The organism is Candidatus Amarolinea dominans (genome assembly GCA_016719785.1).
GTDB classification, from domain to species: domain Bacteria; phylum Chloroflexota; class Anaerolineae; order SSC4; family Amarolineaceae; genus Amarolinea; species Amarolinea dominans.
In genome coordinates this window covers 1-56,932 of the sequence record JADJYJ010000024.1, presented here as the reverse complement: position 1 = coordinate 56,932, position 56,932 = coordinate 1, and the positions used below count along the sequence as shown (strand labels likewise).

Here is a 56,932-nt window from a genome sequence, read left to right as displayed (position 1 = left end):
CTACTGGCCGCACGCACATGGCAGCCTGCTGGGAGACAAGGCGCGCAGCGTGGTGTTCGACAACAGCAAGATCAAGCGCTTCGTGCCTGACTTTGTGGCCACGGTGCCCTGGCAAGAGGGTGTGCGCCGCGCCCTGGCCTGGTTCGAGGCTGACGCCGCCCGCCAGACGATTGACGAGGAGGCGAACCAGGTCTGGGATACGATCATCCAGGCCTACCTGCGGGCCTTTCCCAGCTCATAAACCTGGTGTGGTGCCCCGGCACCTTGCTCTGCAACGGCCTCTCAACCGATTCTCAGCCCCCCGCTGCCTGCTTGGCGATGTACTGCACGCCTTCGATGTGCGCGAAATGTTCGTCCTGCGTCCAGGTCGTGGCGCCGTAGGCTCGAGCCGTGGCAAGAATCATACTGTCAGCCATCGGTATCCGCAGGAGCGTTGAAATCTTGGCTGCCGACAAGGCAAGATGGACGTCGAGATCCACCGCGCGACCCCGCATCATCACGGCGACGGCCTGCAACGCTTCACTTTCGCTGCGCTGTTGCAGAATGCGCTTGAACACTTCGTATACGCTGATCGTGGGCACGACTAAATCAGAAATGGCTTCGATTGCCGGCGCGAAGAAATCAGCGTTTGGCCCATCAGCGAAATACTCCAGCCAGCCGGACGAATCAACAACGTTCATGCGCGATCCGGCTCCCGTTCGATGGTTGTATCAATGCCTCTGAGAAATCCGCGCATTTCATGGATTGGTCGGAGAGGAATCAACTCGATCCGATCTTCGTACTGCAGGACTTGCACCTTCTGACCGGGCCGAATTCGTAGCGCCTCCCGCACTGCGCGTGGAATCACAACTTGAAACTTGGGAGAAACCAAGACCGTTTCCATACCGTCTCCTTATCGATCAGCTGTTCGTAATACGTATCGTGATTTTAGCACACCTTGATCAAAAACGCACGCTAAGGGTTCGTAAAAATATAACTTCCCGTGTTTCTCAGCGTTTTCTCGGCAAAATACAGGAACTAATTCTTTTACGAACCCTAAGGAGCGAGAATTTTTTAATTGTCTGGTTCAACGGCCCACGGGGTGGCTATGTTCGGACACTTATTTAATTCTCGTTCCTAAGCCCAAGTTCCTACGTGCTCTTATCCTTCCCTTCATGCGCATAAGCATGGGTGAGCAAACGAAAACCGTTCTGCAACAGAATGGGGCGGCTCATGGGGCCGGCGCCCGTGGTGACAAACGCATAACCCCGGCTAATGGCCTCCTGGACGCGTACGGCAAGCAGGGCTGAATACAAGCCGCGCTTGCGGTACTCAGTTCTTGTCGCGGCGCCAAAGAGGCCGGCAAACTGACTGTTTGGGTGAAAGTACACCCAGCCGATAGAGGCAGGTTGGCCCTCGACATAGGCCACAAATAAAGCGTGCCAGGTTTCTGGCACGCTTTACGTTGCATATCGGGGGGTGATGTAACTATAGATTGACGCCGGTTCAAGCCTGAGCCGGGCGCCGGCTGATTGCCAGACTAGCGCTTGGTGTACTGCTTCGCGCGGCGGGCCTTGGTCAGACCAGGCTTCTTGCGCTCCACCGCACGGGCGTCACGTGTCAGGAAGCCGAACTTGCGCAGGGTGGTCTTGAAAGCCTCGTCGGCCTCCACCAGGGCACGCGCAACGCCCATGATGACCGCGCCGGTTTGACCGGACGTGCCGCCGCCGGCCACGTGGACCGAGACGTTGTACTGATCCTGCGACTCAGTCACGTTCAGCGGACGCAGCAGTTTGATGCGATCGGTCTCGCGCGGGAAGTAATCCTCCAGGGAGCGCTCGTTGACCACGATGCTGCCCGTGCCCGGATACAGACGTACCCGTGCCGTGGAAGTCTTGCGGCGCCCAATGCCCTCGTAATAGCGAACTGTAGCCATTCGTTCTTCTCCTCAACTATGCGCTGCCCTTACTCTTGCGGCATGTCCAGCACCTTGGGCTGTTGGGCCTGGTGCGGGTGTTCGTTGCCAGCGTAGACCTTCATTTTCTTCAGCATTTGCCGCCCCAGCTTGGTGCTGGGCAGCATCCCGCGCACCGCCAACTCGATCACACGGTCCGGGTGATGCGATATCTGGTTGCGCAGGGAAATCTGCTTCAAGCCGCCATGATACATGGAGTGGCGATAGTAGAACTTCTGGTCGAGCTTGCGGCCCGTCACCTGAATCTTTTCGGCATTGAGGACAATCACGTAGTCACCCATGTCCATGTGGGGCGTATACGTGGGCTTGTGTTTGCCATGCAGAATGATGGCGATTTTGCTTGCCAGTCGCCCCAGGTTTTTCCCGGCAGCGTCAACCACGTACCAATCTCGTTGAATCTCTGATGCTTTTGGCGAATAAGTTTTCACTTCCACGTCTCCTCGAGTCCATCTAGCCCTATGCACGGCCTCACGCGCCATCGCAACCATGGCTAGCGTCGCAAATCGCCGGACATTCTCTCATCGTTCAATAACGAACATGCACCAGGCACAAACCGCAAGCCGGGGCCGGCGGCGGGGCCAGACGGCGTTCAGCCGCCAGCAGCAGATCCCGCACGTCGGCGGATGTCCGCTCACCCCGCCCCACGGCCAACAACGTCGCCACGATGGTGCGCACCATGGTGCGCAGAAAGGCGTTCGCCTCGATGTCGAAGCGATACCACACGCCTTCGTCATCCACCGTCAGCCGCCACTGGGCTTGCATCACCTCACGCCGCGTGTTGCCACGCCCGGCTTTTCCTTCCGGATCCACGCCGAAGGTGGCAAAATCATGCCAGCCAACCAGGTGCGCCGCCGCTTCATTCATGGCGGCCAGGTCAAGCGGCTGCTTGACCTGGTGGGCGAAGCGTGCTCGCAGCGGCGAGCGCACCGATCCCACCCAAACCGTGTAGCCGTAATGACGGCTGCGCGCACTGAAGCGCGGGTGAAAGCCGGGCGCCGCCACCGCCAGCTCACGCACCGCCACCGCAGCCGGCAGAACGGCATTGAGCGCCCGTTCCAGGTCAGCCACCGGATGCCGCCAGGCACTCCGAAAACCGATCACCTGGCCGCTGGCATGCACTCCGGCGTCCGTGCGACCGGCGCCGCTGATCCGGATCGTCTCACAACAAACTCGTGCGAGTGCTGTTTCTAAGGTGCCTTGCACGGTTGGCCTTCCCGTTTGGATTTGCCAACCGGCGTAGTCGGTTCCGTCATACTCCACCGTCGCTCTGTAGGCAGGCCGTTGGTCGTCAGACGGTTGTATCATGATCCCAGCAAGTACTTCTCCCCCGTGGTCACCGGCCCCTGATGGGCGTCCCGGTGGCGGCGGGTTATTCCTGCACCAGCTCGATGATCGCCATCTCGGCGCCATCGCCCTGCCGCATTCCCAGCTTGTACATGCGCGTGTAACCGCCAGGGCGTGATTCATAGCGCGGGGCGATCTCATCGAACAGCTTCTGCGCCACGTCAACGCCATTGACACGCGCAGCGACTAGCCGGCGCGCATGAACCTTGTTGCCGTCGGCGCGCAGCCCGTTTTTGGCAATCGTGATCAATTTTTCCGCATCTGATCGAATCGCCCGCGCTTTGGCCTCGGTCGTCTGAATACGGCCATGCTGAAATAGCTGGCTGATCAGGTTACGCAGAAGTGCCCGGCGTTGGGCCTCGTTTCGTCCTAGTGTATAACCGCTAACTTGGTGTCGCATTTCATCCTCACGCGTATCGTCGCCGGTTTAGCCAGGGGCGCCCCGTGGCAGCCCTGGCCAAGCATCCCTTACTCGGTTGCGAGCGCCGGCTCTTCAAGATTGGTATCATCATCCGTTTCGGCCACAGCGCCATCAGGCGTCCGCCGCTCGAAACGAATGGCAGACAAGAAGCCCTTCACTTCCAGGCGTTCCAGCAACTCATCGAGCGATTTGCGACCAAAGTTGCGAATCGCGAGCACTTCCTCTTCGCCCTGTTGTAGCCGCTCCAGCACCTCGCCGATCTTGGTAATCCCGGCGCGTTTCAAGCAGTTGTAAGCCCGCACCGACAAATCCAGATCCTCGATGGCCGTCTCGTAGATGCGATCAGGAATGCCCTCTTCATCCTTCTTGGGCAGGTCCGCGATCGTGGCATCCACGCCGACAATCAACGAGAAATGCTGCACCAGAATGCGCGCGCTCTCGCCGAGCGCGGCCTTCGGCGTGATGGTGCCATCTGTCCAGATTTCAATCATCAGTTTATCGTAGTCAGTTTGCTGGCCTACGCGTGTACGCTCGACGGTGTAGTTCGACTTGCGCACAGGGCCAAAGATCGCATCCACCGGAATCTCACCGAGCGGCAGCTTGGTGCGATCCTCAGACGGCGAATAGCCCTTTCCGCGCTGAACCACCATTTCAATATCTAATTCTGCTAGTTCGGAGTCAGACGCCAACAGGTACAACTCCGGGTTGATCACTTCGACGCCCACCGGGCACACCAAGTCGCCCGCGGTGATGATGCCCTCGCCAGTGACCTCAACGTGCAGGCGCTGCGGCTCATCCGTGTCGCACTTCAGGCGAATCTGCTTGATATTCAAAAGCAGCGCGGTCATGTCCTCGCGCACATGAGGGATGTCCTGGAACTCATGATGCACGTTACTGATACGAATCGAAGTGACAGCGGCCCCCGTCAACGAAGAGAGCAGAACACGGCGCAACGCATTGCCCAGGGTAATGCCATGTCCACTTTCCAGCGGGCTGATGACAAAGCGTCCGTAGTTCTGCGCACTCGCTTCACATTCGATTTTCGGCAGCATTACGCTTGACAAGTTACTACCTCCTTGCGTCATGCGATTGACGTGAAACGGAAAGCAAGTCGGGCCACCCCTGATCGCTGCAGGCAGCAGTCCTTACCCATCTCACGTGGCAATCGTCTACCGGCTGTAGAACTCAACGATCAACTGTTCGTTCAGTTGCACATCGATGTCCAAACGGCCTGGAAGCTCCACCACACGCCCGGACATGCCCGCCGTGTCGCGGCTGAGCCATGCCGGTGTGGAACGGTCATGCAGGTAATCGCTCAGACCCTTGAAATAGACGTTGCCGCGACTATTGTCGCGCACGGCCACCACATCGCCTGGCTTGACCAGGAAAGACGGGATATCGGTCTTTTGACTATTGACCGCAAAATGGCCGTGACGCACCAACTGGCGGGCCTGGGCGCGTGAATCGGCAAACCCCAGGCGGTAAACCACGTTGTCCAGCCGTGACTCCAGAATCGTCAGCAGGGTGGCGCCGGTCAGGCCTTTGGCCCGGCTGGCAGTTGAGAAGTAGCGGCGGAACTGCCGCTCCATGATACCATAAATCCGGCGCGTCTTTTGCTTTTCGCGCAGTTGACGGTTGTAGTCAGACACCTTGCGCTTGAAGGTGCCCTTGCGGCCATGCATACCTGGCACAAACGGCCGCCGTTCCACAGCGCACTTGGGCGTCAAACAACGCTCGCCCTTCAGAAACAATTTTTGACCTTCAGCTCGACACAATCTGCAAACTGGGTCCGTATATCTCGCCATCGTTTTTCCTCCAAATCAATCACGCGCCGCAGTCCAGGCGGTCACGTGGGCACGGGACAAGTTTACAGGCATACGGTAGCCCGTCCTCCTTGTCAACCGCACGATCTTGTTTTCCTAAACTCGGCGCTTCTTAGGTGGCCGACACCCGTTGTGCGGCAGGGGTGTGACATCGGTGATGGTTCGCACCCGCAAGCCCGCGCCCTGGATCGAACGGACAGCCGCCTCGCGTCCGGGGCCGGGGCCTTTGACAAACACGTCCACTTCACGCATCCCTATGTCCATGGCACTCTTGCCGGCCTGCGTCGCAGCCAGGCCCGCCGCAAAGGGGGTACTCTTGCGGGAGCCTTTGAAACCGGCCAGGCCCGCGCTGCTCCAGGTCACAGTATTACCCTGGGGATCGGTAATCGTGATGATCGTGTTATTGAACGTAGACTGAATGTGCACGGCGCCCACGGGCACCATCTTCTTTTCGCGTCGTGCGGCGCCGCGGCGCGGTTCACGTCGTGCAACTCGTGGTGGCATATTAACTCCTTCTTAGGACTTTGGCGCCAGCCCGTAGGCTGGCTCCCCACACCGTTGAAAACTCCACCTGTAACGCAATCCGGCGGATTGCGCCCAGAGGCTCCGCTCTGATGGCTGAACCACAGCGCAGAGCGTTCATCCTTACTTCTTGGCCTTTGAACGACGCTTGCCAGCCACAGTCTTACGGGCGCCGCGCTTGGTGCGGGCATTGGTCCGTGTACGCTGACCGCGCGCCGGCAGGCTGCGACGATGGCGCAGGCCCCGGTAGGAACCGATCTCCTGCAATCGCTTGATGTTCAGGCTGATCTCACGCCGCAAGTCGCCTTCCACGCGGTAGTTGCGGTCAATGACCTCGCGCAGACGGGCCACTTCGGCTTCCGACAGATCCTTGACCCGCGTATCCGGGTTCACGCTGGTGACACCCAGGATTTCTTGGCTGGTGGAAGAGCCAATGCCAAAGATGTAGGTCAATGCCACTTCCACCCGCTTATCGCGCGGCAGGTCAACGCCAGCAATACGAGCCATGCTTGCCTCCTAAACTCTTAACCCTGTCGCTGCTTATGCTTGGGGTCCTGACAAATCACACGCACCACACCGTGGCGCTTGATGATCTTGCACTTTGCACAAATTCGCTTTACAGAGGGTCGAACTTTCATGAGAACACCTCTCCTTACCCCTACTTTTCGCTTCTACCCTGATCCCCTTAGCGCGACCTGGTCAGGATTTCCACACCATGATCGGTCACAGCCAGGGTGTGCTCGAAATGCGCCGATAGCCGGCGATCCTCCGGCACAACCGTCCAGTCATCGTCAAGCACCTTCGTCTTCCAGGTGCCCGCGTTGACCATCGGTTCGATGGCAATGGTCATCCCCGGCCGCAAAATCCAGTGCCTCACCTTATCATCGGGATGAAGATAATGCAGAATCTGCGGCTCTTCGTGCATTTGCCGACCAATGCCATGACCGGTGTACTCGCGCACGACGCTGAACCCCTGTGCCTCCACGTAACTCTGAATGGCCGCTGCAACATCCCCGAACGTTCTCCCGGGCACAACCTGCTCAATCGCCAGGTAGAGCGATTGTTCCGTTACAGCCAGCAAACGCTTGGCCTCGTCGCCAATCTCGCCTACCGGATACGTCCACGCAGAATCACCGTGAAAGCCTTTGTAAATGACACCGACATCCACACTGATGATGTCGCCCGCCTTCAGCATGCGCCTGGCGCTGGGAATTCCATGCACCAACTCATCATTGATCGAGGCGCAGATAGAGGCCGGGAACCCGTTGTACCCCAGAAAAGAGGGCACCCCGTTGCGTTTGCGAATCAACGCATCAGCCAGGCGATTCAGTTCACCGGTGGTTACGCCCGGCTTCACCGCCTGCTTGATGGCCTGATGCACCTCAGCCACAATTTGACCGGCACTACGCATCAGGCTCAGTTCATACGGCCCTTTCAGCGTGATGCGCGCGAGCGCCGGTTTCTCTTGCGGCCGCGTCGCTGTTCGGCGCGACAGCAACTGCCTCAAGCCTGAATTCGACTCAACACGTCCCACAGATCACTCGTTACCCTGTCAATCTCTTGCGCGCCGTTGATCTCAGCCAGCAAGCCGTGGGCGAAGTAATAGCCGATCAGGGGCGAGGTCTGTTTGTAGTAGACAAACAGACGATTGCGCACCGTCTCTGGCTGATCATCGCCTCGCTGGTAAATGTCACACTGGCTCTTATCGCCTTGCGGACATTCCCCATCCGGGGGCGGCCGGTTGAACAGCAGATGAAACACCGACTGGCAACGCCGACAGACTCGGCGGCCGGTCAGGCGAGCCATCACCTCATCATCCGTCACACTGATCAGCGGTACCAGGGCCACTTTCTGCCCTTTCCCGCTCAACATCTGGTCGAGCGCTGCGGCTTGGGCCAACGTGCGCGGGAAACCATCCAGGATGGCGCCCCTGGCGCAGTCTGGCCGACTCAAACGCTCTTCTACCATCTGAATCGTTACATCATCGGGCACCAGTTCGCCCTTGTCCATGTAGCTCTTGGCCAATTGACCAAGCGGCGTCTGGTTGCGCAGGTTTTCGCGAAAGATGTCGCCGGTTGAAACCTGCCTCAGCCCCAGTCTCTCTTCAAGCCGCTGCGCCTGGGTGCCCTTACCCGCACCCGGCACGCCCAACATCACGATAAAGATCGGACTCGTTGACTCCATTGTCACACAACTCCTTGCCGTATCTGATTACTTGATGAACCCTTCATAGTGGCGCATCATCAACTGCGCTTCCAGTTGCTTCATCGTGTCGAGCACGACACCCACGACGATGAGCATACCGGTACTCGTAATCAGCATGGTGGTGGTCTCGGTCAAGTCACGTGTCAGCCAGGGCAAAACAGCCACCAGCCCCAGGAAGATGGCGCCCACCAGCGTGATCCGATTGAGAACGCCGTTGAGATAGGTCTCCGTAGGTTTACCCGGACGAATGCCCGGCACAAAACCACCTTGCTTTTGCAGTGATTCCGGCAGGTTTTGCTGCTGGAACACCACGCTGGTATAAAAGTACGTAAAGCCAAGTACCAGGAAGAAGTACATAATCCAGTACAGATTGCTCTGTGGGCTGAACATTGACGCAATCCAGGTGGCTACACTGCCAATCGTCGCGTTGGCTGAGTATACGAAGTAACTGGCAATCGTGCCAGGGAAGATCATGATACTCTGCGCGAAGATCAGCGGAATCATACCTGCAGAATTGACGCGTAGTGGAATGTGCGTACTCTGCCCACCCACCATCATCAACCGATTGCCACGCATGACACGCACCCGCTTGCCATACTGCACCGGAATGCGCCGCTGTCCTTCCTGCACCACAACGATGACGGCCACCGTCACGACGGTGACCAGGAGGAAAACCACGAACGACAGCACATTGTTGGCCAGCAAATTACCCACCGATTGGGGAATGCGTGCCACGATGCCGCCGAAGATGATGATCGAGACGCCGTTGCCAATGCCCTGCTCGGTGATCAACTCACCCAGCCAGATGGCGAACATGGTCCCAGCCGTCAAGGCAATAATCGTTGTTAAGGTCTCCAGGGGATACTGCGTGAACCCAAACGTGGACAATACTGGCGTGCCGGAGGTCTGCGAGCGGGTCAGGATGGTCGCCTGACCATAGGCCTGCAACGCAGCCAGCGGAATCGTCAACCAGTTCTGATATTGGTTGATCCGATTGCGGCCGGCCTCACCTTCCTTTTGTATGGCCTCCAGGCGCGGCACAATCGGAATCAACAACTGCATGATGATGGACGCGGTGATGTACGGATAGACGCCCATCGCCATGATCGAGAAATTCGACATCGCGCCGCCAGAGAACATGTCAAGCAGGCCCAACAATTGGTTCGTTTGGAAAAGCTGACGAAATCCTTCCGCGTTGACACCGGTCACCGGTACGTGAGCCGCCAAGCGGTACACCACCAGGATCAGGAAGGTGGTCAACAGCTTGCGACGTAAGTCTGGCAACTTAAAGGCATTACGCACGGCTTGCAGCATTTGCATGGAACTGACCTCCTCATAGCGCATCGCCGTCAAGCAGGTCGCCTAGCAACCTGTCTTCACGGCCAACGCCTTAGCGCCGATCGTGCTTGGTCTGCACCGACAGCGCTTCCACAGTACCACCAGCCGCTTCGATCTTCTGGCGGGCACTGGCCGAAATGCGATGGGCTTTCACGGTCAGCGGGCGATCAAGCTCACCGTTCCCCAGAATGGCCACACGTTTGTCAGCCGGCTTGATAATGCCAGCTTCGGCCAGCGTCTCCGGTGACACAATGCTGCCAGCCTCGAACACCGTCAGGCGATCCAGGTTGACCGGCTTGAACTCGATGCGCCACAGGTTATTGAAGCCGGGCAGGTGAGGCAAGCGACGTACCAGCGGCAACTGACCGCCTTCGAAGTACGGCGCTACGCTGCGACCGCTGCGCGCATTCTGACCCTTGGTGCCCTTACCGGCCGTCTTACCCCGACCAGCGCCGCTACCGCGGCCCACGCGCACACGCGGCTGCTTGGCGCCGACTACTGGCTTGAGATCATGTAATTGCATAACTTCTCCCTACTCAAGCACTGACTTCTTCGACGCGAACCAGGTGCGGAACCTTGCCGATCATGCCCCGAATGGCGGGCGTATCAGCATGGAAGACAGTCTGGCCCAGGCGGCGGAGTCCCAATGCCAGGACTGTGCGCTTCTGACTTTCTTCGTAGCCAATGGAGCTTTTCACGTAGGTCACGCGCAAGCGTCCGCTGCTATTATCCTTGTTTGGCATCTGCCTTTTGCCTCCAGAACGGCAGCAGGCTATCGGCAGGCTTACCGCGGCGTGCCGCTTCTGCCTCGACATCCTTGAGCGAGTTGAGCGCCGCATGGGTCGCTTTCACCACGTTCAGCATGTTACTGCTGCCCAGGGATTTGGTCAGGATATCCTTGATGCCAGCGGCTTCCACCACGGCACGTACCCCACCACCGGCCACAACGCCAGTTCCCGGCGACGCCGGCTTGAGCATCACCTCGGCTGCGCCGAAGCGCACGCGTACTTCGTGCGGAATCGTCCGTCCCGCCAGGAACACAGGGCGCATGTCTTTGTGCGCACGTTCCGTCCCCTTACGAATGGCGTCCGGCACTTCGCGTGCCTTGCCGATGCCGATGCCGATCTTGCCGTTATTGTCGCCCACCACCACCACAGCGCGGAAGGTGAACCGGCGACCGCCCTTGACTACCTTGGCCGTGCGGGCGATATGTACGACGCGCTCGTCTAATTGCTCGCGATCTTCTTCGCGAGGACGTCGCTGTTCGCGTTCTCTCTTCTTCTCAGGCATGTATCCTCCTGCTCGGCGCCGGCCGCCCGGCCGGTCGCCATTGTCCGCATCGCGTCGGCTGACGCGGCCATTCCAGCGTTAGAAATCCAAACCCTTGGCGCGCGAGCCTTCGGCCAACGCCTTGACACGGCCATGATAAATGTAGCCGCCCCGGTCGAACACCACCTGTTTGATGCCGGCAGCCAGTGCGCGCTCGGCAATGATCTCGCCAACCAGCGTCGCCTGTGCCACCTTGTTCAGTCCAGTCGCCCGGGTGCGCATCGCCGGGTCAACCGTCGAAGCAGAGACCAGGGTGCGCCCTTGCTCATCATCAATGATCTGGGCATAGATGTGATCCAGGCTGCGGAATACATTCAGCCGGGGCCGTTGCGCAGTCCCCACTACATGTCGGCGAATGCGTGCATGCCGCCGCGTGCGTGCTGTTGCACTGTCATTTCTTGCCATGAGTCGTTACTCCCTTACTTGCCGCCCTTGCCAACTTTGCCTGCCTTGCCTGCCTTGATGCGGACGACCTCATTCACATAGCGGATACCCTTGCCCTTATAAGGCTCCGGCGGCCGAATGCGACGAATGCGTGCGGCGGTCTCGCCAACCACTTCTTTGTCAGCGCCCTCCACCGTCACCCGTGAATTCTTATCAGGCGTCGGGACAACGGCGAACGACACACCGGCCGGCGGCAGAAACTCCACGGGATGAGAGTAACCCACAAAGAGCATCAGGTTTTTGCCTTGCAATTCGGCCCGATAGCCAACCCCAATAATGTCCAGGTCCTTCTTGAAACCGCTCGAAACACCGACCACCATGTTGTTCAGCAGCGCGCGCACCAAGCCGTGGGTTGAACGCTGAAAGCGGTTCTCGGCATAACGCTGCACCGTCAGAGTGCCATCGGTCAGGTCAATGGCCATAGTGGTTGAAAATTGCCTGCTCAGCGTACCACGCGGCCCTGTTACTGTCACTTCATTGCCCGGGGCAATGTCAACCGACACGCCATTAGGCAACTTAATGGGAAGTTTACCAACTCTTGACATAGTTCCCTCGCAAGTTTCTGCCGGCTACCAAACGTAGCACAACACTTCGCCGCCCAAATGGGCACGTCGTGCCTGGCGGTCAGTCATCATGCCGCGCGGGGTTGTCAAGATGGCAACACCCATCCCACTCAGCACCCACGGGATTTCGCGGTACGGTGTATAGACACGGCAGCCCGGCTTGCTCACCCGCTTCAGGCCCGAGAGTACCGGTTTGCGGTTCTTGTCATATTTCAGAATGATGCGCAGCATCGGCTGCGGGCGGTCGCGCGTCACATCATAGTGCTGAATGAAGCCCTCTTCCTTGAGAAGGCGGGCAACCGCAACTTTCATCTTCGAGCTGGGGATCAGCACTTGGCGATGCCGAGCCATCAGCGCATTGCGAATGCGTGTCAACATATCCGCAATCGGATCATTAACCATCGTCTTTCACTCCCGAGGGCACACTGGTAAGTGACTCAACACTCCTGGTGGCCCCACTCACTAATATGGCTTCCCTGAACCCACACAGAGGCGCCGGCGCGGCGCCTGGTATTGCTCCGACCAGCCCAACGGCGGCGGCGGTTTTTACCAGCTTGACTTCACCACGCCCGGCAACCGTCCCACCAAAGCCTCTTGGCGAAAACAGATACGGCACAGACCAAAACGGCGCATGTAGGCACGCGGGCGCCCGCACATCTTACACCGATTGCGCACGCGCACAGCATACTTACGATGTGCTTCCTTAATGACAATTGACTTTTTGGCCACAGTTTCTCCTCGTCCTCACCGGTCTTCCCGACCGCCGACCCCGTCCAACCCGCCTTCGCGCGGTCTGCCAGGGATACTACTGCGAGCGAAATGGCATACCGAACAACTGCAACAGTCGGCGCCCCTCATCGTCCGTCTTGGCCGTCGTCACGACGGTGATTTCCATCCCACGTACACGGTCAACCTTGTCGTAATCAATTTCCGGCCAGATCAGCTGCTCACGCAGTCCCAGGCTATAGTTGCCACGGCCATCGAAAGCGTCGGGTGACACACCGCGAAAGTCACGCTGACGCGCCAGCGCGATATTGCACAGTCTGTCCATGAATTCGTACATGCGAGTGCCACGCAGCGTCACCTTCACGCCAATCGCGTTGCCCTCACGCAGTTTGAACGTCGCAATCGAGCGCCGGGCCTTGGTGATCACCGGTTTCTGTCCAGTGATCGTCGCCAGGTCGCCCGCGGCCGCTTCCAGGGCCTTGGCATTTTGTAGTGCCTCGCCCATCCCGATATTCACGACGATCTTTTCGATCCGCGGCACTTCATTGACATTCTTGTAGCCAAAATCCTCGCGCATGGCCTTGATAATGTCATTGTGATAGCGCACCTTAAGTTTTGGTTGTGCGTTCATCGTTTACTCCGTCTCTTTCGCCATCATCAATCAATGGCTTCGTCGGTGCCCGCTTCGCGACGCACCTTACGGCCATCGGCGCCCACCATCGAGCCGACGCGTACCGGCTCATTCGACTTGGGCGAAACGAGCATCACATTGGAAACGTGAATTGGCGCCTCGCGCTCAATGCGGCCGACCTGGGTGCGTACATTGCCGGTGCGCCGTTGGTGTTTGATGATCAGGTTGACGCCTGCCACTACCACGCGGACATCATTTGGATCTCTGTGCCCCAACTTATCCCTGCCCAGCAGCACCGTATTGACCTTGCCACGCGCCCCGCGATGTTCGCCTCGAATGACTTCAACCGTGTCGCCTTTTCTAATCTTCATAACCCGGCTCTCCTCGTTACTCGCTCACTTCCACTGGCTTTGGCTGTTGACACCACGTCTTAAAGCGTTTCCGGAGCCAGGGACACGATCTTCATGAAGCCTCGCTCGCGCAGCTCACGGGCCACCGGGCCAAAGATGCGCGTCCCCTTGGGGTTCTTCGCTTCATCAATGATGACCGCCGCATTATCATCGAATTTGATATGTGAACCGTCAGAGCGGCCGTACCCGCGTGCGGTGCGCACGACCACGGCGCGTACCACATCGCCTTTCTTGACCGAGCCATTGGGCGCAGCCTGTTTGACCGAGGCGACAATAATGTCACCCACCGAAGCATAGCGGCGCGTGGAGCCACCCTTGACACGAATGCACAGGATTTCTTTGGCGCCTGTATTGTCTGCAACAACCAACCGGCTTTCCTGTTGAATCATTGTTGTCTCCTTCTGTGTGAATCACCGAACCGTCGCGTATCACAGCCCCGCCTGGTCATGCGACCAGGCCGCACGTGCGGCACGGTTGCGGAAAACGAATCAAACCACTTCCTGGTTCGAGCGATTCAGAATCTCGGTAACCACCCAACGCTTGTGGCGGCTCAGCGGTTGAGATTCCAGGATATGCACCATGTCACCTATCTGGCAGGTGTTATTCTCATCGTGCGCCATGAAGCGCCGGGTGATCTTGATGACCTTGCCGTACAGCGCGTGACGGCGCACACGTTCCACCGTCACGACCACGGTTTTGTCCATCTTGTTGCTGGCCACGCGGCCAACCAATATCTTACGCTGTTCACGCATAATTCTTTCCTCCGACGTCGGCTTTCAGGCCACGCTCCCTGCAGCATACCAGGCTTCCAATTCACGCTCACGCAGAATAGTCTTCAACCGGGCAATGTCACGCTTCACCACCGTCAGGCGGCTGGTGTTCTTCATCTGGCCGGTTGACATCTGAAAGCGCAGATTGAACAACTCCTGATAGGAGGCATCCAGCTTGACGCCAACTTCATCGGTTGTCAGCGTACGAATTTCTCTTGACACCATCTTGGGCTCCTCTTTACTACGCCGCGGCGCCCGTCGCTACGGCGCCCATCGCCTCGCCCGCCACTTCCGGCGCGGCTGACTCTGCGGCACGCGACACGATCTGCGTCCTGATAGACAGCTTGAAGGATGCCAACTGGAAAGCCTCTTTTGCCGCCTCTTCCGTCACACCGGCCAACTCGAACAGCATCAGTCCCGGACGCACAACCGCCACCCAGTGATCTACCGGACCCTTACCGCTACCCATGCGGGTCTCGGCAGGCTTCTTGGTCACCGGTTTGTCCGGGAAGACACGAATCCACAACTTACCACCGCGACGAATGAAGCGCACGATCGTGCGACGAGCCGCTTCGATCTGGCGGCTGGTCATCCAGCACGGTTCAAGGGCCTGCATGCCGTACTCACCAAAGGCAACCTGGTTGCCCCGGCCAGCCGTCCCGCGCATATGGCCACGGTGCATTTTTCGATACTTTACACGCTTCGGCATTAACATCGTTTATTTGCTCCTAAATTCCACGGCCTGCGGGCGCCGCCACGCGCTGGCTTACTCCATCGTCTGCACAGGCTTGGTTTCACTCGGGCGCGCCATGCCAGGCAGAACTTCGCCCTTGTAAATCCAAACCTTGATTCCAATGCGGCCGAAAGTCGTCAACGCTTCGGAAAAGGAGTAGTCAATGTTCGCACGCAGGGTGTGCCGTGGAATCTGGCCGTCACGCACCGAGTCGCGACGGGCCATTTCTGATCCGGCCAGACGACCGCTGCATGTGATCATGATACCCTTGGCGCCCAGCCGCATGGCACGCGTCACCGCCTGCTTCATGGCACGCTTGTACGAAATGCGCTTCTCCAGTTGCTCGGCAACGCTCTGGCTCACCAGGTAGGCGTCCAACTCCGGCCGCTCGATTTCCTCGATGTCAATCTTGACCTTCTTTCCGGTCATAGTCTGCAGCTTGGTGCGCAGATCGTTGACATTGGCGCCCTTGCGTCCGATAATGATGCCTGGCTTGGCCGTATGCACGCGCAAGGACACCTGGTTCGGGAAGCGCTCGATTTCGAGCAACGAGATGCCGGCGCCCGTAATTAATTTCATCACCATCTGGCGGATGGCGCGATCCTCTTGTAGTTGCTGCACATAGCGCTGACCCGATGCAAACCAGCGGGTCTGATGATCACGAATGATCCCTAATCTAAAACCTATTGGATGAACCTTGCGACCCAATGCGTCCTCCGTATCCTGGGTTTTTCCGGCCCTCGGCTGCCACAGTCGGCGGCCCGCGCCCCAGCTATCATGAAATCCCTGCCGTCCAGCCGACAGTTCGTGTGCAATGTTTCCGCCGACTTACGCGTTCTCTGCTTCCGCCAACACCACGCAGATATGAGAACTGCGGCGCAGAAGCGGCTTGAAGCGGCCACGTGCGCCGAAACGTCGCCATTTGCGCGTCGAACCCACGTCGGCCCAAATGGCGCTCACGACCATGTTTTCCTGGTCCAAGCCCAGGTTCTCCTCGGCGTTGGCCATGGCAGACTTGATCGTGGCTGCCACCGGCTTGGCTGCCGCTTGCGGCATCACCGCCAAGAAGGCCAAGGCCTCAGTCGCCCGACGGCCACGCACCTGGTCAACTACCAGGCGTACTTTTTGCGCCGACAGACCCACATGTTTGGTGGTCGCTCTCACGGTTACGACGTCACTCATGCTTGCTTCCCTCCTGGCGCCTTCGTTGCCACCTTCGTCGGTTTTTCCCTGGCCGCATGACCACGGAAGAAGCGCGTCGGCGCAAACTCGCCCAGCTTGTGGCCCACCATATTCTCGGTGACGTAAATCGGCACATGGCGCCTGCCGTCATGCACGGCCATGGTATGGCCCACGAACTGCGGGAAGATCGTTGAGTCGCGTGACCAGGTCTTCAGCACGCGCTTCTCACCCCGGCGATTCATCATCTCGATCTTCTTCAGCAGCTTCGGGTCTACAAACGGTCCCTTTTTCAATGAACGTGACACAGGTAAATCCTCCTCACCCTCGCTTACTTCAGACGACCCGCGCTACGCCGGCGCACGATCATGCTGGCCGTGCGTTTGTTCCTGCGCGTCTTGTAGCCGAGGGCCGGCTTGCCCCATGGCGTCTTTGGCCCGGGCATACCAATCGGCGAACGGCCTTCACCACCACCGTGCGGGTGAGAACTGGGATCCATAGCGATACCACGCACCTGCGGCATATGACCACGCCAGCGCAGGCGCCCAGCCTTGCCCCAATTGATGTTGGCATGGTCGGTGTTGCCAACCTGGCCAAGCGTCGCCATGCACTGCACGCTGATCAGACGCACCTCGCCGGAGGGCAAACGCACCTGGGCATAGTCGCCGTCTCTGGCCAGCAACTGCGCCGATACGCCCGCAGAGCGCACCAATTGGCCGCCGCGGCCCGGCTGCAGCTCGATGTTGTGGATCACAGAACCGAGCGGAAGATTGGCGATCGGCAGGGCATTACCACTGCGCACCTCGGCATCTGGCCCGGACATCAGCTTGTCATTAACCTGCACCCCCAGGGGCGCCAGGATATAGCGCTTCTCGCCATCGGCATACACCAGTTTGGCAATACGCGCCGTCCGGTTAGGGTCATACTCGATGCTCTCGACACGAGCGGGCACGCCAACCTTGTCGCGCCGAAAGTCAATCAAGCGGTAGCGCTGCTTGTGCCCACCGCCCTGGTGGCGTACCGTTATCCGGCCCTGCTGGTTTCGCCCACCGCGCTTTCGCATACCGGTGAGCAGTGAGCGCTCAGGCTGCGTCTTCGGCGTAAGTTCCGTGAAGGTCGCAACGCTCATGCCGCGCCGGCCCGCTGAGGTGGGCCGATAGATCTTGATTCCCATCGCTTAAGCTCCTCTTACACGCCTTCGAACACCTGGATCGTCCCCCCAGGTGCCAGCGTGACATAGGCCTTTTTCCAGGCGATATGGCGCACTACTTGGCGACGGGCGGCACGCTTGTGCTTGGCCGGCATGTTGGTGATGCGCACATCCAAGACTTTCACGTTCGGAAAAACCGCTTCCACTGCATCTTTCACCTGGTGGCGATTGGCGCGGCGGTCCACTTCGAACGCATAATGGTTGGACAGTTCACGCATAGCCATCGTTTTTTCCGAAATCAACGGCCGCTTGAGAACTTCATAGATATGCATCGCTAATTTCCTCCGACTCAGTCCGCCAGGAAAGATTCGATCTGCTCAAGCGCCGCCAACGGCAACACCAGAGTTTCGTACCCCAGCAGGTCGCGCACATTGAGATAGCCGGCGCGCAGGGTCTTCACATTGGGAAGATTACGCGCGGACAACTCCATGGTCTCATTGCGTTCAGACAACAAAATGAGCGCGCTCCGTTTGATATCAACCTTGTTGAGGAACTGCACAATTGTTTTTGTCCTGGGCGCGTCCAGGGCAAACTCCTCGACCACCACGATCTGCTGTGCCGCGGCCTTGACTGTCAGCGCCGAGCGCATCGCCAGGCGCCGCATCTTGCGCGGCATGTCCTGCGTGTAGGTGCGCGGCTTAGGCCCAAAAGCAACGCCGCCATGCCGCCAGTGCGGCGCACGGGTGCTGCCCTGACGCGCACGGCCCGTGCCCTTCTGCCGCCACGGCTTCTTGCCGCCACCCTTGACCTCGGCACGCGTCTTGGTGTCATGGGTGCCCAGGTGAGCATTGGCAAGCTGGCGGATGAACGCCTGGTGCATCGCGGAACGATTCACCGGCGCTGCAAAGATATCGTCGCGCAGTTCAATCTGCCCGACCACTTCGCCACTGATGTTATGAACTGGTACTTGCATGATTCTTCCCTCCGGTGCCCATCAACCCGCTTTGCGCGCTGCCCGGATATACAGCAGGCCATTTTTGGCGCCTGGCACTGCCCCACGCACCAACAACAGGTTACGCTCGGCGTCCACCTTGACAACACGCAAGTTGCTGACCGTCACCCGTGCCGCGCCCATGTGCCCCGCCATGCGGGTGCCCTTCTCGACACGACCAGGCGACGTGCCGGCGCCGATGGAGCCGGGCGATCGCTGGCGATCCGACTGGCCGTGCGTCTTGGGGCCGCCATGGAAACCGTGGCGCCGCATTCCGCCCTGAAACCCACGACCCTTGGACACACCGGTCACGTCCACCACATCACCCGCCGCAAACACGTCGGCGGTGATCTTCTGACCAACCTGCCACTCGATCTTGTCGTTGCGATAGGCGCGAAACTCGCGCAGGGTGCGCAACGGCAGCAATTTTTTCGTGCTCAGATGACCGAGCTCGCCCTTCGTCAGACGCCTGGGTTTCACCTCGTCGAAGCCGAGCTGCACCGAAACATAACCATCTTTTTCCAGCGTGCGCATCTGGATCACGTAGCACGGCCCAGCTTCGATGACGGTCACCGGGACCACCTGGCCCTTTTCGGTGAAAACCTGCATCATACCGATCTTTCTTCCAATAATGCCCTTCATACGGTCCTGGAAGTAAGGACTGCCAACGGCCTGACTCCGCCGCATCATCCCCAGCTTCCCATCCTCCTTTGATTGGTCATCCCGGCTCCTGGCCCCGGTTATCCCGGGCTACGATGGCCTTCCATAAACAACTGGAGGGTACCTGTCAGCGGCCAGGTACCCTCCAGTTGCGCCACGCGGCGAATGGCTTTCCATTCGCTTTTGATGGCGTTCACATGGTGGGACCGTTCATGGCAGCTTGGGCTGACAGACTAGTCGTCCCCCGTACCGTCGCTCGTCAGGCAGTGGACGGTACAGACACAGCGACGAGATAGCTTGGTTCGTCGCGTCGTTTATGTTCTTTTTTGGTTTACAGCTTTATTTCGATATCAACACCTGCCGGAAGATTCAAGTGCATCAACTTGTCAATCGTCTTCTGGCCCGGATCAATCACATCAATCAAACGCTTGTGCGTGCGAATTTCAAACTGTTCGCGCGAATCTTTGTCAATGAACGGCGAACGATTGACGGTAAACTTCTCGATGCGCGTCGGCAGCGGTACAGGACCAACAACATTCGCGCCGGTCTGCTCTGCCACATCCACAATCTGTGCCGCCGAGCTATCTAGAACCCGATGGTCATACGCCTTGAGTTTGATGCGGATTCGTTGCTTCGCCATGCTTCCCCCTGGGTCAAGAATTGGACAAGAGAGAAGGCCCCTGGCGCTTCTCTCTTGTTTGCATCCTTGTTGCGGATGTTAGTTCATCATCTTGGTGATGACGCCGGCGCCAACGGTGCGGCCACCCTCACGGATGGCAAACCGCGACCCCACTTCCAACCCGACCGGTACGATCAGCTTGATCTTCAGGTTCACGTTGTCGCCCGGCATGACCATCTCCAGCCCTTCCGGCAAATCGCACGTCCCGGTTACGTCCATCGTCCGAATGTAGAACTGCGGCCGGTACCCGTTGAAGAACGGCGTGTGCCGTCCGCCCTCTTCCTTCCGCAACACGTACACCTCGCCCATGAACTCCATGTGCGGCTTGATCGAACCCGGCTTACCAATACCTGCCCGCGCCCACATCGGTGCGCGTGATCCCCCGCAGCAGACAACCCACGTTGTCGCCCGCCTCGCCGCGTTCCAAAATCTTCTTGAACATCTCTACGCCGGTCACGATCGTCTTGCGCGTATCTCGCAATCCCACAATCTCGATCTCTTCGCCCACCTTGACTGTGCCACGCTCGATACGTCCCGTCACCACCGTGCCCCGACCCTTGATCGCAAACACATCTTCCACCGGCATCAGGAACGGCTTCTCCGTCTCACGCACCGGCGTCGGTATGTACTCGTCCACCACTCGCATCAAGTCCCAAATGCACTTGTACTCCGGCGCATTCGGATCCTTCGAACTCGATTCCAACACCTGCAACGCACTGCCACGCACGATCGGAATGTCGTCCCCAGGAAAATGCTGGCTCGTCAGCAACTCCCGTAACTCCAACTCCACCAACTCCAGCAGTTCCTCGTCGTCCATCATGTCGCACTTGTTCAGGAACACCACCATCGCCGGTACTTCCACCTGCCGCGCCAGCAAGATGTGCTCCTGCGTCTGTGGCATCGGCCCATCAGGCGCCGCCACCACCAGGATCGCACCGTCCATCTGTGCCGCACCCGTGATCATGTTCTTGATGTAGTCCGCATGTCCCGGACAATCTACGTGCGCATAGTGCCGCTTCGCTGTCTGGTATTCAACGTGCGCAATCGCAATCGTGATGCCGCGCGCCTTCTCTTCCGGCGCATTGTCAATCGAATCAAATGCACGAAAATCCGCCCATCCCTTGAGCGCCAACACCTTCGTGATTGCCGCCGTCAAACTCGTCTTCCCATGGTCAATATGACCAATCGTCCCCACGTTGATGTGCGGCTTCGTTCGCTGAAATACTGCCTTTGCCATAGCTCCGAATGACTCCTTTCACTCACCAATCACTCACCAACAACGACATCAAGAGTCGCGCTGCGCACTCCAGGTCGCAAATTCACTGTTTTTCTCGTTTGATACCTGTTTGAATCTTGCCACGCAAACCTAACTATTATACGTAGAACAATGATCTTGGCAAATACCTCAGGCCAGGCGGTGAGAAAATGCACAGACCGCCCGCATGCCAAGCCACTGGCCTACGCGGCCAGGTGTACGTGCCTCACCGGTTGAGCAGCTTCTGCGTCTGCTCCGCAGATACCGGCTGGTAATGATCGAACTCCTGGGTGAACACGCCACGCCCCTGCGTTCGCGAACGCAGATCGGTGGCATAGCCAAACATGGCGGCCAACGGGATGAACGCGCGCACCGCCTGCGTGCCGGTGGAGTGCATCTCGATGCCATCAATCTGCCCACGCCGTGAACTCAGGTCGCCGATCACATCGCCCACGTAATCCTCAGGTGTCACCACTTCTACCTTCATGATCGGTTCCAGCAGAACCGGCCCGGCCTTCAGCGCCCCGTCCTTCAGGGCCATGGAAGCGGCAATCTTGAAGGCCAATTCCGACGAGTCAACTTCGTGATAGGAACCGTCCACCAGCCGTGCAACCATGTCAATCAGCGGGAACCCGCCGATGATGCCGTTCTCCATCGCTTCCTTGATACCAGACTGAATGGAGGAGATGTACTCGCGCGGCACCACGCCGCCCACCGTCTTGTCCTCGAACAAGAAGCCTTCGCCTGGCGCCAGCGGCTCCAGTTCCAGCCACACATCGCCATACTGACCGCGGCCACCGCTCTGGCGTATGAAACGGCCCTGAATCTTCACCTTCTTCGTAATCGTCTCGCGGTAGGCAACCTGCGGTCGTCCCACCTTGGCCTGCACGCGGAACTCGCGTAACATGCGGTCTACCAGAACTTCCAGGTGCAACTCGCCCATACCCGCAATCAGGGTCTGGCTGGTCTGCTCATCCACCTTCACCTTGAAGGTCGGGTCTTCTTCGGCCAGGCGTTGCAGCGCCATAGACATCTTGTCCTGGTCAGCCTTGGTCTTCGGCTCGATGGCGATCATGATCACCGGCTCAGGGAAGGAGATATTTTCAAGAATCACCTGGTCGCCAGGATCGCACAACGTGTCCCCGGTAAAGGTCTGTTTCAGGCCGATGATGGCGCCAATGTCGCCAGCCGAGATGTCGGTCAGGTCTTCGCGCTGATTGGCACGCATGCGCATCAGGCGGCCGATGCGTTCCTTGCGCCCCTTGGTTGAGTTGATCACGCCGCTGCCGGCGTTGAGCACACCGGAGTAGACACGCACATAGGCCAGGCGCCCGACATAGGGATCGGCCACAATCTTGAACACCAACGCCGACAGAGGCGTCGCGTCATTGGTGGGGCGAATCTTGTCAGCATTGGTATCGGGATCCACACCATGCACCGCCGGAATGTCGAGGGGAGAGGGCAAATAGTCCACCACCGCGTCCAACAAAGGCTGCACGCCCTTGTTGCGCAATGAACTGCCACATAAAACCGGCACCAGTTGGCTGGCCAATGTCGCCCGGCGTAACGCCGGACGCAGCTCCGCCGTGGTGATCTCTTCGCCTTCCAGGAACTTCAGCGTCAGATCTTCATCGGTCTCGGCAATGGCCTCGATCAGTTTGTCGCGCCATTCTTTGGCCTCGGCCTGCATGCTGGCCGGAATCTCACCGATCTGGGGTGAAGCACCCAGCTCGTCGGTGAAAACAACCGCCTGCATCTCCATCAGATCCACGGCGCCCTTGAACGTATCCTGCACACCGATCGGAATCTGTATCGGTATAGGCTTGGCTCCCAGGCGCGTGCGGATCATGTCAATCGTGCGCCAGAAGTCGGCGCCGATGCGGTCCATCTTATTGACCAAGCAGATGCGCGGCACGCCATAACGATTCGCCTGGCGCCAAACCGTCTCCGATTGTGGCTCCACGCCGGCCACGGCGTCGAACACCACCACGCCGCCATCGAGTACACGCAATGAGCGCTGCACTTCAGCCGTAAAGTCAATGTGGCCCGGCGTGTCAATCAGGTTGATCTGATAATCACGCCAGGAGGTGGTAATGGCCGCAGCGGTGATGGTGATCCCGCGCTCCTTTTCCTGCTCCATCCAGTCGGTGACGGTGGTGCCTTCGTCCACATTGCCCAGGCGATAGGTGCGTCCTGAGTAAAAAAGCACGCGCTCGGTTGTCGTTGTCTTGCCCGCATCAATGTGGGCAATAATGCCGATGTTGCGGATACGTTCTAGCGAAAATTCACGGGCCATGGCTGCTGATCCTTGAGACAAGGACGAAGGGCAAAGAATGGCTCTCTGCCCTTCGTCTCGAAATAAACACGCTTCCACGAACGACGGTCAATCCAATTGATCCGTCTCCAGGCGCTCCCCCCACAAGGGTGGCGGCGTTTTACGGACGAAAAATTACCAACGATAGTGTGCAAAGGCCCGATTGGCCTCTGCCATCTTATGCGTATCTTCCTTCTTCTTAATCGCATTGCCCTGGTTGGATGCTGCATCGAGCAGCTCGCTGGCCAACCTTTCGGCCATGGTGCGGCCCGGGCGATTGCGCGCCGCCTGCACCAGCCAGCGCATGGCCAACGCGCCGCGGCGCTCTGGCTCGATCTCCACCGGCACCTGGTAGGTTGCGCCACCCACACGCCGTGGCTTGACTTCAAGCGTCGGCGTCACGTTGCGCATCGCAGATTCAAAGGTGTCCATCGGCGCTTTCTTGGTCTTACCCTCGATGATGTCGAGCGCCGAATAGACAATGCGTTCGGCCACGCTCTTCTTGCCACGCTGCATGATGCGATTGATCAACCGCGTCAGTGTTTCATTACTGTAGCGGCTATCTGGAATAATCGGTCGAAGCTCGGCTCGATTTCGTCTTGACATACAAACCTCCGCAGGAGATTCCGGATACAGGGCGGCAACTGCCTCCAACAACAAGGCAACCATGCCGCTCCACAGCCGTCATTCTCGTTACTTCTTGCCCTTGGCCAGGGTGGCTGGTTTCTTGCCCTTGACAGCCTGACCGGCCTTCGGGCGCTTGGAGCCATACTTGGAACGACCGCGCTTACGGTTCTCGACGCCGGTGGTGTCTAGCGCCCCACGCACGATGTGGTAGCGCACGCCGGGCAGGTCCTTGACACGACCGCCCCGCACCAACACAACCGAGTGTTCCTGCAAGCGATGACCCTCACCTGGAATGTAGGCTGTGACTTCGATACCGTTCGTCAAGCGTACACGAGCGATTTTGCGCAGCGCCGAATTCGGTTTCTTCGGTGTAGTCGTACGGACCTGCGTACATACGCCCCGCTTGAAGGGGTTGCCAGTCTTGATACGCTGTGTCCGGCCGCTCAACGCGTTGTATGAAAAACGCAGCGCCGGCGCCTTTTCTTTGGCCTTCTGGGGCAGGCGGCCCTTACGGACCAACTGATTGATGGTAGGCAATTTCTTCCTCCGCGATGACTGGCCTCAGGCAACACAAAACCGCCCGCGCGCCAGGCCTGAGGCCTTTACCGGCGCCATTCCCATCGTCCGCACGCAGCGGAACGGGAGCGAGGCGGGAAAAAGGGCCGACGTTGTATCGTCAGCCCTATCATAGGGCGCATTATAACCACAGATTTGTGACTGGTCAAATTTGCCCGTTACGTTCGCATGGCCGATTTCAAGCTGCGTGTCAGAACATGGTATAATCGGCCCCACAATAACACATGGGGAGCTTGCCGTGACACGTCACCCCGGCATTCGCGCCGGTTTCTTGGGAGCAGCCGCGAGCATCGTTTTCTCGTTGCTCGCCTTGATTCCCTTCTTTGGCTGTCTGATCATGCCGGTCAGCCTTTTCTTGTACCTGGGCGTCGGCATGCTGGCGGCCCATCTGCAACTGCGCAGCCGCCCACAAGCCTTCATGCCGCGCAGCGCCATGCAGCGCAGCGCACAGGCTGGCTTTCTGGCCGGCCTGATCACAGGCCTGGCCGATGGCGTGATAGGTCTGGCTACGGTGCCGGTGGCACTGCCCTTGACCGGCGGCAGTGAGGCCATTCTGGCGCAACTGCCCCCCGCCATTTCCGACCTGGTGCTTTCGCTGGGCCTGGCGCCGGCCGATGTTTTCAGCACCAGCGGCATCTTCGTACTGGCAGCGCTGGTCGCGCTCCTCACCATCGTGGTGGCTACGATCCTCGGCACCCTGGGCAGCATCCTGTACGTGGCGGCCCCGGTGCGGCGCTCACGCACGGTCACGTGACTTGCCCCCGCCAGACCGGAAGTGCCGTACCGCGGCCCAGTCAGCTCGCCTCACACCTCTTCTTCGAAGCGCTCGCCGCAATGTGGGCAGGTCACGTCAGCGGCACTTACCTCACCACCACAATGATCACAGGTCAGGGAAAAGTGCGCGCCACAGGCAAAACAGCGTGTGGCATCTGCGTCCACCACATGCTGGCACTGCGGACACAGGCTGACGCCGCAGACGCCACATTCACTGCTGCCCGCCGGCAAGCGGGTGGCGCACTGTGGGCAGGCAAAGGTGGGCGCAGGCGCGGCCACCTGTCCGCAGCGCGGACAGGCGTTTTCTTCATGCACCAGAACCAGGGCACAGCGGGTACAAATACGATGCCTGCAGGCCTGGCAGAAGCCCCGGGCCAGGGGAAATTCGGCCCGGCAGGTGGGACAGCGCACCATGACGAGCACCCCGCCCACGCCAAAAACCTCACCACTCGGCCGCCCAGCCAGGTCGAACGCCTGGCCGCAAGCGTCGCACGCCGTCACCTCGCCAAACACGCGGGCGTTACAGCGCGGGCACACCCGCACAAATGAACGTCCGCAGTTGGGGCACTCGCTGGCCTGGGTCAGCAACGTAAAGGCACAATCCGGGCAGGCAAACTCCAACAGCAAGCCACAGGCCTCGCATAGGCCGTCGGCCTCGCCCACAGTGGCGCCGCAGCGCGGGCAAAACGGCTGCCCGCATGCCAGACAGCTTCCCTGTTCCAGGAACACATCCGCCCCGCAGTGCGGGCAGCGGCCTGTGGGCGGCTCGAACATCGCGCTGATCCCCGGCCCGGATTCTACTGCCGTGCGACTGCCGAAAATTCCCGGAACATCCGAGAGCGCAGGGGCCAGGTTCGTGGAGTTTGCAGAGTTCGAGAATGAAGGATCGGCGTCTTCCATCAGCGAAGCGCCGCAGGTGGGACACAGGCGAGTTCCCGCCGCAATCTGGGCGCCACAGGCAGAGCAAGCGAGATCGAACTCCAGCCCGCAACGGGGGCATTGCAGCGCATCCTCTGGCAGCAGGGCGCCGCAGTCCGGACACAGATCAGCATCACAGGCCGGACAAGTGTCACTGCCTTCGAATACCGGTACGCCGCACGATGGGCACGGGAAGGTGAATTCCGTAGCACACTGCGGGCAGGCCAGGGCATCCGGCTCTACCTCGGCGCCGCAGTTGGGGCAGGTCAGCATGAATTCCACGCCACACACCGGACACGCGTCATCCTCCGCACTGACCGCCGCGCCGCACGCCGGGCACAACGCCTGCGTACATTCAGGGCATTCTCCGCTCCCGTCCTCGATCTCTGCTTGACACATTGGACACTGCATAGCTTTCCTCCTGCACAAGGCATATGGGCACTCAGTATGCACTACCCTGCGGCAACCTGCAAATCTGAACACGCGCCAGAACAGACACCCGGTTTCTGAGGGAAACCGGGTGTCTCGAAAAACAAAGTTAGCGGTGGGCGGTGTTGGGCGCCTTGTCCAGGGTTTCGAGCGCCCTTTGCAGTTGAACGTCCTGGGCCGCCTGGAATTCCTCAGGCGTCATCGTCCGCAAGCGTGAGGGGGTGATGAGCATGACATCCATCGGCAACACCACGGTGATGTCCGGCTCGATGCCCTGGTGCCAAATGACGCGGCCGTTGGGCGTTAGCCATTGGCGTGTGGCCAGCAGCAGCGCAGAGCCATCATCCAACTCGAACTGATTGAGCACCGTGCCCGTGCCGAAGGTGGTCTGACCGATCAACTGGCCGCGACCCTGGTCTTGCAGGGCGCCGCTGACAATTTCGGCCGCGCTGGCCGTGCCCTGGTTGATCAGCACCACGAGCGGCATATCGAGGGCCACGCCGCCGGGCTTGACCGCCAACGGTTTGCGGTTGCCTTGTGCGTCCTGTTCCTGCATCACCAGGCCATCGCCCAAGAATTGACTGGCGACCGCGATGGCTTCATCCAACAAACCACCGGGGCTGTTGCGCAGGTCAAGAATGATTTTTTGTGCGCCATCCACTTTGCCCTGTTGCAGCGCCGTCTTCAGATCATCGCTGACCCGCTCGCTAAACGAGCCGATGCGCACAAGCAACACCTGCGTCCCCGGAATCATGTGGGCCGAGACGTTGATCAACGGAATCTTGGCGCGGACGATCGGGATGTCCGTCACCTGGTTGTCGCCCTCATGCAAAACGGAGAGAACCACCGTCGTGCCCTTCGGCCCCCGCACGCGCTGGATGATGTTGCTCAGCGCCATCCCGGTGGTGTCTTCACCATCCACCGCGACGATGACATCGCCAGCACGTATACCGGCCCGCTCGGCCGGTGAATTCTCCATCGGTGACACCACCACGGGCATGCCATCCTTGGTGGTCAATTCGGCGCCGATGCCCTCGAAATCACCGGACAGGGCCTGACTTTCGGCTTGCATCATCTCCGGGCTGAGGAAGCGGCTGTGCCCGGTATCACCGAGGGCTTCCACCATGCCGGAGATGGCCCCATAGGCCAGGCGTTGCTCCTCGATCGCGGTGCGGTCCACGTAATGGTTCTGAATGATCTCGCGTGCCTGCCACAGGATTTGGTATTGAGGCGGCCCTTCGTTGATCTGGTCGGCGGTGGAGCCGGGCAGCGTGCCGTTGCGCTCCAGCATGGCGCCGACAAGAAAGCTGGTGGGGGCAATCACGGCAAACAGAATGAAGAAGGCTGCCACGGCCAGCAAACAGCCAGGCAGACTGGGACGTTGATTGGTCATTGTTTTTTTTGGAACTCCCTCTGTCGCGCGGGTCAAGAACCCAACGGTTGGCAACGCGTGAAAGGCCTCTTTTTGCCCATCTTTCTTTCTCGTGCGATAATGTCAGGCCAAAATGTTAGCACGAGCGCGGCGCCCAGACCGTGAGCAGGCGCCCGGAGTCACATAGGGACAAAGAGAGACATGGCAACAACATCTGATTTGAAAACAGGCAACATCATTCGCTATAACGACGATCTGTGCGAAGTGATCGAATACCAGCACATCAACCCCGGCAACTGGCGCGCCTTTGTGCGTCTGCGCCTGAAGAGCTTGAAAACCGGTCGCGTGGTCGAAGACCGGGTACGCGCCGGCTCCGAGATTGACCTGGTGCGTGTGGACCGCCGCGCGATGCAGTTAAGCTACCGCGACGGCGATGACTTCGTGTTCATGGACCCAGAGACATTCGAACAGATTATGGTGACGAAGGCCATGATGGGTGATAAGGCACGCTTTCTACGCGAGAACGATTCAGCTTTCGTGGTGATGGAAGGCGAAAATTTGCTCAGTGTGGACTTGCCAACCTTCGTCGTCTTGAAGGTGGCGGAGACCATGAATGCGATTCGTGGCGACACAGCGACCAACGTGACTAAGGCAGCAACGTTAGAAACCGGGGGCATCATCACCGTGCCTTCTTTCGTCAACCAGGGCGATTCACTCAAGATTGATACCCGCACGGGCGATTACATTGAGCGCGTGAAGTAAGACTGCAAGGGGCCACGGGCGAACGTGCCAGGCCCAGTGCCCCCCTGCCCCCAACCCTGGGGGAGCCGAATGCTTTTTCCCCCAGGATTGGGGGCAGGGGGCCGCCTGAGCAGTTACTTCTGCGCAGAAGCCCGCCGCTTGGACAAAAAACACCCGGAGCTTGATGGCTCCGGGTGTTCGATTTACAAAGGGTGCCGGTTAACCGACGTTCCTGCTATTGCTTAGCGATCGCGATCGCCACCGCGCCTGCCGCCGCCGCCGCCACTGCTGCCGCCGCCGAACCCACGGCGCTCGCCGCCGCCGCTACCACCACCGCCGCCGAAGCTGCGGCGTCCACCGCCAAAACCACCGCGGTCGCCGCCGCGATCACCGCCGCCAAAACCACCTTCACGCGGTTCACGTGGGCGAGCAGCATCAACCCGAATCTGGCGATTCTGGAACGAAGCCCCATTCATTTGCAGGGCCTTCTCTGCGCCTGGCGCGTCCTTCATTTCCACAAAACCGAAGCCCTTGCTCTGGCCAGTCTCGCGGTCACGAACGACTTCCGCCGTCTTAACTTCCCCAGCGCTGCTAAACAGTTGCGCAAGGTCGTTGTCCGTCATGGTATAGGGAAGGTTCCCAATATACAACCTGGTACTCATCAAATCACTCACCTTTGCCCTCAGGCACGAAAACTAGATTCTAACTACACTAGCGGCATTGACGCCTTTAGCGCCTTGACGGAGCTCGAACTCAACACGCTCACCCGCCTGAAGCGTGCGGAAGCCATCCGACTGGATGGCGGAGTAGTGCACAAAAACGTCTTCACCGTTATCTTGGAGGATGAATCCGTACCCCTTGGCACCGTTAAACCACTTGACCGTTCCGACCATGCGCTTTTCCACTGACGCTGCGCAACCTCCCAAACCGATATCTGTAGGTGATGGACCTGATGACGGGAAAACAAAAACGCCACCCGGCCTTGCAAGCCTGACAGCGTTCACCACGTCCGAACAGATGCTTACTGCAACCTACAGAACGACATTCTAGCACAGATGCGAGAACTCGTCAAAATACGCCTAATGCAAAATCATATGGTATACTGTGTAGAAGTTCGACTGCCAACGCAATCGGTTCACAAAGGAGTGACATTTATGGACTTCGCATTGACCCCGGAACATCTACAGGCACAACAGATGGTGCGCGACTTCGTTCACAGGGAGATCGCGCCCATTATCAAGGATGCCGACCGCAGCCAGCAGATGCACCCCAGCATCTTGTCCCGCATGGCCGATCTGGGCATCCTCGGCATCTGCATCCCACAAAAGTACGGCGGCCAGGGCTTTGACTACATTACGCTGGGCTTGGTGTGCGAAGAACTGGAAGCGATGGACACCAGCCTGCGCGTGGTGATGTCAGTACACGTGGGCCTCAACAGCCTGGCCATTTTGCAGTGGGGCACCGAGGAGCAGAAGCAGAAATTCCTGGCGCCACAGGCCAAAGGCGAGAAGTATGCCATGTTTGGCCTGACAGAACCAGGCGTCGGCAGCGATGTGGCCGCCATGACCTCGACCGCGCGACGCGACGGTGATGAATACATCGTCAACGGCGAAAAGATGTGGATTTCCCTGGCCACGAAGGCGCACCACATCCTGTGGGTGGCGCGCACCAACCCAGAACGGCCGGACCCGCACGATCAGCTCAGCGCGTTCATCATCGAGACCGATCGTTCAGGCGTGACTCGGGGCGACATCCACGGTAAGCTGGGCGTGCGCGCCGGCTCGACCGGCTGGGTCAACTGCCAGGATGTGCGCGTGCCGGTCGCCAATCGCCTGGGTGAAGAAGGTGAAGGCTTCAAGATCGCCATGTCCTGCCTGGACAACGGCCGCTACACAGTAGGCTCCGGCGCGGTGGGGCTGATTCGGGCCTGCCTGGAAGCCAGCACCAGCTACGCCACTTCGCGCCGGGCGTTTGGCAAAGAGATCGGCAAACATCAACTGGTGCAAGAGAAAATCGCCAAGATGGTGCGCGATTACGAATATGGCCGCCTGATGACGCTCAAAGTCGGCTGGATGAAGAACATGGGACTGCGCAACACCCAGGAGACGTCGCTGCTCAAGTGGTTTGCTACCGATGCCTCTTTTCAAGCGGCGCACGAAGCCATCCAGATTCACGGCGCCTATGGCTACAGCGATGAGTACGACGTGGAGCGCTATCTGCGCAACTCGCGCGGGGCCATCATCTACGAAGGCACAAGCGAAATCCACATGCTGATGCAGGCCGGTTACGCGCTGGGCTATCGCAGCAACGCCCCTTTGCGCTGTGAACTGCCCCCGTACGATCCCGCAGTGTGGGAAAGCTAAGCAAGACCCGCCAAGACACACGTCCCCGGCAACACCGGGGACGTGATTTTGGTCAACTATACTGCAAGCGGGAATAGACTTCACTTTTCCGCCTACGGAAACAGGCGCAATTCGTGCCCGCTTGCAGTATACGGCTCCAGTTTCAGATGAAATCCACCCTTGACCCAAGCCACCACGGCGCGCAGGTGTTTTTGATCCTGCGCGCTGAGATCCCCATACGTCGCACTCAGTTTGGATAACAAGGCCGTCAAGCCGCCCGCACCCGCGGCCGCGCCGGCGCCGGGCATCAACACGCTCAGCAGGGACGCCAGGCCACCGCTCGTAACCGTTTTGCTCACAATAGACACGGCCAACTTCTTGCCGGCCTCCAAATCAGCCTCGGTGTAGGTTTCAGCCGCATGCTGTGCCAGGTCCTGATCCAGCGTCGAGCCGGTACGCGGCGTTGCCTTGCGGCCTGTGGCGGGACGAGTCGTCGCTGGCTTGGCGGTTGCGCCGCTGCCACGGCGCACGCCGCTCGTGCGCGGTCGCGCCGTGGTCTTGGGCCTCGCCGCGCCGGTTTGATCCTCCGCCGCCTTACGCCGCGTCGTCGTCTTCGACCCCGCCGCGCCGGTTTGATCCTCCGCCGCCTTACGCCGCGTCGTCGTCTTCGACCCCGCCGCGCCGGTTTGATCCTCCGCCGCCTTACGCCGCGTCGTCGTCTTCGACCCCGCCGCGCCGGTTTGATCCTCCGCCGCCTTACGCCGCGTCGTCGTCTTCGGCCCCGCCGCGCCAGTTTGATCCTCCGCCGCCTTACGCCGCGTTGTCGTCTTCGGCTTGGTTGCACCGGTCTGATCTTCCGCCGCCTTACGCCGCGTCGTCGTCTTCGACCCCGCCGCGCCGGTTTGATCCTCCGCCGCCTTACGCCGCGTCGTCGTCTTCGACCCCGCCGCGCCGGTGGGTTTGGCTACTCGCTTGCTACGTGCTTCCGCTCCGCCTGACGCCGTCGCAGATACTTTTCGTCGCGAGGATGCCCTGCGAACAGGCGCCGCCTGCTCCTCGCCCCCATCCATCCCTCCGATATTCGCCGCATGTCCTGTGCCGAGCCTCTCAGTCTCACCCATCACACCCTCCGATCTAAGAACAGAGATCAGGGATCAGAGATCAGAGATCGGGTTTCGTGGAAAAAGGGAGTTCTTCCGTTCTCCGGTCTCCGGTCTCCGGTCTCCGGTCTCTTCAACCAAACAACCCCGACAGCCGCTGCGTCTCGATGGCCCGCGTCATCATTTCTCCGTTGGCGCGCACCAGGTGGATCAGGCGAGCAAAGCGCGGGTCCTGCGTATGCCCCTGTCGGTAACGAGCATAGATTTGCTGCACAATCACGGCCACCTTGTACAGGCCGAACACCAGGTAGAACAGGGCATGGCCGATCTCGCGCCCACTGGCGGCGGCGTAGACATCCACAAACTGCTGCCGCGTCAGGTTGCCAGGCAGCGCGGTAATGCCGAAATTGCGCAGTATCTCAGGATCGCCGGCCTCCGCCCAGTAGCCGAGCGTGGTGCCCACATCCATCCAGGGGTCACCCACCGTGGCCATCTCCCAATCGAGCACCGCGCGGATGTGCGTCAGGTCGTCTGGATCGAGCACCACGTTGTCGAACTTGTAGTCATTGTGGATGAGCGCGGCGCCGGTTGCGCCCTGGTCTGGCGGCAGATGAGCGCGCAGCCAGGCGCCAGCCTGCGTCATGGCAGGCACATCATCGGTCAGCGCATTTTCATAGCGCCTGATCCAGCCGCTGACCTGGCGTTGGACGTAGCCCTCGGGCCGGCCCAAGTCGGCCAGGCCGGTGGCGTGCAGGTCAAGGCGATGCAAGGCCACCAGGTTATCAATCAGCGCGTGGCACAGCGCGGTCATCTGGCCGGGCGTCAGGCTAAGGCCCGGCGGCAGGCGGTTGCGCAGGATGACTCCGCTGACCCGTTCCATTATATAGAAGGGCGCGCCAATGATACTCAGATCGTCGCTGTAGAGCAGCGGTGCGGGCGCCTTGGGGTAAACGGGCCGCAGCGTGCGCAGGATGCGATACTCACGCGCCATGTCATGACCGGACTTGACGGCCGCGCCAAACGGCGGCCGGCGCAGGACGAGTTGGCGCTCGCCCAGCCGCAGCAAGTAGGTCAGGTTGGAGAAGCCGCTGGGAAATTGTTCAACCTGCAGGACGCTGCCTGCGCCCTGCAGGTTTTGCGTCAGAAAGGCCGCCAGGCGTTCGGCATCAAGCTGTTCACCGGGCCGCACTGCGCGGGCCTCGTCAATCATGGCTCACTCCTTGGGCGCAGCCTGGCTCTCAGGCCAGGATCGAGATGTCAACGCCATAGGCCTTCATCACCTGGCGGGCGACGACGGTCTTATGAACTTCATCCGCGCCGTCGTAGATGCGCGCCGCGCGCTCGTGGCGATACCAGAATGCCAGCATCGTATCATCGGTCACGCCCAGACCGCCATGCACCTGGATGGCGCTATCGAGCACGCGGTTGAGGACATTCGCCACATAGAACTTGATCAGCGAAATATCTACGCGCGCGCCATGCGCGCCCAGGGCCTCGATCCTGGCCGCGGTGTCCATGACGAGCAGCCGCGCCGCGTTGATTTCGGCCCGACGCTCGGCAATGGCGTGCTGCACGGACTGCTGTTGCACGAGCAGCTTGCCCGGCGCCAGTTCGCGGGTGGCCGCGTACGTACACATCAGGTCGAAGGCGCGCTCGCAGATGCCAATCCAGCGCATGCAGTGATGGACGCGGCCCGGCCCCAGGCGCTCCTGCGCCAGGGCAAACCCGCTGCCCTCCGCGCCGATGAGGTTGCTGGCCGACACGCGGCAGTTCACAAAGCGCAACTCGCTGTGGCTGGCCCAACCAGCGCCTTCTTCACCCATGATCTTGATCTTGCGCACATGCTCCACCCCCGGCGCGCCGCGCGGCACGATGATCTGGCTGGCGCGCTGGTGCGGCTTGGGCGCCTGAGGGTTGGTCACGGCCATGACAATCACGAAGTCGGCGCCCTCGAAGCCAGTCACAAACCATTTGTGGCCGTTGAGCACATAATCGGCGCCGTCGCGCGCGGCGGTCGTGCTGAGCCAAACCGGGTTGGAGCCGGCGTGCTCAGGCTCGGTCATGGCGTAGGCGCTGCGGATTTCGCCGCGGGCCAGGGGCGCCAGGTAGGTGGCCTGTTGCGCGGGCGTGCCGTGGTGCAGCAAGAGTTCCTGGTTGCCGATGTCGGGCGCGTTGCAGTTCAGCACATAGTGGCCGAAGGGGCTGCGCCCCAACTCCTCGCTGACCTGGGCAAAGGCGGTCAGAGAAAGGCCAGCGCCGTCCAGGGCGGGAGGCAGGTGCGGCGCCCAGATACCAAGCTGGCGCGCCAGGCGGCGCAGCTCATCCAGGCGGGGCAGAATGGCGTCAACGCCCGCTTGCAGCATGGGCGCTTCCAGGGGCAACAGGTGTTCGTCACGAAAGGCCCGAATCTGGGCCAGAAAAGCAGGTAGGTCGGTCATAACCACGCGTGATAACGTCTCCTTTGCAGGCGCATGAATGGGAGGGCACAACTTCACCAACGATTTTAGCCGCGCCAACGCAGGAAGGCAAGAACATCACCCAACCATCAATTCGCGGCAATTCGTGGCACAAACCAATCGCCTTAACCGCACCAACACAGGGGCGAGTCTTACCGGGTCACACTCAGACCAACAATGCGCTTGACGGCATCTGAGATGTACCTGGCTTCATGCACAAACCGCTCCTTGTATTCCGGGTGCAGGTGGAACCACTCACGGGGCAGCATCGCCCCCTTCTCCGCATTGCACTTGAGACAAGCATGCACCCGATTGGAATCATTGTCTAACACCCGCCGACGAACACCAAATTCACGCCAGCGCGAGATAGGCACGACATGTTCGACCGTGAGATCCTTGTCGCTGCCGCAATAGACACAGGCAGTTTTCGTTTTGCTTGATCTATTCATGGGTACACCTCGTCAGGGCTGCCGATATCGAGCAGGATGATCTCGTTCAGTATACACCCGCAGGCCCGGCGACTGCAAGTCGCTGCAACGGCTGCGAAGCCCACTTGCGTGGGCTGGGGCATGGATAACTGACGGGTAAACCCAGGCATCGCAACGGTGATTGCGCACGGCGCCCGTTTGCGCCGAAACCATCAAATCTGGGACATAGCCCACCGCGGTGGTATACTTCCGCACAACGGTGCATACGATCCGCCCGGCGCCGGGCGCGGAGGCGCCGCTTGGATGACACGAAAAAGATGGAGAAGAAGATGGAGAAGAAGATGGAGAAGAAGACCATGAGCAAACGAACCTCTCTGTTTAGCCTGCTGTTGATCCTGGGCCTGCTGCTCACTGCGTGCAGCCCCGCAACGCCAGCGGCGCAGCCTACCGCCACCGCACAGCCGGCCGCCCCAACAGCCGCCGCCGTCCCCACCCTGCCGCCGCCGCCGGCGCCCGCAGTCACCGATACCCCGGCCGCGGCATCCCCCACCGTTGCGCCGCCCGCCACCAACGTGGACGTGACCGCCTACAACAACTTGCCCGATCTGAAGGGGCGCCAGATCAAGGCGGTGACGGCGAACGATTTCCCGCCGCTGAACTTCATTGACGGCAAGACGGGCAAGGCCATGGGCTGGGAGTACGACGCCATCGCTGAAATCTGCCGCCGCCTCAACTGCACCGTGGACTGGCAGGTCACCTCCTGGGACACGATGATCGCCGCGGTCAAGGACGGCCAGTTCGACGTGGGCATGGACGGCATCACCATCACCGAGGAGCGCGCCAAAGAGGTGGACTTCTCCGATCCCTACCTGCGCTCGGAGCAGTTCATGCTGGTGCGCGCGGACGAGACCCGTTTCAGCACGCCGGAGCAGTTCAAGGCCGATCCCAAGCTGTTGATCGGCTCGCAGGCCGGCACCACCAACTTCTACGCCGCGGTCTACAGCGTGCTCGACGGCGACGAGAAGAACCCGCGCATCATCCTCTTCGAGACCTTCGGCGCCAGCGTGCAGGCCCTCATCACGGGCGATGTGGACATGGTGCTGATGGACAAGGCCTCCAGCCGCGGCTACATCGGCGCCAACCCGGATAAGCTCAAGCTGATCGGCGATCCCCTGGCCGGCGAAGACTTCGGCTTCATCTTCACCCCCAAGTCCGACCTGCGCACTCCCTTCGACCAGGCGATTGCCGCGCTCAAGGCCGATGGCTATCTCGACTACCTGAGCAGCCGCTGGTTCTTCCTGGCCGATCCGGCCGGCAATGACGCGTACCATCAACTGCCCGATCTGAAAGGGCGCCAGATCAAGGCGGTGACGGCGAACGATTTCCCGCCGCTGAACTTCATTGACGGCAAAACGGGCAAGGCCATGGGCTGGGAGTACGACGCCATTGCCGAAATCTGCCGCCGTCTCAACTGCACCGTGGACTGGCAGGTCACCTCCTGGGACACGATGATCGCTGCGGTCAAGGACGGCCAGTTCGACGTGGGCATGGATGGCATCACCATCACCGAGGAGCGCGCCAAAGAGGTGGACTTCTCCGCGCCCTACCTGCGCTCGGAGCAGTTCATGCTGGTGCGCGCGGACGAGACCCGTTTCAGCACGCCGGAGCAGTTCAAGGCCGATCCCAAGCTGTTGATCGGCTCGCAGGCCGGCACCACCAACTTCTACGCCGCGGTCTACAGCGTGCTCGACGGCGACGAGAAGAACCCGCGCATCATCCTCTTCGAGACCTTCGGCGCCAGCGTGCAGGCCCTCATCACGGGCGATGTGGATATGGTGCTGATGGACAAGGCCTCCAGCCGCGGCTACATCGGCGCCAACCCCGACAAGCTCAAACTGATCGGCGATCCCCTGGCCGGCGAAGACTTCGGCTTCATCTTCACCCCCAAGTCCGACCTGCGCACTCCCTTCGACCAGGCGATTGGCAGCATGAAACAGGACGGTTTCCTCGATCACCTGAGCAACCGCTGGTTCTTCCTGTTCGACGCTTCGGCGAAGTAAGCGGAGAGCACAGAGAATAGGTAACTGCTCACCCTGCAGGCCGATTTGGACAGGATGAACAGGATGTACAGGATTCTTGCTCTGTGGTGTGCAAAACTATCGGCACGAGAGTTCGAATATCCTGTCAATCCTGTGAATCCTGTCTGAATTCCAGGCAGACCCAGCAGTGACGAGAATAGACAGGATTGACAAGATGCACAGGATTGCTGGCTGCCGACACCGATCGTTTGGCTGGCGACAGAAAAGAAATCCTGTCCATCCTGTGCATCCTGTCTATGAAGGATTTTAGATGGAACCTGACGCGCGCACTTCCCTGGCCGCACGCTGGCGCCAAATTCCGTATTGGTTGGTGATGACGGTCTTCCTCGGCTTGCTGCTGCTGGGGAGCATCATCACCAATCAAGACTATCACGTCATCTTCACGGCCATTGCCGCGGGGATGTGGGTGACGCTTTACGTCTCACTGATCGCGTTCGCGCTCTCGCTGCTGCTGGGGCTGTTGCTTGGCCTGGCGCGGGTGTCCGGGCAACGCTGGGTGCGTGAGGTGGCGTCGTTCTACGTGGAGATCATGCGCGGCGTGCCCATGTTGGTGATTCTGTACTACATCGCCTTCGTGGGCGCGCCGGGGCTGGTGGATGGCATCAATCTGCTGGGCAAGGCGCTGCAAGGGGTTGGCCTGGGCATCCTGGGCGATCCGCTGGCCGGGCTGAGTGTGCGCGGGCTTGACTTCACGGTGCGCTCGATCATCGCGCTCACCGTGGGCTACAGCGCGTTCATCTCCGAAATCTTCCGCGCGGGCATCGAGTCCATCGAGCGCGGGCAGGTGGAGGCCGCGCGCAGCCTGGGCATGAGCTATTGGCAGGCCATGCGTTACATCATCCTGCCACAGGCCGTGCGGCGTGTCCTGCCGCCCCTGGGCAATGATTTCATCGCCATGCTCAAGGACTCCTCGCTCGTCTCCGTGCTCGGCGTGCAGGACATCACCCTGCTCGGCAAGGTCTACTCCGCCAGCACCTTCCGCTTCTTCGAAACCTACAACGTCGTGGCCTATCTCTACCTGGTCATGACGATTGGGCTCTCGCTGTTCGTGCGCTATCTGGAAAAACGGACCCCCGTGGCCGGGCACGACGGCAGCAGACAGCGTCTGCGCTGAGCAATCGCTCGGCAGGCAGTGCCGCAGCAGCCATGAACGCGAAATCAGCCCGCGCAGGCTGCCCCTGGCATACAGGTCAGGCAGTTCCAAATGTGGCTGGGTTTTTGACCACAGAGATCACAAAGAACGCAGAGAGGCTACCGATTGGCGTCTGATCTGCTGTTTCTTTGTGTTCTCTGTCTTCCCGGGTGGTTGAATGTGTGCTACATCTGGAATTCCTGGTTGCGTCAAGGGCATCGAGGCGCATTTAACGTTGGAGGCGGGCCAGACGACAGCAAGTTGCTGCAGCGGATTACAGAGTCCACCCCTCGGTGGACTTGGCCGGCAAATTGAGAGACGCCCAGTTCATTGGTTTCCAGAGCCGATATTCCGCCAGCGAAATTCCTATCCGCTGACGATCGGCAGGTACAGCCGAGGCGCCGACACCGGTGTCGCCGTGGGGGTTGGCGTCCAGGTTGACGTCGCGGTCGGGGTCCACGTCGGTGTAGGCGTGGCAGTCGGTGTTCCGGTCCGAGTTGACGTCGGCGTGTTGGTTGACGTCGGCGTTGGTGTTCTGGTCGGCGTCCGCGTCGGCGTGTTGGTTGACGTAGGCGTCAGTGTCACCATGGGAGTCGCCGTCGGCGTCGGGGTGTTGGTGGGCGTGGGCGACGGCGTGACACATGGACTGAACTCGGTGGGAATGTAGTTTGAGCTATTGACCAGGAGCACTCGATCCAGACGCGTGTAAGGCTCGCGCCCCTGGAAGCGGATCGTATGTATGCCCGAACTCAAGTAGAAGGGCGCCACCGGCTGATTGAAATCATGCACCAGGTCCCAGCCCCATTGCCACTGCTCATTGAATTGTGGAATCTCGTACCACATCTGGGGGCCATTGTCGACATAGGCCCAGAATGAGTTGCGCGTGAAGGCGATTCCCATGCCGCGTGCCCACAACCAGTAGTTATCCGAACGATTGATGTTGAAATTCATGGTGACATTACCCTCAGACCAACCAACCGGGTCATAAAGGTAATAGCACCCCGATGCGCTGGCATCTTCGCCGTGAGTCATCGGTTCCGTGTAGGTGTTGTTTTCGGCTTCGCGGTCGAAGATCGTGAGCGACCCGACGGTAGGAGTCGGCGTAGGGGTGAACGGGCTTATAGTGGGTGTCGCGGTGGGAGTGAGTGGGACTACGGTGGGCGTCGGGGTGGAGGTGAGGGGGCGGATGGTGGGTGTCGAGGTAGGGGTGAGTGGAACTGCGGTAGGTGTCGCGGTGGGGGTAAACGTGGCGGTGGGCGTCGGTGTCGGCGCCTGTTCTGCTTCGTACGCGCCGATGTCACAGTGCAAGCCCTGGGGACGAATGACGCCGCGTTGGTCGCGGTTATTGATCGGGGGAGCCGCACAGATGGCGTCGTTCGCGGCGTCCAGTGCGGCGCTGCCCGGGAGCAGTGCCATCGTCTGCGTGGGACCGCCATTGTTCTGCAAGGGGCCAAGCTTCGGGTCGCCGTTGATGCCGGGACAGGTGACATCAGGATAGCTCAAGTTTCCGCCGCCATCGGTGATGGCGCCGGTGCAATTGCCTCCCATGGGACTGTTGGCGACGATCGTGTTCTTCAGCGTTGTCATGCCGGCCTCGTTGTAGATGCCGCCACCCGTATTGTCAGAAAACGTCGTATTGCGCACGATCATCGTGCCGTATCTATTATAGATGCCGCCGCCTTCGTAGCCACTATTGCTGTAGAAGGTGCTGTTGCTCACGATCACCATGCCGCTGAATGTGTAGATGCCGCCGCCGTGAGCGTCGTTGTTAAAGAAGGTGCTGTTGCTCACGGTCACCTCGCCGTTGTTGGCGTTGTAGATGCCACCGCCCCAGTTGGCGCTACCTCCGGAGAAGGTGCTGTTGCTTACGGTCACCGTGCCGCTGCCGGCGTTGTAGATGCCGCCGCCATCGTAGGTAGCGGTGTTGCCTGAGAACGTGCTGTTGCTCATGTTCACTGGACCACCGCTATAGATACCACCGCCCCAACCAGCGTTACTGCCGAAAAATATACTGTTGCTAACAGCCACGGTGCCACCACTGTAGATGCCGCCACCCCGATATGCGCTATTGGAAGAGAAGTTGCTGTTACTCACGGTCACTGGACCACCGCTGTAGATGCCGCCGCCACCGCCGCCAGTACTGTTGTTGGAGAAGAGGCTACTGCTCACGGTCACCGTGCCACCGCTGTAGCTATAGATGCCTCCTCCACCACCGACAGCGCTATTGCCGGAGAAGGTGCCGTTGCTCACGGCCACCGTGCCGCCGCTGTGGCTGTAGATGCCTCCTCCTCCTCGGCCGGCCGTATTGCCGGAAAAGGTGCTGTTGCTCACGGTCACCGCGCCGCCGCTGTAGCTATGGATGCCACCGCCGTCATAGGCGGCGCTATTGCCGGAGAAGGCGCTATAAGACACGCTCACCATACCGTTACCAGCATAGATACCGCCGCCACTGTTGTCAGCGTTATTGCCAGAAAAGGTGCTGCTGCTCACGGTTACTCCGCCATTGCCAGCATTGAAGATGCCGCCACCACTGTAGGCGCTATTGCCGGAGAAAGTGCTGTTAGACACGGTCACGATGCCCAGGCTGTAGATGCCGCCGCCGACGGCGCCGCCAGCGGCGCTCCCATAGGCAATGGTGAGTTGATTCAGGTTGAGAGTAACTCCTGCACTCAGGTAGAACACTCGCACCGCATGATTGCCGCTGATAGTAACGTTCTGGCCACTGCCGTCAATGGTGGTGTCGGTTGAGATCGTAATCGTGGCTGTCAAGGTGATCGTGCCACTGCAACTGAAGGTCACCGTACCGCCGCCAGCCAGCGCCGCCAGTAAGTGTGCTTCGTCGCAGACACTGACGATACCGCCGGCGTGTGCGGGCGATGCTGACAGCATGAGCGCCAGCAGAACGAGGATGGTCACGAGATATTTGGGGCGCATGTTCTGTGCTCCTTCCAGCGAGAATGGAATCCGAGAGATGCCCTGGCAAGGTGCGCCGGTGTTCTGTCGAGCCGTATGGCTGGCGTGACCGACGTCCGTCACTACATTAGCGCGTCCAGGCCCTCGTAGGTTTCCGGGCCTGTCTTCAGTCTGATCCGCAAAATCCAGAGCGTCTGCGTATCAGGTTCGACCTGGTAGATCAGGCGCCAGCCGTCAACTTTGATTTTGCGCCGATTGGGATGGCCGCGTAAGGCTTCAGAATAAGTTGGTTCGGGATCATCGGCCAACTCCGAGATGATACGTCTAAACCGCTGACGATAGTTGCCAGGCACGCGCAACAAGCTATGATCCGCTTCTTTGGAGTATCTAGTCCGGTAACGCACCAGCCGCCTCTAGCGCGTCAATACGCGCCCACACTTCCTCATGCGAGTACGTCTCTTCGCCCGCCTTAATGTGTACCATCATGGCATCGGCTGCTCGGTTGTCTTCTTCATCCTCAAGCCATTCCTGTAGGCGCGCCCAGAGATCAAGCCCGATCAAAGCCCCGATGTTATGACCATTGTCAGTCACGACGACGGGTGATTCAGCCAGCAAGCGTTTCACGTCCGTTGTCCGCCGGCCCAGTTCCGAAAGAGATAATGCTGTCATCCGGCCCCCCCTTAGTGTGGTCATCGTGACATGGTGAACGGATTGTACCATAACCGTGCAGCGATCACAATATGTTATATTGCGTCAAGGGCATCGAGGCGCATTTAACGTTGGAGGCGGGCCAGACGTAGTCCATAGTCCACCGCAGGGTGGACTTCGTACGCGTTGCCGCGACTTCCAGTCAGCGACGGTCAGTATCGGCACGTGAGCGGCTTGACCGCCGAGGTTGGCAGACTGATGGGGAGCTGGATGAAGAAGCCATAAGAACGGCCCGACCCAAGCGCCGTGTTGCAGACGCAGGGGTCGGGCCTCGACGCTAGTTGCCCGCAGCCGCTGTGCCGACTGCGGCCAGGACCGGATCGCGCCGTCTCTCGTTTCCGCACCGGGGCGACGACGCCAGGCGGCGCCGCCCATTGCTGGCGGGGACGTGACGCAGTCAGGAGAGTCGTGGACGACTACCACCCGCACACCGTTGTTGTCGTTCCTGTTCCTCGGGTTGTTGTCGTTGCGGGCAGCCGAACCGACCCGGCCCTACAACAAGGGGCATGCCCCTTGATTGCCAAAGTGAAAGAAAGATAATCCGAGTGGCAGAATCCAGAATTCAGAAGCCAGAAACCAGAACTGGCCCCAGACGAGAGACGGGGACGACTACCACCCGCACACCCCCATTGGAGTGCCTGAACCACACGCTGCCGTCGGGGCGGGCAGCCGAACCGACATGGCTGGCATTGTTCCAGTACGCTCCACCCTTGAGCCACGGATAGCCATTCTCGTTCACGGCGCTCGTCCACTCCCACACATTGCCGGCCAGGTCCCACAGGCCCTCTGGCGTCCTGCCGTCAGGGTACATCCAAACCGGCGTGGTCTGCTGTAGGCCGCTTTCCTCTGTGTTAGCCCTGGCCGGATCGAAGCCGCTACCCCAGGGATAGGCACGACCGTCCGTCGAACGCGCCGCCTGCTCCCATTCGGCCTGCGTCGGCAGGCGCACGACCTGCTCGCCGCTGATCACACCCCGGCCGCGCAGGTGCTCAGTCAGCCAGGCGCCGTACGCGCTGGCTTCGTGCCAGCTCACGCTGACCACCGGCTGCGTGTCGTGGTTGAAGCGGGAATCGTCCCACAAGCGAGGCTCCGTCCATTTGTACTGGCGCTTGTCCTTCTGACCTTCCTTGCCCCACCACCTCGCCTCGTTCTCCGCCGCATAGCCGCCGGCCTCCATGAACCGCCGGTACTGCTTGTTCGTCACCGGATACCGACCGATGGCGAAACCCCACCCCGGCGCCGCCACGAACTCGTCCAGCCCCGGCGGCTCGACCCCCAGGGCGTCCAATAGCAGACCGGCGTCCAGCCGCTGCCGCGCAGATAGGCTGGCCGTGTGCATCGCCAGCGTCAGCCGCGCCGGCACATCGGCCATCACCCGCTTGCGCAGCTTCTCCTTCTCGGCCTCCTTCACCCACTTCGGCCCCCGCAGCCGCGTGTAGGCCTCACCTAAAACCAAGACCCGCTGCCAGTCAACCGCGCTGGTGGGCGTAGCCGGCAGCAGTTCGTCAATCACCTCGAGCGCGTCGTCGTAGCGGCCCAACACCGACACCTGGTAGCCCAGGGCCAGGAAGATCGCCTCCTGCCACTGCTCCTGGTCCATCTTCTCCCTGAACTTACGCACGAAGTCACCCGTCGCCAGCCAGCGCGCGGCCAGGTACTCCTGGAAGGTACGGTGAGAAAACCGGTAAAGCCGATTCTGTTCCACGGCATAGATCAGCCCGGAGCGGTCGTCCATCAGCTTCAACACGCTCACCGCCCACGCTGCCTTGGTCGCGTCGTCGCCCGTATGGATTTCCTCCAACGCCTCCCGGATGGTGGCCCGTCGGATGTCCACCACACTGCGCTGCCCTTCCGCGCCGTGCACCGTGTACGCCAGCTTGTTCAGCGCGCGCTCCAGGCTCACCGTCGAAACCCCGGCCTGCCGCAGGAGAATCTCCAGTCCCGTCGGCTGCCCCTGGTCGTCCAGCTTCGTGTGCTCCCACTCCCACAGGAGCATCTGGACATATCTCTCATACAAGGCCGCCTGGCTTTCCGGCAGGCCGCGCTCGTAGTTCACGCGCGCCATCATCGTCAGCAGCAGTGGCGTGCCCGCCATCTCACGCAGTTCCCCCCGCTCCGGGTCGTCAATCGCCTCCAACAGCCGGCGTTGTGCGCTGGTCGCGGCCATCGGCTGATAGAAGCCGGCCCAGGTCAGCTCATCGTGCCAGCGCTGCAAGAACTCGCCGGCTGCGGGCCGGCTGAGCGGCGCCAATTCAACATCCTGCAGCGGCAGGCGGTAATGCTCTCCCTCGCGGTAGGGGCGCTGCCGGCAGGTCACAATCAGGGGAACCTGCGCGTAGCTCGTCGCAAAGTGCTGCACCGCGGCCAGCAGGCGCCGGCGCCGGTCCACGTCCGCGACCTCATCGAGGCCGTCGAGAAGCAGCAGCACCGTCGGCGGTTCGGCCGTCAGACGGGCCACGAACTGCTCGCGTTGACGAGATTCGTCGACGCTGCCGCTGGCCTTGAGCAGGCGCATACATTCGGCGATCAGGTCATCTGCGCAGCCCACATCCTCCTTGGGCAGATGGGAAGCCCAGCGGCTCAAGACGATGCGCACCGGCAGCAGCCAGTGATGGAAAGCCCCCGCCAACGACGTGGCCCAATCGCGCTCGCTCTCCGCCAGGTCGTCACGCGCCGCGGCCGCCAGCGCCGCGGCCAGGCGGCGGGTCAGCGTGCTCTTGCCGCTGCCCGGGTCGCCCAGGATGACGAACTGCCGGTGCTGGCCGATCGCCTCCAGTGCACTCAGGCTGGTCAGGGCGGAACGCAGCTTTCCTTCCGCAACCCCTAGCTGCTTTTCTACTTCCTTAGCGCGTTCGCCTTCGCCCTGGCTGCGCTCGCCAGCAAGCGCCCGCAGCGCTTCGACGGTTAGACTCTCTTTGCTGCGTCCAGCGCGGACTGGGATCGCCTCTCCCGGCGTCTCACGGACGGCCTGGCGCAGCACGGCTTCCGCCTGGGCGCGATCGGCCGCGCTGATCCCCAAGCGCGCATAAACTCGGTCCAACTCTGGCGGCGTCGTGGTGTCAAGATCCACGTAGATCTTCTGCAGCCGCGGCCGCCGGTTCTGCGCGGCGTCGGGCGGTGTACTGCCGCTCGCCAGGGGCACGTCGCTGCAATCCGCGTACACCCCGCGCAGGTAGGACTTCTCCAGGTCGGCCAAGTCAAGGGGATGCAAACGCCGGGCGACCGCCTGCGCGATGCCGTCGGGCAGGACAGCCATCTGCTCGCTGATCCGGGCCAGGGCGCTGTGCAAGGCCAGCGTGTTGCGGTCAATGCTGGCCAGATAAGCCTCCGCGCGGAACTCACGCAGGGTCAAGCCCCACACGTCATCCAGGAGCAGGCTCCGATCCAACTCCTGCAAGAAGCGCAACAACGGTCGTTGGCTGGCCGCCCAGCGCTCTTCACCCATGCGTGGCCCGAACTCCGTGCGCAATTGTGGCATATCGGGTCGTTCGCCAAGCAGCAGAATCTCGGCCACGCGCAGCAGGAACGGCGGTTGGTCGAGCAGTTGGCTCAGCGGGGCGCCGGTCGCATCCACCTCGCCTTTGAACTCCGCCCGCGCCCGGTCGGCCGCGTCCGCGAGGAGATCGCGCAGCCGCGCCTGGCGCGTTTCCTTCTCTCGGCCGCGCAGGTTGGCGACGGCCTGGTCGAGCGCTGCGGGCCGGCCGGTCAACGTTTCGAGGCCGGCGTCAAGCCCGTGGTTCAGCAGCGTATCGAGGATCATGGTGGTATTGCGCGTGCGCTCCTCGTATTCGACGAAGCGCGCCGGGGCGGTCTCTTTCACCCGTGCCAGCAGGAGTTCTTGCGCATTCCGGCGTTCGCAGTATTCCACGAGCAGACGCACGCGCTGCGAGCGCGACTGACCGGCGGTGAAATCGTCGTGGACCGGGCGAAAGTGGTCGAAGCAGAGGGTCGTCAGATCCTCATCGCTCAAGGCCGTGAGCAACAGCTCACGAACAGCGGCAGTATTGAATGATGTCATCATCGCGCCTCGCCAATTCGGATTCGGGATTCATTCACGATAATGTCACCCGAAAACCGACATCGCAACTGCGGCTGCCGGGGCTGCCGCGGTAGCGGAGCGCGGAGCGTACGTTGTTGCTTCCATTGTGCCAGCTCCCGCCCCGCAGGACTCGACGCAGATCTGTTCTGCTCAATTCCTCGCGGCCATCGCGTGCGTTGTACGGATAGACAAAATCTGGCTTGTCCCATTGTTGTCCCCACGCACTGCGCGTCCATTCCCACACGTTCCCCGCCATGTCCAACACCCCATAGGCGCTCGCTCCCATTGGGTAACTCCCCACCGCCGTCGTGTCGCCGCCGTCCACGCCGAAGTTGCAGCGGCGCCCGTCTGGCGCCTCGTTTCCCCCACGGGTAAATCCGCCCATCCGCGCCGCGCGCCGCCTTCTCCCATTCCGCCTCGCTTGGAATCTGCACCCCTGCCCAGGCGCAAAACGCCAACGCATCCATCCAACTCACGCACGTCACCGGATGCTGCCCTTTTTGCTCCACGTCACTGCCAGGCATGCGCGGCGCTCGCCATGACGCATCCTTCACCTGCTTCCACTTCGATCCGGTCCACACGTGACTCCACCCTTCCTTCTCCGCCGTCGTCACGTAGCCCGTTGCCTGCACAAAGACCGCAAACTGCGCCACCATCACCGGCGCCCGGCTGATTCGATACGCGCCCAAGGTCACCGTGTGCTGCGGTAGCTCATATTCCGAGGCCTCAGCGTCCTTCTGCTTGTCGCTCCCCATCCAGAACGGTCCCGCGGGAATCTCCACCCAGTCGAACGCGATGCGGGCCGGCGCCGCGGCGGTATGGCTGCGGGGCGCCACCATTTCCAACCAGTGGGCTGCAATGGGGCCAGGTCGCGGCGCCTGCAGCGCAGGGAGAACATCCTCCGCACTGCCCCGTTTTTCGGCCTCGACGGGCGATGTCACCGTCACCGGCCCTGCGTTGACAGCGAACAGCGTCCCTTCGGGCGCGCGCATGGTCAGGACCGGGGTGCCCCATTCCACCGTGTTGCCCACCACCAGGCTCACCGTCTTGCGGCCCTCGCTGACCGCGGCCTCCACGGGCAGCCCATCGGCCACGGCTTCGTAGAAGGCGCGGGCAAATTCCAGCGCGGCCTGGTCTGTGATGACATCCTGCATCGCCAGCACGGCCGGCATTCCCCGCCGCGTCAGGATGGCGGCCACGCTGGAGAAGATGTCGTGTTCGCTGCTGACCGACCCTTCGCAGGCGTTGAGAAGCACCAGGCGCAGGCTGCGCTGGTCGGCCAGCAGCCGCGCCAGTTGTGTGGCGAACAGCGGCTGTGACTGCCCGCTATCGTTGGTCAACACCACGAAGCCCTCGTCACTGGCGCTGTCGAAGCCGCCATGTCCCACAAAATGAAAGATGTGCCACGGGCCTGCGCGCAGCGCCTGCTGCAAGGCGCGCACCGTGGATTCGGCAAGCCAGGTCAGGTGTACCTGCCCGCCGGCCTGCAGGGACGCCAGCGCGCGGCCGATGCGCGCCTGTTCCTGGCCCACGTCCAGGGCAGGCAGGTCGCGGGGCGCGGCGACCACGCCCAGGATGCGCAGTGGCTTGACCACGGGCAGGGGCTGCACGGCTTGTGGCAGTTCCGGGTAGCGAATGATCGGCGTGTTGCGTGACAGGCAGAGGTAGTCGCCCTCGCGGGCGTCGTACAGGTACTCCCAGGGCAACACGGCCAGTTCGGGCGGTCGGATGCGCAGGCGCAGGCGCAGGCCCACATCCGCGTCGGCCGCCTGCTGTTGGCTGACATCATAGCGGCTGCGCACCTCGCCGGTGAAAAGCGCATCGAAGAGGGCCTGGCCGAATTCTCGCACGGCCCGCTGACCGGGGCTGGGCGCCGCACGTCGCTGATGGTCGGAATCGCGCAGCGCGGTGCGCAGATTCGCCAGGACACTGGTGAGCGTCCGATCATCGGCCGGGAAGCGCATGACGCCGCGCGCCTCGCCTGCCGGTGAATAGAGCACGGTGACGGGATAGGCGCGGTCTGCGCCGAAGCCAATTTCCAGATCGAAGTCGAGAAAGCGAGTTGATGGACCGGATGGCATAGAGGCGCCTCGTATCGGCTAATTGTCCGTTCATGACGACTACTTTTCTGGGAATTCATCCTTATTATAAGGATAAATTTGCTGATCGCCAAATGTGAACGGAATGGCTGCCCGTAAATGGGCCTGCGCTCCTCGTTCGGGCGGTTTTGGCCCAAAATCCCCGAGATAGGTGGGCAGCAAGAGGGATTGTGGGCGTTGGAAAGCTACATTTGGAAATGCGGCGCCCCGTAGGGGCACCTTGACTTGAGCGAGCGATGCCCCCCACACCCGTCGCCCCGTAGGGGCACCTTGACTTGAGCGAGCGATGCCCCCCCACACCCGTCGTCCCGTAGGGACGATTGAATGAGGCCGCCCCGAGCGCAATCCGTCGCTAAGGTCAGGTGTCCCTACGGGACGGATACGGCTCGTGCGATGATGGCTAAGGTCAGGTGTCCCTACGGGACGCGTCGCGCCCACCAGGACGGCCTGGCGCTGGCCAGTCACATGGATGGCTACATTTGGAACTACCGCGCCAGGTACAGCCCACCCAACACGAGCGCGGCGCCGGCGAGGGTTTGGCCGCCCAGGCTTTCGCCCAGGGTGATGACCGCGATCAGGCTGGCGATGACGGGGATGAGGAAGAGGAAGATGCCGGCGCGGCTGGCGTCCATACGGGCCAGGATCTGCCACCAGGCCAGGTTGGCGAGCGCGCTGCTGCCGATGCCGAGGGCCAGCAGCAGCAGCCATGTGCCTGGCTGGGCGGGGATGGTCAGCCCTTGCCAGGCGGCGACCGGCAGCAAGAAGAGGGCGCCAAAGCCGGCGACCAACCCGGTCATGACGGCCGGCGGCGTACGGCCGACCAGCGGCTTGCCGTAGATGGAATAGAGCGCGGCGCACAGCGCGGCTGCCAGCGTGATCAGGTCGCCCGCCAGGGTGCTGACGCCAGCCGCGGGCGCGGCGCCCTGCCAGACGATGAGAATCACCCCGCCGAACGCCAGCGCCAGGCCCAGCCAGCCGCGGCGGCCCAGTCGCTCGCCCAGCCAGAAGACGCCGAGCAGCGCGGTGAAAAGGCCGATCGCGTTCATGATGAGGCTGCTGTGGATGGCGCTGGTGCGGGTCAGGCCGATGTTCTGCAGGCCGTAGAGCAGGCTGACGCCGAGCAGGCTGAGCAGGAGCAGGCGTCCGCCATCTCGCCGCAGCGCCAGACGCACCTGCGGCCCCTGTCCGCTCAACGGCAGATAGGCGGCGAAGAACAGGGCCGCGATCAGCCAGCGCCAGAAGGCCAGGCTCCACGGGTTCACCTCCTGCAAGGCCAGCTTGGACCAGGTAAAACTGGCGGACCAGAAGAACACACTGGCGATGAGCGCGGGCGCAGCCCAGGACTTACCCCGCACGGCCCGCTTCAACCTTGCGCTCGTCAGCATCACCGGGCACCTCTTCCAGGCGCAGCGACAACACCTGCGAGGCATTGTCCGTGCTCATGGAGACGCCGTAGATGGTCCGCGCGGCTTCCACCGTGCCGCGGTTGTGCGTGATGACGATGAACTGAGTGTCACGCGCCAGGCGGCCGAGCGCATCCCGAAAACGCCCCACGTTGGCCTCGTCCAGGGCCGCATCCACCTCATCGAGAATGCAGAACGGCGGCGGGCTGACGCTGAGCACGCTGAAGATGAGCGCGGCCGCGGTCAGCGCACGTTCGCCGCCGGAGAGCAGGGCCAGGCTCTGCGGCCGCTTGCCCGGCGGCCGGGCGATGATCTCGATGCCGGTCGTGGCCAGACTGTCGCCATCGGTCAGGCTGAGACGCGCACTGCCGCCGCCAAAGAGCATGCTGAAGTATTCCTTGAAGCGCTCGGCAATGGCCCGAAAGGTCTTGCGGAACTCCCGCTCCATCACCTTCTCCAGTTCGGCGATGACCTCGTGCAGCCCGTGTGCCCCTTTTTCCAGGTCGGCCACCTGCTCGACCAGGAAGGTATGGCGGCCGGCCGCTTCCTGATACTCGGTCGGTGCGTCGGGGTTGATGTTGCCCAGGCGGGTCAACTGCTGACGCAGGCGCTGCACCTCGGCTTCCAGCCCCTCCGGCGGAGTTTCCACCACCGGCAGGGTTTCGACCAGCGCGCCCAACGGCAGCGGCGGCTGCTCGGCCAGCTCCTCGCTCTGCTCCAACTGCACCAGGCCAAAATCGTGCTCGATGTCGCGACGCAGGCGCGCCAGCGTGTCCTGGCGTCGTTCCAACTCCAGGCGGGCCTGGTTCAACTGCACCTCGGCGCTGCGTACCTGCTGGCGCGCCCGGTTGGCCACGTTTTCCTGCTGCGTTTGCGTCGCTTCCACCTTTGCCAGTTCAGCCTCGGCCGGTTCGATCTGATCCTGATAGGTCTTGATCTGGCCGGCCAGCCGGCCATCCTGGCTGGTCAACTCGCGCACGTGCGCGCCCAGGCGCTCCAGCTCGGCCTGCCACTCCGCGGCGCGAGCGCGACGGGCCGCGGCTTGCGCGACAGCCTGTTCACGCGCCATCTGCGCCTGCTGCCCCAGCGCGGCCTGCGTGGAAACCTGCGCCTGCGCGTTTGCCAGGGCGGCGCGTGCCGCGGCCAGCGCCTGATCGAGATCATCAGCTGCGAGCGCGGCCAGCGATTGCCGCGCGGCGCCGATGGCGTCCTGGCTGGCCGCCTGCTGGGCGTCGTGCTGGGTCAGGGTGGCTTGCAGCGCGCTGATCCGCGCGGCCAGGGTGACGCTTTCCTCGGCCGCCTGCCGCGCCAGATCGGTGTGCCAACGTTCGGCCTGGCGCTGACGATCCAGGTCGCGCTGCACCTGGTTGAGCGCCTCACGACCGGTCGCGGCCTGTTGTTCCTGCCGTGTCTGCACGCTGCGCAGTTGACGCTGGCTGTCGAGCGCGGCCTGGCGCTTCTGTTCCGCCTGGCGCACCTGGGACTCGACTTGGCGGCTGCGCGCCTTCGACGCCTCGATAGCCGCGGGCATCTCACGCCACTCGCGTTCGCGCGCCAGCACTGAGCCATCCTGGCGATTGCGCGCTGAGCTGCCGCCGCTGACACTGCCGCCGGGCCGCACCAGGTCGCCTTCCAGCGTCGCCAACGTTGGCTGCGGGCCGCTGCCCAGCCCCTGGCGCACGCGCCGCGCCGCGGCCAGGTCTTCGGTGACGACGACGCGATTGAGCAGGTAAGCGACCACCGGCGCCAGGCGCGGCGCGGCCTCCACCAGGTCGGCCGCGACGCCGAGCACCCCCGCGCCACGCGGCACAGGAATGGGCGGCGCGGGCCGGATCGTGTCCAGGGGCAGGAAGGTGGCGCGCCCGCTGTCGGTGCGTTTGAGAAACGCGATGGCAGCCTCGGCCACTGCCCAGGTTTCTACCACGATGTCCTGCAGTTGACCGCCCAGGGCGACTTCGAGCGCGGTCTCCAGATGACTGGGCACCCGGATCAATGAGGCGACTGTGCCCAGGATGCCGGCCGGAAGCTGTGGCCGCGGGCTGGACAGATCGGCCAATACGGCCCGCGTGCCCGCGGCAAAGCCCGCGCCTTCGCTGCGTAAACGCGTCAGCACCTCGAAACGGCCCTGCAAGCTGGCGCTTTCACGGCTGACATCGTTCAGCGCGGCGGCCAGTTGGCGGCGCTCACCCTCAGTTTGCTCGGCCAGGGCTGCCTGCTCGGCGCCCAGGTTGCCCAGACGTTGAATTTCGGCCTGTGCAGCCGCCTGTTCGGCCTCCAGGAGACCAACACGCTGCGCCAGGGTGGCCGCGGTCTGGCGCGCAACGGCGATGGCGCCGGCGTGTTCGGACTGCTTTTTCTGCAACGCAGCCTGACGTTCGCCAATCTGCGTCATCTGCGCACGTGCGGCCTGTTGGGCAGAGAGCAGGCGGTTGGCTTCGGCCTGCACCTGCTCCAGCGCCTGCTGGCGGACACGACGGTCAGCCTGGCGTGCGGCCAGGGCCTCTTCTGCCTGGCGCACCGCGGCCTGCCGTGCCGTCGCGGCTTCACGGTGAGTGGTCACGGCCGCCAGCAGGGCCTGCAGCCGTTCCTGGGCCACAGATTCCTGCGCCTGCAAATTTTCCACCTCGAGCGCGGTGTCGCGTTGACGACCCAGCAGTTGGCGCTGACGCTCTTCGTTGACCGCCAGTTCGCGTTGGGTCGTCTCGGCCTGGCGGTGCAGCGCGCTGGCTGCGCGGTGCCAATCGCCCAGGTGCTGGCGCAGATCAGCATGGCGAGCGCGCTGCGCCTGCAGATCCGCTTCCAGGCGGGCCAGGTCGGCCTGGAACTGGCGTTGCAGGTCAGCGGCGCTGCGCTCGCCCTGCTGGGCGCGTTCAACCTCGCCCAGCAGCGTATGCCAGCGGTAGCCGTACCAGGTGCGCAGCAGCGCGTGCAGGTCGGCCTGGAGCTGCCTGGCCTGGTTGGCCTTGTCCGCGGCCAGTTTGAGGTGGCGCAAGCGCGGGGTCAGTTCCTGCAGCAGGTCCTGCACCCGCTGTAGGTTGACCTTCGTGTCGTCCAGGCGGCGCAGGGCTTCGTCGCGCTTGGCCTGCTGGCCGGTGATACCCGAAGCCTCCTCGAACAGCGCGCGGCGCTCATCGGGCCGCTGGGAGAGCACTTGATCCACCAGGCCCTGGCCGATGACGGTGTAGGTGCGTCGGCTGAGACCGGAGCGGCCGAGCAGCTCGGCAATGTCCTTGAGGCGCACGCGGTTGCCGTTGAGCAGATATTCGTTTTCACCAGAGCGGAAGGCGCGACGCGTGATGGTCACTTCAGCGAAGTCGAGCGGCAGCGAGCCATCGCTGTTGTCCAGGGTCAGGCGCACCTCCGCCATGCCCAGGCGGGCGCGCTGATCACTGCCGGAGAAGATCATGTCTTCGGTCTTCTTGCCGCGCAGCAGGTTGAAGCTCTGCTCGCCGAGCACCCAGCGCACCGCGTCAGCCACATTCGATTTACCGGAGCCATTGGGGCCGATGACCGCGGTCACGCCGCGGTCGAAGACGAACTCAGTACGATTGGCGAACGATTTGTAGCCTTGCAGTTCAAGTTGCTTGAGGCGCATGAATCTCCATTCGATCCTTATCGGGCGTCAACTCGTCTCTCCGTGCTGAGACGGGCAGCAGAATGCATTCTAACACTGGCAAGAGGAATGGCAAAAAACGGCAGAACTCTCGCCTTCCACACACCCGATCTCTGGTCTCTAATCCCTGATCTCTCTCTGGAGACCGGGGAGCGGGATTTGCTCAATGGCGTGGGGGGCGTATAATGCAGGCGGCTCAAAACAACAACCGCACACGAAGCCCTACCCGAACAAACAGCAACCGAACTCAATACGCTGCACTTTGCACTTTGCACTCTGCGCTTTGCACTTTGCACTTTGCACTTTGCACTTTGCACTCTCGATCCCGGAGGTTTCACTGATGCCACGTCCCATGTTCGACTCCGAGTACCTGTACGGACTACACGATCCCGGCGGTGAGCAGTTGATGCTCGATGCGAGTACGCCAGGGTGGGTGGTCATTTCCGAGAAGATCGAGGCCGATCCGAACGATCACGGCGGCAATCCCAATTACGCCAACCTCTCCGGCCGCGGCCTGGGCGTGATCGTGCGCCTGAACTACGGCTACCCCCCCACCAGCACCATCCCCCACTCCTCGCGCTACGAGGACTTCGCCAGGCGCTGCGCCAATTTCGTGCGTAACTCGCCGGGCTGCCGCATCTGGATCATCGGCAACGAGACGAACATGCGCGAGGAGCAGCCCAAGTCGCCGGAGCCGGATGAAAAGATCACGCCGGCGCTGTACGCACGCTGCTACCGCCTCTGCCGCAATGCCATCCATGCAGTGGACCCCGGCGCACAGGTGTTGGTGGGGGCCGTAGCGCCCTGGAATGAGCATACCGGCGACTGGGTCAAGTATTTCGAGGAGGTGCTCAAGCTGGTGGCCGGCGAGTGCGACGGCTTCACCCTGCACACCTATAGCCGCAGCCCCGATCCGGCGATCATCACCAGCACTGAAACGATGGACCCGCCGTACAACCGCTACAGCAAGCAGTTTGCCACCTACCAGGATTTCCTGCGCGTGGTGCCCGCGTCCATGCGCTCCCTGCCGTGCTACATCACCGAAACTAACTACAACGGGCCGTGGGAAGACCGCAACACCGGCTGGATTCGCCGCGCGTACGAGGACATCAACGGCTGGAATCAGAACCCGGGCAACCAGGTGATCCGCGCGTTGGTGCTCTATCGGTGGTCGCATGATGACCGTTTCGTGATCGAAGACAAGAACGGTGCCAAAGACGATTTCAGGCAGGCCCTGGGCGCCGGCTTCAAGTGGCCGCAGCGGGCGGTGGTGGTGGACGATCCCTTCGCGGCGCTGCGCAAGCGCCTGGGCGATCTGGAGACGCAGGTGGCCAAATTGCTGGCCGATCTGCAGAAGGCGCTCGCCGCGGGCGCCGCGGTGTCCGGCCCGCTCGTGGCCCGCATTGCAGACCTGGGCAAGCGCGCCGGCGACGTGACCGCCGCAGCCGCGGAGGCCGATGCCCTGACCCGCAGCGTGAGCAGCCTGGAAGCGCTGCTGGCCCTGCCGCCGGGCGCAGTGCCGCAGCCGGACCTGCAAGACCTGCGCGGAAGCCTGCCACAGACCGCGCCTTATCCCACCCGTGACGCAGGCGCGATCCGCCGCATCGTGATTCACCACACCGGGATTGCCGGCGACACCTCTCCCGTGACTATTGCCAAATCCCTGATCCGCACCGGCAAGTTGGGCATCACCTACCATTTCCTCATCAACACGGATGGCACGATCTACTGGACGCAGCCGCTGGAGGCCGTCGTGGAGGCGGGCAAACCCGATCTCAACGCTGACAGTGTGGCGGTGGCGTTGGGCGGCAATTTCACGACGGAAGTGCCCACCGAAGCGCAGCTTGCCAGCGCCGCCCACCTGGTCGCCTGGCTGCTCGTTACCTGCCAATTGAGCGTCGAGGCGGTCATCGGCCGCCGGGAAGTGGAGAAGATCGCTCCCTCGCCCGGTAACCAATGGAACACCGGCGCCCGCTACCGTGAGCGCCTGCTGACCGATGTGCAGACCTGGCTGAACAAACAGCCGCAGCCGGACGACACCGAGTTGGCGGTACTGCGCCAGCGCGTGGATGAACTGACGGCCCAGCTCGGCAAGTTGCAGGTCGCCGCCACGCAGCTCGAGCAGGAGACGCAGACCCTGCGCACCGCGCTAGCGCAGAAGGAACTGGATAATAACGGTCTGAGTGACGCGCTGAAGCAGAAAGAGACGGCGCTGGCCGGCCTGCGCGACGCGCTGGCGCAGAAGGAGCAGGACATCGTCGGTCTGCGCACCGCTGTGGCGCAGAAGGAGCTGCAAATCGCCGATCTGACTGAACAGGTGCGGCGACTGCAGGGCGGAGCGCCGGCGCCAGGCGTGGTCAAGCCGGAGATCAAGGATCCTGGGCCGTTGAAACAGCATGAGGTCAAGCGTTACCCGACCCGGCCGCTGAGCGACATCAAGCGCATCGTCGTGCATCACACGGTGACTCCGGGCACGGTCACGCCGCAGCGCGTGGCCGAGGCGCAGGTAGTAGGCAAGAACCGGCCCGGCATCACCTATCATTTCCTGATCAGCAGCAACGGCACGATCTACGCGACGCAGCCGCTGGAGACGATCACCGAGCAGACCGATCAGCCGGCCGCGAACGCCGACAGCGTGGCCGTGGCCCTGGCCGGCGATTTTACGACGGTTGCACCGCCCGCGGAGCAGTTGAACGCCGCGGCCCGCCTGATCGCCTGGCTGTTGTCAACCTGCCAATTGGGCGTCGAGGCGGTCATCGGCCGCCGGGAAGTGGAGAAGAGCGCTCCCTCGCCCGGCGCACAATGGCTGAGCGGCGCCGCTTTCAAGCACACCCTGCTGGCGGCCGTGGAGGCCGAGCGGGCCAAAGCGCCGCCGGACGACGGGGGCGCCGACGACAGCGCGCTGGTCGCGCAGTTGCGCGGCCAGATCAGCGGGCTGACGCAGGAGCGCGATGACCTGAAGAGCGCGCTGGTGCAGGCGCAGGCCGAGGTGGCGCGTTTGCGCAGCGCGGGCGGCCAGGTGGCCGATCTGCAGGCGCAGGTGACGAACCTGCGTGATGCGGTCGCCGCCGGCGAGGTCACGGTGACGCAGTTGCGCAGCCGCATCGCGGCGTTGGAGGCCGAGATCGCCCGGCTGCGGGCGGGTCAGCCGGCCGGTGTGCCGCAGCCCGCGATCGTGGACATGATCGGCAAGCTGGCTACGCACCCCACCCTGCCGCCCTACACGACGCGCACGCGGCCGATCACGATGATCGCGGTGCATCACACCGACACCCCGCTGACGCACACCGTGGAGACCATTGCGCATTACCACGTCTTCGGCGAACGCAAGAAGGGCGACCAGGTCATCAAGGCGCCGTGGCCCGGCGTCGGCTATCACTACATCGTGGCGCCCGACGGCGTCATCTATCACTGCCAGCCCGATGACATCCGTTCGAACCAGGTGGGCGGCGAACCGAACAGTTACACGGTGGCGGTCAGCCTGATTGGCCGCTTCATGCGCACCGATCTGCAGGGCAAACCGCACCCGCCAGAGAAGCAGGAACCGACAGCCGCCCAGCTCGCCAGCGCCACGCAGTTGATCGCCTGGCTGATGCAGAAGTACAGCGTCCCACTGCAGCCGAAGTTCGAGAACAGTATCCCGGTCACCGGCGTGGTGGGTCATCGTGACATCTGGGACCAGGTGCAAAAGGGCGCCACCGTTTGTCCGGGCGACCAGTGGA

Annotated in this window: 60 protein-coding genes and 3 pseudogenes (1 of these 63 cut by a window edge); 8 read left to right on the top strand and 55 right to left on the bottom strand. The window is 61.6% G+C overall.

Annotated features, from left to right (window positions below; all coding sequences use genetic code 11):
• Positions 1-241, top strand: a pseudogene (locus IPM84_20730) (NAD-dependent epimerase/dehydratase family protein); it begins 765 nt to the left of the window's first position.
• 52 nt (positions 242-293) lie between these two features.
• Here IPM84_20730 and IPM84_20725 read toward each other — a convergent pair.
• From IPM84_20725 to rpsL, 40 genes and pseudogenes are all read right to left on the bottom strand, one after another.
• On the bottom strand, positions 294-680 hold the full coding sequence (locus IPM84_20725; protein MBK9095135.1) for a type II toxin-antitoxin system VapC family toxin: 387 nt from the start codon (positions 678-680) through the stop codon (positions 294-296).
• On the bottom strand, positions 677-883 hold the full coding sequence (locus IPM84_20720) for an AbrB/MazE/SpoVT family DNA-binding domain-containing protein (protein ID MBK9095134.1): 207 nt from the start codon (positions 881-883) through the stop codon (positions 677-679). Before IPM84_20720 ends, IPM84_20725 begins: the two co-directional genes overlap by 4 nt.
• Before the next feature lie 247 nt (positions 884-1,130).
• A complete protein-coding gene (locus tag IPM84_20715) occupies positions 1,131-1,436 on the bottom strand; it encodes a GNAT family N-acetyltransferase (protein MBK9095133.1) in 306 nt (101 codons plus the stop codon).
• Positions 1,437-1,519: 83 nt separating this feature from the next.
• Positions 1,520-1,915 carry a 30S ribosomal protein S9 gene (gene rpsI / locus IPM84_20710; protein MBK9095132.1) on the bottom strand — a complete coding sequence of 132 codons (396 nt, stop codon included), beginning with the start codon at positions 1,913-1,915 and terminating at the stop codon, positions 1,520-1,522.
• 29 nt (positions 1,916-1,944) lie between these two features.
• Entirely contained in the window at positions 1,945-2,382 is a 438-nt protein-coding gene (rplM, locus tag IPM84_20705; protein ID MBK9095131.1) for a 50S ribosomal protein L13, read from the bottom strand.
• 97 nt (positions 2,383-2,479) lie between these two features.
• Entirely contained in the window at positions 2,480-3,259 is a 780-nt protein-coding gene (gene truA / locus IPM84_20700) for a tRNA pseudouridine(38-40) synthase TruA (GenBank protein MBK9095130.1), read from the bottom strand.
• Between the two features lie 64 nt (positions 3,260-3,323).
• Positions 3,324-3,698 (bottom strand): 50S ribosomal protein L17, encoded by a 375-nt coding sequence (gene rplQ, locus IPM84_20695; GenBank protein ID MBK9095129.1) that lies wholly within the window; start codon positions 3,696-3,698, stop codon positions 3,324-3,326.
• A gap of 68 nt (positions 3,699-3,766) precedes the next feature.
• The gene (locus tag IPM84_20690) at positions 3,767-4,804 is read right to left on the bottom strand and encodes a DNA-directed RNA polymerase subunit alpha (GenBank protein MBK9095128.1); all 1,038 of its coding nucleotides are present in this window, start codon (positions 4,802-4,804) and stop codon (positions 3,767-3,769) included.
• 84 nt (positions 4,805-4,888) lie between these two features.
• Positions 4,889-5,524, bottom strand: a complete 636-nt coding sequence (rpsD, locus tag IPM84_20685) for a 30S ribosomal protein S4 (GenBank protein MBK9095127.1) — start codon at positions 5,522-5,524, stop codon at positions 4,889-4,891.
• Between the two features lie 114 nt (positions 5,525-5,638).
• Positions 5,639-6,046 carry a 30S ribosomal protein S11 gene (rpsK, locus tag IPM84_20680; protein ID MBK9095126.1) on the bottom strand — a complete coding sequence of 136 codons (408 nt, stop codon included), beginning with the start codon at positions 6,044-6,046 and terminating at the stop codon, positions 5,639-5,641.
• Positions 6,047-6,187: 141 nt separating this feature from the next.
• Positions 6,188-6,571 carry a 30S ribosomal protein S13 gene (gene rpsM / locus IPM84_20675; GenBank protein MBK9095125.1) on the bottom strand — a complete coding sequence of 128 codons (384 nt, stop codon included), beginning with the start codon at positions 6,569-6,571 and terminating at the stop codon, positions 6,188-6,190.
• A gap of 17 nt (positions 6,572-6,588) precedes the next feature.
• Positions 6,589-6,702: a 50S ribosomal protein L36 gene (gene rpmJ, locus IPM84_20670; GenBank protein MBK9095124.1), complete on the bottom strand. Its 114-nt coding sequence runs from the start codon at positions 6,700-6,702 to the stop codon at positions 6,589-6,591.
• Between the two features lie 47 nt (positions 6,703-6,749).
• On the bottom strand, positions 6,750-7,475 hold the full coding sequence (gene map, locus IPM84_20665) for a type I methionyl aminopeptidase (GenBank protein MBK9095123.1): 726 nt from the start codon (positions 7,473-7,475) through the stop codon (positions 6,750-6,752).
• 92 nt (positions 7,476-7,567) lie between these two features.
• The gene (locus IPM84_20660; GenBank protein MBK9095122.1) at positions 7,568-8,230 is read right to left on the bottom strand and encodes an adenylate kinase; all 663 of its coding nucleotides are present in this window, start codon (positions 8,228-8,230) and stop codon (positions 7,568-7,570) included.
• A gap of 45 nt (positions 8,231-8,275) precedes the next feature.
• Positions 8,276-9,583, bottom strand: a complete 1,308-nt coding sequence (gene secY / locus IPM84_20655) for a preprotein translocase subunit SecY (GenBank protein MBK9095121.1) — start codon at positions 9,581-9,583, stop codon at positions 8,276-8,278.
• Positions 9,584-9,659: 76 nt separating this feature from the next.
• Positions 9,660-10,130 carry a 50S ribosomal protein L15 gene (rplO, locus tag IPM84_20650; protein ID MBK9095120.1) on the bottom strand — a complete coding sequence of 157 codons (471 nt, stop codon included), beginning with the start codon at positions 10,128-10,130 and terminating at the stop codon, positions 9,660-9,662.
• 13 nt (positions 10,131-10,143) lie between these two features.
• Positions 10,144-10,350, bottom strand: a complete 207-nt coding sequence (gene rpmD / locus IPM84_20645; GenBank protein MBK9095119.1) for a 50S ribosomal protein L30 — start codon at positions 10,348-10,350, stop codon at positions 10,144-10,146.
• On the bottom strand, positions 10,334-10,897 hold the full coding sequence (gene rpsE, locus IPM84_20640) for a 30S ribosomal protein S5 (protein MBK9095118.1): 564 nt from the start codon (positions 10,895-10,897) through the stop codon (positions 10,334-10,336). Before rpsE ends, rpmD begins: the two co-directional genes overlap by 17 nt.
• 78 nt (positions 10,898-10,975) lie before the next feature.
• Positions 10,976-11,341, bottom strand: coding sequence for a 50S ribosomal protein L18 (locus IPM84_20635; GenBank protein ID MBK9095117.1), 366 nt, complete (start codon positions 11,339-11,341; stop codon positions 10,976-10,978).
• A gap of 14 nt (positions 11,342-11,355) precedes the next feature.
• Positions 11,356-11,925 (bottom strand): 50S ribosomal protein L6, encoded by a 570-nt coding sequence (gene rplF / locus IPM84_20630; GenBank protein MBK9095116.1) that lies wholly within the window; start codon positions 11,923-11,925, stop codon positions 11,356-11,358.
• Positions 11,926-11,949: 24 nt separating this feature from the next.
• Positions 11,950-12,345, bottom strand: a complete 396-nt coding sequence (gene rpsH, locus IPM84_20625; GenBank protein MBK9095115.1) for a 30S ribosomal protein S8 — start codon at positions 12,343-12,345, stop codon at positions 11,950-11,952.
• A gap of 144 nt (positions 12,346-12,489) precedes the next feature.
• The gene (locus IPM84_20620) at positions 12,490-12,672 is read right to left on the bottom strand and encodes a type Z 30S ribosomal protein S14 (GenBank protein MBK9095114.1); all 183 of its coding nucleotides are present in this window, start codon (positions 12,670-12,672) and stop codon (positions 12,490-12,492) included.
• Between the two features lie 76 nt (positions 12,673-12,748).
• Positions 12,749-13,300, bottom strand: coding sequence for a 50S ribosomal protein L5 (gene rplE / locus IPM84_20615; protein ID MBK9095113.1), 552 nt, complete (start codon positions 13,298-13,300; stop codon positions 12,749-12,751).
• 26 nt (positions 13,301-13,326) lie between these two features.
• Positions 13,327-13,671: a 50S ribosomal protein L24 gene (gene rplX / locus IPM84_20610; protein MBK9095112.1), complete on the bottom strand. Its 345-nt coding sequence runs from the start codon at positions 13,669-13,671 to the stop codon at positions 13,327-13,329.
• A 59-nt stretch (positions 13,672-13,730) separates the two neighbouring features.
• A complete protein-coding gene (rplN, locus tag IPM84_20605) occupies positions 13,731-14,099 on the bottom strand; it encodes a 50S ribosomal protein L14 (GenBank protein MBK9095111.1) in 369 nt (122 codons plus the stop codon).
• A 99-nt stretch (positions 14,100-14,198) separates the two neighbouring features.
• A complete protein-coding gene (rpsQ, locus tag IPM84_20600) occupies positions 14,199-14,462 on the bottom strand; it encodes a 30S ribosomal protein S17 (protein MBK9095110.1) in 264 nt (87 codons plus the stop codon).
• Between the two features lie 24 nt (positions 14,463-14,486).
• The gene (rpmC, locus tag IPM84_20595; protein ID MBK9095109.1) at positions 14,487-14,705 is read right to left on the bottom strand and encodes a 50S ribosomal protein L29; all 219 of its coding nucleotides are present in this window, start codon (positions 14,703-14,705) and stop codon (positions 14,487-14,489) included.
• 16 nt (positions 14,706-14,721) lie between these two features.
• Entirely contained in the window at positions 14,722-15,195 is a 474-nt protein-coding gene (rplP, locus tag IPM84_20590; protein ID MBK9095108.1) for a 50S ribosomal protein L16, read from the bottom strand.
• A gap of 51 nt (positions 15,196-15,246) precedes the next feature.
• The gene (gene rpsC / locus IPM84_20585) at positions 15,247-15,921 is read right to left on the bottom strand and encodes a 30S ribosomal protein S3 (GenBank protein ID MBK9095107.1); all 675 of its coding nucleotides are present in this window, start codon (positions 15,919-15,921) and stop codon (positions 15,247-15,249) included.
• A 120-nt stretch (positions 15,922-16,041) separates the two neighbouring features.
• Positions 16,042-16,395, bottom strand: a complete 354-nt coding sequence (gene rplV, locus IPM84_20580; protein ID MBK9095106.1) for a 50S ribosomal protein L22 — start codon at positions 16,393-16,395, stop codon at positions 16,042-16,044.
• Positions 16,392-16,700, bottom strand: coding sequence for a 30S ribosomal protein S19 (gene rpsS / locus IPM84_20575; GenBank protein ID MBK9095105.1), 309 nt, complete (start codon positions 16,698-16,700; stop codon positions 16,392-16,394). The genes rplV and rpsS overlap by 4 nt, the downstream gene beginning before the upstream one ends.
• 23 nt (positions 16,701-16,723) lie before the next feature.
• Complete coding sequence (gene rplB, locus IPM84_20570; protein MBK9095104.1) at positions 16,724-17,566, bottom strand: 50S ribosomal protein L2; 843 nt, start codon at positions 17,564-17,566, stop codon at positions 16,724-16,726.
• 14 nt (positions 17,567-17,580) lie between these two features.
• Positions 17,581-17,874, bottom strand: coding sequence for a 50S ribosomal protein L23 (rplW, locus tag IPM84_20565; protein ID MBK9095103.1), 294 nt, complete (start codon positions 17,872-17,874; stop codon positions 17,581-17,583).
• A 17-nt stretch (positions 17,875-17,891) separates the two neighbouring features.
• On the bottom strand, positions 17,892-18,518 hold the full coding sequence (gene rplD, locus IPM84_20560) for a 50S ribosomal protein L4 (GenBank protein ID MBK9095102.1): 627 nt from the start codon (positions 18,516-18,518) through the stop codon (positions 17,892-17,894).
• Positions 18,519-18,536: 18 nt separating this feature from the next.
• Positions 18,537-19,175, bottom strand: a complete 639-nt coding sequence (gene rplC, locus IPM84_20555; GenBank protein MBK9095101.1) for a 50S ribosomal protein L3 — start codon at positions 19,173-19,175, stop codon at positions 18,537-18,539.
• 349 nt (positions 19,176-19,524) lie between these two features.
• Positions 19,525-19,833, bottom strand: coding sequence for a 30S ribosomal protein S10 (gene rpsJ / locus IPM84_20550; protein ID MBK9095100.1), 309 nt, complete (start codon positions 19,831-19,833; stop codon positions 19,525-19,527).
• 78 nt (positions 19,834-19,911) lie between these two features.
• Positions 19,912-21,109 (bottom strand): annotated as a pseudogene (tuf, locus tag IPM84_20545) (elongation factor Tu).
• Between the two features lie 244 nt (positions 21,110-21,353).
• Positions 21,354-23,423 carry an elongation factor G gene (fusA, locus tag IPM84_20540; protein MBK9095099.1) on the bottom strand — a complete coding sequence of 690 codons (2,070 nt, stop codon included), beginning with the start codon at positions 23,421-23,423 and terminating at the stop codon, positions 21,354-21,356.
• A 153-nt stretch (positions 23,424-23,576) separates the two neighbouring features.
• Positions 23,577-24,047 (bottom strand): 30S ribosomal protein S7, encoded by a 471-nt coding sequence (gene rpsG, locus IPM84_20535; GenBank protein MBK9095098.1) that lies wholly within the window; start codon positions 24,045-24,047, stop codon positions 23,577-23,579.
• Positions 24,048-24,134: 87 nt separating this feature from the next.
• Positions 24,135-24,605, bottom strand: coding sequence for a 30S ribosomal protein S12 (rpsL, locus tag IPM84_20530; GenBank protein ID MBK9095097.1), 471 nt, complete (start codon positions 24,603-24,605; stop codon positions 24,135-24,137).
• Positions 24,606-24,882: 277 nt separating this feature from the next.
• On the opposite strand from rpsL, the gene IPM84_20525 reads away from it, so the two are divergent.
• Entirely contained in the window at positions 24,883-25,398 is a 516-nt protein-coding gene (locus IPM84_20525; GenBank protein MBK9095096.1) for a hypothetical protein, read from the top strand.
• A 50-nt stretch (positions 25,399-25,448) separates the two neighbouring features.
• On the opposite strand, the gene IPM84_20520 is transcribed toward IPM84_20525, so the two are convergent.
• Positions 25,449-26,747, bottom strand: coding sequence for a zinc ribbon domain-containing protein (locus tag IPM84_20520; GenBank protein ID MBK9095095.1), 1,299 nt, complete (start codon positions 26,745-26,747; stop codon positions 25,449-25,451).
• Positions 26,748-26,874: 127 nt separating this feature from the next.
• Positions 26,875-28,158, bottom strand: a complete 1,284-nt coding sequence (locus tag IPM84_20515) for a S41 family peptidase (GenBank protein MBK9095094.1) — start codon at positions 28,156-28,158, stop codon at positions 26,875-26,877.
• Positions 28,159-28,338: 180 nt separating this feature from the next.
• On the opposite strand from IPM84_20515, the gene efp reads away from it, so the two are divergent.
• A complete protein-coding gene (gene efp, locus IPM84_20510) occupies positions 28,339-28,899 on the top strand; it encodes an elongation factor P (GenBank protein MBK9095093.1) in 561 nt (186 codons plus the stop codon).
• A gap of 221 nt (positions 28,900-29,120) precedes the next feature.
• On the opposite strand, the gene IPM84_20505 is transcribed toward efp, so the two are convergent.
• Both IPM84_20505 and IPM84_20500 read right to left on the bottom strand, forming a co-directional pair.
• Positions 29,121-29,540, bottom strand: coding sequence for an RNA-binding protein (locus IPM84_20505; protein ID MBK9095092.1), 420 nt, complete (start codon positions 29,538-29,540; stop codon positions 29,121-29,123).
• 33 nt (positions 29,541-29,573) lie between these two features.
• Complete coding sequence (locus IPM84_20500; protein MBK9095091.1) at positions 29,574-29,771, bottom strand: cold shock domain-containing protein; 198 nt, start codon at positions 29,769-29,771, stop codon at positions 29,574-29,576.
• Between the two features lie 261 nt (positions 29,772-30,032).
• Here IPM84_20500 and IPM84_20495 point away from each other — a divergent pair, with 261 nt between their 5' ends.
• Complete coding sequence (locus tag IPM84_20495; protein MBK9095090.1) at positions 30,033-31,241, top strand: acyl-CoA dehydrogenase family protein; 1,209 nt, start codon at positions 30,033-30,035, stop codon at positions 31,239-31,241.
• Positions 31,242-31,333: 92 nt separating this feature from the next.
• Here IPM84_20495 and IPM84_20490 read toward each other — a convergent pair whose 3' ends face one another.
• From IPM84_20490 to IPM84_20475, 4 genes are all read right to left on the bottom strand, one after another.
• A complete protein-coding gene (locus IPM84_20490) occupies positions 31,334-32,341 on the bottom strand; it encodes a hypothetical protein (protein ID MBK9095089.1) in 1,008 nt (335 codons plus the stop codon).
• Between the two features lie 112 nt (positions 32,342-32,453).
• Positions 32,454-33,530, bottom strand: a complete 1,077-nt coding sequence (locus IPM84_20485) for a phosphotransferase family protein (protein ID MBK9095088.1) — start codon at positions 33,528-33,530, stop codon at positions 32,454-32,456.
• 28 nt (positions 33,531-33,558) lie between these two features.
• On the bottom strand, positions 33,559-34,758 hold the full coding sequence (locus IPM84_20480; GenBank protein ID MBK9095087.1) for an acyl-CoA dehydrogenase family protein: 1,200 nt from the start codon (positions 34,756-34,758) through the stop codon (positions 33,559-33,561).
• Between the two features lie 170 nt (positions 34,759-34,928).
• Positions 34,929-35,225 carry an HNH endonuclease gene (locus IPM84_20475; protein MBK9095086.1) on the bottom strand — a complete coding sequence of 99 codons (297 nt, stop codon included), beginning with the start codon at positions 35,223-35,225 and terminating at the stop codon, positions 34,929-34,931.
• 335 nt (positions 35,226-35,560) lie between these two features.
• Between IPM84_20475 and IPM84_20470 the strand changes: the two are divergent.
• From IPM84_20470 to IPM84_20460, 3 genes and pseudogenes are all read left to right on the top strand, one after another.
• Positions 35,561-36,499 (top strand): annotated as a pseudogene (locus tag IPM84_20470) (transporter substrate-binding domain-containing protein).
• The gene (locus IPM84_20465; protein MBK9095085.1) at positions 36,482-37,264 is read left to right on the top strand and encodes a transporter substrate-binding domain-containing protein; all 783 of its coding nucleotides are present in this window, start codon (positions 36,482-36,484) and stop codon (positions 37,262-37,264) included. Before IPM84_20470 ends, IPM84_20465 begins: the two are co-directional and overlap by 18 nt.
• Before the next feature lie 289 nt (positions 37,265-37,553).
• A complete protein-coding gene (locus IPM84_20460) occupies positions 37,554-38,417 on the top strand; it encodes an amino acid ABC transporter permease (GenBank protein MBK9095084.1) in 864 nt (287 codons plus the stop codon).
• Positions 38,418-38,801: 384 nt separating this feature from the next.
• Here the strand turns inward: IPM84_20460 and IPM84_20455 are convergent, their stop codons facing one another.
• From IPM84_20455 to smc, 7 genes are all read right to left on the bottom strand, one after another.
• A complete protein-coding gene (locus tag IPM84_20455) occupies positions 38,802-41,369 on the bottom strand; it encodes a right-handed parallel beta-helix repeat-containing protein (GenBank protein ID MBK9095083.1) in 2,568 nt (855 codons plus the stop codon).
• A gap of 101 nt (positions 41,370-41,470) precedes the next feature.
• Positions 41,471-41,710 carry a type II toxin-antitoxin system RelE/ParE family toxin gene (locus IPM84_20450; protein MBK9095082.1) on the bottom strand — a complete coding sequence of 80 codons (240 nt, stop codon included), beginning with the start codon at positions 41,708-41,710 and terminating at the stop codon, positions 41,471-41,473.
• A 25-nt stretch (positions 41,711-41,735) separates the two neighbouring features.
• Complete coding sequence (locus IPM84_20445) at positions 41,736-42,017, bottom strand: hypothetical protein (GenBank protein MBK9095081.1); 282 nt, start codon at positions 42,015-42,017, stop codon at positions 41,736-41,738.
• A gap of 601 nt (positions 42,018-42,618) precedes the next feature.
• Positions 42,619-46,077: an SUMF1/EgtB/PvdO family nonheme iron enzyme gene (locus IPM84_20440; GenBank protein MBK9095080.1), complete on the bottom strand. Its 3,459-nt coding sequence runs from the start codon at positions 46,075-46,077 to the stop codon at positions 42,619-42,621.
• On the bottom strand, positions 46,074-48,176 hold the full coding sequence (locus IPM84_20435) for an SUMF1/EgtB/PvdO family nonheme iron enzyme (protein ID MBK9095079.1): 2,103 nt from the start codon (positions 48,174-48,176) through the stop codon (positions 46,074-46,076). The genes IPM84_20440 and IPM84_20435 overlap by 4 nt, the downstream gene beginning before the upstream one ends.
• Before the next feature lie 503 nt (positions 48,177-48,679).
• The gene (locus tag IPM84_20430; GenBank protein MBK9095078.1) at positions 48,680-49,579 is read right to left on the bottom strand and encodes a DMT family transporter; all 900 of its coding nucleotides are present in this window, start codon (positions 49,577-49,579) and stop codon (positions 48,680-48,682) included.
• Positions 49,539-53,192, bottom strand: a complete 3,654-nt coding sequence (gene smc / locus IPM84_20425; GenBank protein ID MBK9095077.1) for a chromosome segregation protein SMC — start codon at positions 53,190-53,192, stop codon at positions 49,539-49,541. Before smc ends, IPM84_20430 begins: the two co-directional genes overlap by 41 nt.
• 358 nt (positions 53,193-53,550) lie before the next feature.
• Between smc and IPM84_20420 the strand changes: the two genes are divergently transcribed.
• A partial coding sequence (locus tag IPM84_20420) for an N-acetylmuramoyl-L-alanine amidase (GenBank protein ID MBK9095076.1) occupies positions 53,551-56,932 on the top strand: 3,382 nt, incomplete at its 3' end.

Bases quoted from the DNA above. Each gene is read 5' to 3' on its own strand.
- rplP (MBK9095108.1), bottom strand. From the start codon at position 15,195: ATGTTAATGCCGAAGCGTGTAAAGTATCGAAAAATGCACCGTGGCCAT.
- IPM84_20495 (MBK9095090.1), top strand. From the start codon at position 30,033: ATGGACTTCGCATTGACCCCGGAACATCTACAGGCACAACAGATGGTG.
- secY (MBK9095121.1), bottom strand. From the start codon at position 9,583: ATGCTGCAAGCCGTGCGTAATGCCTTTAAGTTGCCAGACTTACGTCGC.
- IPM84_20725 (MBK9095135.1), bottom strand. From the start codon at position 680: ATGAACGTTGTTGATTCGTCCGGCTGGCTGGAGTATTTCGCTGATGGG.
- rpsD (MBK9095127.1), bottom strand. From the start codon at position 5,524: ATGGCGAGATATACGGACCCAGTTTGCAGATTGTGTCGAGCTGAAGGT.
- IPM84_20435 (MBK9095079.1), bottom strand. From the start codon at position 48,176: ATGCCATCCGGTCCATCAACTCGCTTTCTCGACTTCGATCTGGAAATT.
- rplQ (MBK9095129.1), bottom strand. From the start codon at position 3,698: ATGCGACACCAAGTTAGCGGTTATACACTAGGACGAAACGAGGCCCAA.
- rplW (MBK9095103.1), bottom strand. From the start codon at position 17,874: ATGCATATCTATGAAGTTCTCAAGCGGCCGTTGATTTCGGAAAAAACG.
- IPM84_20475 (MBK9095086.1), bottom strand. From the start codon at position 35,225: ATGAATAGATCAAGCAAAACGAAAACTGCCTGTGTCTATTGCGGCAGC.
- rpsH (MBK9095115.1), bottom strand. From the start codon at position 12,345: ATGGTTAATGATCCGATTGCGGATATGTTGACACGCATTCGCAATGCG.
- IPM84_20440 (MBK9095080.1), bottom strand. From the start codon at position 46,077: ATGATGACATCATTCAATACTGCCGCTGTTCGTGAGCTGTTGCTCACG.
- rpmD (MBK9095119.1), bottom strand. From the start codon at position 10,350: ATGCCAAACAAGGATAATAGCAGCGGACGCTTGCGCGTGACCTACGTG.
- rpsG (MBK9095098.1), bottom strand. From the start codon at position 24,047: ATGTCAAGACGAAATCGAGCCGAGCTTCGACCGATTATTCCAGATAGC.
- rpsM (MBK9095125.1), bottom strand. From the start codon at position 6,571: ATGGCTCGTATTGCTGGCGTTGACCTGCCGCGCGATAAGCGGGTGGAA.
- IPM84_20635 (MBK9095117.1), bottom strand. From the start codon at position 11,341: ATGGCAAGAAATGACAGTGCAACAGCACGCACGCGGCGGCATGCACGC.
- truA (MBK9095130.1), bottom strand. From the start codon at position 3,259: ATGATACAACCGTCTGACGACCAACGGCCTGCCTACAGAGCGACGGTG.
- rpsI (MBK9095132.1), bottom strand. From the start codon at position 1,915: ATGGCTACAGTTCGCTATTACGAGGGCATTGGGCGCCGCAAGACTTCC.
- rpmJ (MBK9095124.1), bottom strand. From the start codon at position 6,702: ATGAAAGTTCGACCCTCTGTAAAGCGAATTTGTGCAAAGTGCAAGATC.
- efp (MBK9095093.1), top strand. From the start codon at position 28,339: ATGGCAACAACATCTGATTTGAAAACAGGCAACATCATTCGCTATAAC.
- rpsK (MBK9095126.1), bottom strand. From the start codon at position 6,046: ATGCCACCACGAGTTGCACGACGTGAACCGCGCCGCGGCGCCGCACGA.
- IPM84_20490 (MBK9095089.1), bottom strand. From the start codon at position 32,341: ATGGGTGAGACTGAGAGGCTCGGCACAGGACATGCGGCGAATATCGGA.
- IPM84_20485 (MBK9095088.1), bottom strand. From the start codon at position 33,530: ATGATTGACGAGGCCCGCGCAGTGCGGCCCGGTGAACAGCTTGATGCC.
- smc (MBK9095077.1), bottom strand. From the start codon at position 53,192: ATGCGCCTCAAGCAACTTGAACTGCAAGGCTACAAATCGTTCGCCAAT.
- rpsQ (MBK9095110.1), bottom strand. From the start codon at position 14,462: ATGCGTGAACAGCGTAAGATATTGGTTGGCCGCGTGGCCAGCAACAAG.
- IPM84_20480 (MBK9095087.1), bottom strand. From the start codon at position 34,758: ATGACCGACCTACCTGCTTTTCTGGCCCAGATTCGGGCCTTTCGTGAC.
- rplX (MBK9095112.1), bottom strand. From the start codon at position 13,671: ATGAAGATTAGAAAAGGCGACACGGTTGAAGTCATTCGAGGCGAACAT.
- rplF (MBK9095116.1), bottom strand. From the start codon at position 11,925: ATGTCAAGAGTTGGTAAACTTCCCATTAAGTTGCCTAATGGCGTGTCG.
- rplC (MBK9095101.1), bottom strand. From the start codon at position 19,175: ATGAAGGGCATTATTGGAAGAAAGATCGGTATGATGCAGGTTTTCACC.
- rpsJ (MBK9095100.1), bottom strand. From the start codon at position 19,833: ATGGCGAAGCAACGAATCCGCATCAAACTCAAGGCGTATGACCATCGG.
- IPM84_20455 (MBK9095083.1), bottom strand. From the start codon at position 41,369: ATGCGCCCCAAATATCTCGTGACCATCCTCGTTCTGCTGGCGCTCATG.
- IPM84_20505 (MBK9095092.1), bottom strand. From the start codon at position 29,540: ATGAGTACCAGGTTGTATATTGGGAACCTTCCCTATACCATGACGGAC.
- IPM84_20460 (MBK9095084.1), top strand. From the start codon at position 37,554: ATGGAACCTGACGCGCGCACTTCCCTGGCCGCACGCTGGCGCCAAATT.
- rplV (MBK9095106.1), bottom strand. From the start codon at position 16,395: ATGAGTGACGTCGTAACCGTGAGAGCGACCACCAAACATGTGGGTCTG.
- rpmC (MBK9095109.1), bottom strand. From the start codon at position 14,705: ATGGTGTCAAGAGAAATTCGTACGCTGACAACCGATGAAGTTGGCGTC.
- fusA (MBK9095099.1), bottom strand. From the start codon at position 23,423: ATGGCCCGTGAATTTTCGCTAGAACGTATCCGCAACATCGGCATTATT.
- IPM84_20500 (MBK9095091.1), bottom strand. From the start codon at position 29,771: ATGGTCGGAACGGTCAAGTGGTTTAACGGTGCCAAGGGGTACGGATTC.
- rplN (MBK9095111.1), bottom strand. From the start codon at position 14,099: ATGATTCAACAGGAAAGCCGGTTGGTTGTTGCAGACAATACAGGCGCC.
- IPM84_20515 (MBK9095094.1), bottom strand. From the start codon at position 28,158: ATGACCAATCAACGTCCCAGTCTGCCTGGCTGTTTGCTGGCCGTGGCA.
- rpsE (MBK9095118.1), bottom strand. From the start codon at position 10,897: ATGCCTGAGAAGAAGAGAGAACGCGAACAGCGACGTCCTCGCGAAGAA.
- rplB (MBK9095104.1), bottom strand. From the start codon at position 17,566: ATGGGAATCAAGATCTATCGGCCCACCTCAGCGGGCCGGCGCGGCATG.
- IPM84_20690 (MBK9095128.1), bottom strand. From the start codon at position 4,804: ATGACGCAAGGAGGTAGTAACTTGTCAAGCGTAATGCTGCCGAAAATC.
- IPM84_20430 (MBK9095078.1), bottom strand. From the start codon at position 49,579: ATGCTGACGAGCGCAAGGTTGAAGCGGGCCGTGCGGGGTAAGTCCTGG.
- IPM84_20445 (MBK9095081.1), bottom strand. From the start codon at position 42,017: ATGACAGCATTATCTCTTTCGGAACTGGGCCGGCGGACAACGGACGTG.
- rplO (MBK9095120.1), bottom strand. From the start codon at position 10,130: ATGCAATTACATGATCTCAAGCCAGTAGTCGGCGCCAAGCAGCCGCGT.
- IPM84_20520 (MBK9095095.1), bottom strand. From the start codon at position 26,747: ATGCAGTGTCCAATGTGTCAAGCAGAGATCGAGGACGGGAGCGGAGAA.
- rplE (MBK9095113.1), bottom strand. From the start codon at position 13,300: ATGAACGCACAACCAAAACTTAAGGTGCGCTATCACAATGACATTATC.
- map (MBK9095123.1), bottom strand. From the start codon at position 7,475: ATGCGTAGTGCCGGTCAAATTGTGGCTGAGGTGCATCAGGCCATCAAG.
- IPM84_20720 (MBK9095134.1), bottom strand. From the start codon at position 883: ATGGAAACGGTCTTGGTTTCTCCCAAGTTTCAAGTTGTGATTCCACGC.